At 62.3% G+C, this 55,290-nt stretch carries 55 protein-coding genes, 2 rRNA genes, 1 pseudogene and 1 riboswitch (1 of these 59 only partly in view); of the genes and pseudogenes, 25 read left to right on the top strand and 33 right to left on the bottom strand.

Annotation, left to right across the window (positions count from 1 at the left end; all coding sequences use genetic code 11):
* The 4 genes in view from cbiB to cobO are tightly spaced (each overlapping or abutting the next) and all read right to left on the bottom strand, a layout consistent with a single transcriptional unit that may run on beyond the window.
* Positions 1-425, bottom strand: the 5' portion of a protein-coding gene (gene cbiB / locus JV241A_RS06305; protein WP_134061594.1) for an adenosylcobinamide-phosphate synthase CbiB. 484 nt of this gene lie to the left of the window's left edge; 425 of the gene's 909 nt are visible here — the first part of the coding sequence; the start codon lies at positions 423-425; its stop codon lies beyond the left edge, outside the window.
* Positions 425-1,078 (bottom strand): 5,6-dimethylbenzimidazole synthase, encoded by a 654-nt coding sequence (gene bluB, locus JV241A_RS06300; RefSeq protein ID WP_166675655.1) that lies wholly within the window; start codon positions 1,076-1,078, stop codon positions 425-427. Before bluB ends, cbiB begins: the two co-directional genes overlap by 1 nt.
* A complete protein-coding gene (locus tag JV241A_RS06295) occupies positions 1,069-2,364 on the bottom strand; it encodes a cobyrinate a,c-diamide synthase (protein WP_134061592.1) in 1,296 nt (431 codons plus the stop codon). Before JV241A_RS06295 ends, bluB begins: the two co-directional genes overlap by 10 nt.
* A complete protein-coding gene (cobO, locus tag JV241A_RS06290) occupies positions 2,361-2,972 on the bottom strand; it encodes a cob(I)yrinic acid a,c-diamide adenosyltransferase (RefSeq protein WP_010220352.1) in 612 nt (203 codons plus the stop codon). Before cobO ends, JV241A_RS06295 begins: the two co-directional genes overlap by 4 nt.
* A gap of 164 nt (positions 2,973-3,136) precedes the next feature.
* Positions 3,137-3,360, bottom strand: a riboswitch (cobalamin riboswitch).
* A 147-nt stretch (positions 3,361-3,507) separates the two neighbouring features.
* Between cobO and JV241A_RS06285 the strand changes: the two genes are divergently transcribed.
* Positions 3,508-4,086: a hypothetical protein gene (locus tag JV241A_RS06285; RefSeq protein ID WP_134061590.1), complete on the top strand. Its 579-nt coding sequence runs from the start codon at positions 3,508-3,510 to the stop codon at positions 4,084-4,086.
* A gap of 68 nt (positions 4,087-4,154) precedes the next feature.
* Entirely contained in the window at positions 4,155-5,471 is a 1,317-nt protein-coding gene (locus tag JV241A_RS06280; protein WP_134061589.1) for a sorbosone dehydrogenase family protein, read from the top strand.
* Positions 5,472-5,549: 78 nt separating this feature from the next.
* On the opposite strand, the gene JV241A_RS06275 is transcribed toward JV241A_RS06280, so the two are convergent.
* From JV241A_RS06275 to JV241A_RS06250, 6 genes are all read right to left on the bottom strand, one after another.
* Complete coding sequence (locus tag JV241A_RS06275) at positions 5,550-6,197, bottom strand: class I SAM-dependent methyltransferase (protein WP_134061588.1); 648 nt, start codon at positions 6,195-6,197, stop codon at positions 5,550-5,552.
* 17 nt (positions 6,198-6,214) lie between these two features.
* Entirely contained in the window at positions 6,215-6,748 is a 534-nt protein-coding gene (locus JV241A_RS06270; protein WP_115085741.1) for a C40 family peptidase, read from the bottom strand.
* Positions 6,749-6,882: 134 nt separating this feature from the next.
* Positions 6,883-7,518: a C40 family peptidase gene (locus tag JV241A_RS06265; protein WP_115085740.1), complete on the bottom strand. Its 636-nt coding sequence runs from the start codon at positions 7,516-7,518 to the stop codon at positions 6,883-6,885.
* Between the two features lie 115 nt (positions 7,519-7,633).
* Positions 7,634-8,338: a DnaA regulatory inactivator Hda gene (gene hda, locus JV241A_RS06260; RefSeq protein ID WP_010220358.1), complete on the bottom strand. Its 705-nt coding sequence runs from the start codon at positions 8,336-8,338 to the stop codon at positions 7,634-7,636.
* Between the two features lie 157 nt (positions 8,339-8,495).
* A complete protein-coding gene (locus tag JV241A_RS06255) occupies positions 8,496-9,569 on the bottom strand; it encodes an AI-2E family transporter (protein ID WP_115085739.1) in 1,074 nt (357 codons plus the stop codon).
* Between the two features lie 24 nt (positions 9,570-9,593).
* Positions 9,594-10,643, bottom strand: coding sequence for a DUF2066 domain-containing protein (locus JV241A_RS06250; RefSeq protein WP_134061587.1), 1,050 nt, complete (start codon positions 10,641-10,643; stop codon positions 9,594-9,596).
* A 346-nt stretch (positions 10,644-10,989) separates the two neighbouring features.
* On the opposite strand from JV241A_RS06250, the gene purM reads away from it, so the two are divergent.
* The 4 genes from purM to JV241A_RS06230 all read left to right on the top strand — a co-directional run bounded on the left by purM (position 10,990) and on the right by JV241A_RS06230 (position 13,859).
* Positions 10,990-12,048, top strand: coding sequence for a phosphoribosylformylglycinamidine cyclo-ligase (gene purM / locus JV241A_RS06245; RefSeq protein WP_134061586.1), 1,059 nt, complete (start codon positions 10,990-10,992; stop codon positions 12,046-12,048).
* A complete protein-coding gene (gene purN, locus JV241A_RS06240; protein WP_115085736.1) occupies positions 12,048-12,701 on the top strand; it encodes a phosphoribosylglycinamide formyltransferase in 654 nt (217 codons plus the stop codon). The genes purM and purN overlap by 1 nt, the downstream gene beginning before the upstream one ends.
* 8 nt (positions 12,702-12,709) lie before the next feature.
* Entirely contained in the window at positions 12,710-13,420 is a 711-nt protein-coding gene (locus JV241A_RS06235) for a DUF3108 domain-containing protein (RefSeq protein ID WP_115085735.1), read from the top strand.
* 256 nt (positions 13,421-13,676) lie between these two features.
* Positions 13,677-13,859, top strand: coding sequence for a hypothetical protein (locus JV241A_RS06230; protein ID WP_010220364.1), 183 nt, complete (start codon positions 13,677-13,679; stop codon positions 13,857-13,859).
* Positions 13,860-13,904: 45 nt separating this feature from the next.
* Here JV241A_RS06230 and JV241A_RS06225 read toward each other — a convergent pair whose 3' ends face one another.
* From JV241A_RS06225 to JV241A_RS06195, 7 genes are all read right to left on the bottom strand, one after another.
* Positions 13,905-14,444, bottom strand: a complete 540-nt coding sequence (locus JV241A_RS06225; protein WP_115085734.1) for a DUF2058 domain-containing protein — start codon at positions 14,442-14,444, stop codon at positions 13,905-13,907.
* Between the two features lie 23 nt (positions 14,445-14,467).
* On the bottom strand, positions 14,468-15,298 hold the full coding sequence (gene mazG, locus JV241A_RS06220) for a nucleoside triphosphate pyrophosphohydrolase (RefSeq protein WP_115085733.1): 831 nt from the start codon (positions 15,296-15,298) through the stop codon (positions 14,468-14,470).
* 101 nt (positions 15,299-15,399) lie between these two features.
* On the bottom strand, positions 15,400-17,640 hold the full coding sequence (relA, locus tag JV241A_RS06215) for a GTP diphosphokinase (protein WP_115085732.1): 2,241 nt from the start codon (positions 17,638-17,640) through the stop codon (positions 15,400-15,402).
* A 99-nt stretch (positions 17,641-17,739) separates the two neighbouring features.
* On the bottom strand, positions 17,740-19,098 hold the full coding sequence (gene rlmD, locus JV241A_RS06210) for a 23S rRNA (uracil(1939)-C(5))-methyltransferase RlmD (protein WP_134061585.1): 1,359 nt from the start codon (positions 19,096-19,098) through the stop codon (positions 17,740-17,742).
* A complete protein-coding gene (gene cysM / locus JV241A_RS06205; RefSeq protein WP_134061584.1) occupies positions 19,098-20,000 on the bottom strand; it encodes a cysteine synthase CysM in 903 nt (300 codons plus the stop codon). Before cysM ends, rlmD begins: the two co-directional genes overlap by 1 nt.
* Positions 20,001-20,212: 212 nt before the next feature.
* Positions 20,213-21,583, bottom strand: a complete 1,371-nt coding sequence (locus JV241A_RS06200; protein WP_115085729.1) for a sensor histidine kinase — start codon at positions 21,581-21,583, stop codon at positions 20,213-20,215.
* Entirely contained in the window at positions 21,555-22,271 is a 717-nt protein-coding gene (locus JV241A_RS06195; RefSeq protein ID WP_115085728.1) for a response regulator transcription factor, read from the bottom strand. Before JV241A_RS06195 ends, JV241A_RS06200 begins: the two co-directional genes overlap by 29 nt.
* A 213-nt stretch (positions 22,272-22,484) precedes the next feature.
* Between JV241A_RS06195 and JV241A_RS06190 the strand changes: the two genes are divergently transcribed.
* The 4 genes from JV241A_RS06190 to JV241A_RS06175 all read left to right on the top strand — a co-directional run bounded on the left by JV241A_RS06190 (position 22,485) and on the right by JV241A_RS06175 (position 27,174).
* The gene (locus tag JV241A_RS06190) at positions 22,485-25,238 is read left to right on the top strand and encodes a response regulator (RefSeq protein WP_115085727.1); all 2,754 of its coding nucleotides are present in this window, start codon (positions 22,485-22,487) and stop codon (positions 25,236-25,238) included.
* 76 nt (positions 25,239-25,314) lie between these two features.
* Positions 25,315-26,304 carry a 2-hydroxyacid dehydrogenase gene (locus JV241A_RS06185; RefSeq protein ID WP_134061583.1) on the top strand — a complete coding sequence of 330 codons (990 nt, stop codon included), beginning with the start codon at positions 25,315-25,317 and terminating at the stop codon, positions 26,302-26,304.
* Positions 26,305-26,335: 31 nt separating this feature from the next.
* Positions 26,336-26,773 carry a hypothetical protein gene (locus JV241A_RS06180; protein WP_115085725.1) on the top strand — a complete coding sequence of 146 codons (438 nt, stop codon included), beginning with the start codon at positions 26,336-26,338 and terminating at the stop codon, positions 26,771-26,773.
* On the top strand, positions 26,752-27,174 hold the full coding sequence (locus JV241A_RS06175) for an META domain-containing protein (protein ID WP_115085724.1): 423 nt from the start codon (positions 26,752-26,754) through the stop codon (positions 27,172-27,174). Before JV241A_RS06180 ends, JV241A_RS06175 begins: the two co-directional genes overlap by 22 nt.
* 99 nt (positions 27,175-27,273) lie before the next feature.
* Here the strand turns inward: JV241A_RS06175 and JV241A_RS06170 are convergent, their stop codons facing one another.
* Entirely contained in the window at positions 27,274-27,738 is a 465-nt protein-coding gene (locus JV241A_RS06170; protein ID WP_115085723.1) for a TlpA disulfide reductase family protein, read from the bottom strand.
* Positions 27,739-27,824: 86 nt separating this feature from the next.
* Between JV241A_RS06170 and arsC the strand changes: the two genes are divergently transcribed.
* The 3 genes from arsC to JV241A_RS06155 are packed head-to-tail and all read left to right on the top strand — an operon-like array spanning position 27,825 to position 29,189.
* Positions 27,825-28,178: an arsenate reductase (glutaredoxin) gene (gene arsC, locus JV241A_RS06165; RefSeq protein ID WP_134061581.1), complete on the top strand. Its 354-nt coding sequence runs from the start codon at positions 27,825-27,827 to the stop codon at positions 28,176-28,178.
* A complete protein-coding gene (wrbA, locus tag JV241A_RS06160; protein WP_115085721.1) occupies positions 28,175-28,780 on the top strand; it encodes an NAD(P)H:quinone oxidoreductase in 606 nt (201 codons plus the stop codon). The genes arsC and wrbA overlap by 4 nt, the downstream gene beginning before the upstream one ends.
* A complete protein-coding gene (locus JV241A_RS06155; RefSeq protein WP_115085720.1) occupies positions 28,773-29,189 on the top strand; it encodes a DUF2069 domain-containing protein in 417 nt (138 codons plus the stop codon). Before wrbA ends, JV241A_RS06155 begins: the two co-directional genes overlap by 8 nt.
* 81 nt (positions 29,190-29,270) lie before the next feature.
* Here JV241A_RS06155 and JV241A_RS06150 read toward each other — a convergent pair whose 3' ends face one another.
* A complete protein-coding gene (locus JV241A_RS06150; RefSeq protein WP_134061579.1) occupies positions 29,271-29,942 on the bottom strand; it encodes a DNA-3-methyladenine glycosylase I in 672 nt (223 codons plus the stop codon).
* A 5-nt stretch (positions 29,943-29,947) separates the two neighbouring features.
* Positions 29,948-30,772, bottom strand: a complete 825-nt coding sequence (ttcA, locus tag JV241A_RS06145) for a tRNA 2-thiocytidine(32) synthetase TtcA (RefSeq protein WP_115085718.1) — start codon at positions 30,770-30,772, stop codon at positions 29,948-29,950.
* 266 nt (positions 30,773-31,038) lie between these two features.
* Here ttcA and JV241A_RS06140 point away from each other — a divergent pair, with 266 nt between their 5' ends.
* Together JV241A_RS06140 and JV241A_RS06135 are read left to right on the top strand one after the other, a co-directional pair.
* Positions 31,039-31,638, top strand: coding sequence for a Yip1 family protein (locus JV241A_RS06140; protein WP_010220386.1), 600 nt, complete (start codon positions 31,039-31,041; stop codon positions 31,636-31,638).
* A 141-nt stretch (positions 31,639-31,779) separates the two neighbouring features.
* The gene (locus tag JV241A_RS06135; RefSeq protein WP_115085717.1) at positions 31,780-32,274 is read left to right on the top strand and encodes a SprT family zinc-dependent metalloprotease; all 495 of its coding nucleotides are present in this window, start codon (positions 31,780-31,782) and stop codon (positions 32,272-32,274) included.
* 126 nt (positions 32,275-32,400) lie between these two features.
* Here the strand turns inward: JV241A_RS06135 and JV241A_RS06130 are convergent, their stop codons facing one another.
* From JV241A_RS06130 to JV241A_RS06115, 4 genes are all read right to left on the bottom strand, one after another.
* Positions 32,401-33,723, bottom strand: a complete 1,323-nt coding sequence (locus tag JV241A_RS06130) for a dicarboxylate/amino acid:cation symporter (protein WP_010220388.1) — start codon at positions 33,721-33,723, stop codon at positions 32,401-32,403.
* Positions 33,724-33,994: 271 nt separating this feature from the next.
* On the bottom strand, positions 33,995-35,350 hold the full coding sequence (locus JV241A_RS06125) for an ATP-binding protein (RefSeq protein ID WP_134061577.1): 1,356 nt from the start codon (positions 35,348-35,350) through the stop codon (positions 33,995-33,997).
* A complete protein-coding gene (locus JV241A_RS06120) occupies positions 35,347-36,024 on the bottom strand; it encodes a response regulator (RefSeq protein ID WP_010220390.1) in 678 nt (225 codons plus the stop codon). The genes JV241A_RS06125 and JV241A_RS06120 overlap by 4 nt, the downstream gene beginning before the upstream one ends.
* A 115-nt stretch (positions 36,025-36,139) precedes the next feature.
* A complete protein-coding gene (locus JV241A_RS06115) occupies positions 36,140-36,742 on the bottom strand; it encodes an outer membrane beta-barrel protein (protein WP_115085715.1) in 603 nt (200 codons plus the stop codon).
* A gap of 142 nt (positions 36,743-36,884) precedes the next feature.
* Here JV241A_RS06115 and JV241A_RS06110 point away from each other — a divergent pair, with 142 nt between their 5' ends.
* Positions 36,885-37,682, top strand: a complete 798-nt coding sequence (locus JV241A_RS06110) for a dienelactone hydrolase family protein (RefSeq protein ID WP_134061575.1) — start codon at positions 36,885-36,887, stop codon at positions 37,680-37,682.
* Positions 37,683-37,798: 116 nt separating this feature from the next.
* A complete protein-coding gene (locus tag JV241A_RS06105; protein ID WP_115085713.1) occupies positions 37,799-38,500 on the top strand; it encodes a 4'-phosphopantetheinyl transferase superfamily protein in 702 nt (233 codons plus the stop codon).
* A 3-nt stretch (positions 38,501-38,503) separates the two neighbouring features.
* Here the strand turns inward: JV241A_RS06105 and JV241A_RS06100 are convergent, their stop codons facing one another.
* From JV241A_RS06100 to JV241A_RS06090, 3 genes are read right to left on the bottom strand one after another with little or no spacing between them, the layout of a single operon-like run.
* Entirely contained in the window at positions 38,504-39,040 is a 537-nt protein-coding gene (locus tag JV241A_RS06100; protein ID WP_134061573.1) for an IucA/IucC family C-terminal-domain containing protein, read from the bottom strand.
* Positions 39,037-40,653: an ATP-binding protein gene (locus JV241A_RS06095; protein ID WP_115085711.1), complete on the bottom strand. Its 1,617-nt coding sequence runs from the start codon at positions 40,651-40,653 to the stop codon at positions 39,037-39,039. The genes JV241A_RS06100 and JV241A_RS06095 overlap by 4 nt, the downstream gene beginning before the upstream one ends.
* Complete coding sequence (locus JV241A_RS06090) at positions 40,650-41,372, bottom strand: response regulator transcription factor (RefSeq protein WP_115085710.1); 723 nt, start codon at positions 41,370-41,372, stop codon at positions 40,650-40,652. Before JV241A_RS06090 ends, JV241A_RS06095 begins: the two co-directional genes overlap by 4 nt.
* A 764-nt stretch (positions 41,373-42,136) precedes the next feature.
* On the opposite strand from JV241A_RS06090, the gene JV241A_RS06085 reads away from it, so the two are divergent.
* The 6 genes from JV241A_RS06085 to JV241A_RS06065 all read left to right on the top strand — a co-directional run bounded on the left by JV241A_RS06085 (position 42,137) and on the right by JV241A_RS06065 (position 49,680).
* Positions 42,137-45,025, top strand: coding sequence for a ribonucleoside-diphosphate reductase subunit alpha (locus tag JV241A_RS06085; RefSeq protein ID WP_115085709.1), 2,889 nt, complete (start codon positions 42,137-42,139; stop codon positions 45,023-45,025).
* A 243-nt stretch (positions 45,026-45,268) separates the two neighbouring features.
* The gene (locus tag JV241A_RS27785) at positions 45,269-45,397 is read left to right on the top strand and encodes a hypothetical protein (RefSeq protein WP_275670875.1); all 129 of its coding nucleotides are present in this window, start codon (positions 45,269-45,271) and stop codon (positions 45,395-45,397) included.
* 553 nt (positions 45,398-45,950) lie between these two features.
* Positions 45,951-47,198, top strand: coding sequence for a ribonucleotide-diphosphate reductase subunit beta (locus JV241A_RS06080; protein WP_115085708.1), 1,248 nt, complete (start codon positions 45,951-45,953; stop codon positions 47,196-47,198).
* A gap of 85 nt (positions 47,199-47,283) precedes the next feature.
* Positions 47,284-48,048, top strand: a complete 765-nt coding sequence (locus tag JV241A_RS06075) for a BRO family protein (RefSeq protein ID WP_166675654.1) — start codon at positions 47,284-47,286, stop codon at positions 48,046-48,048.
* A 2-nt stretch (positions 48,049-48,050) separates the two neighbouring features.
* Positions 48,051-48,935 (top strand): hypothetical protein, encoded by an 885-nt coding sequence (locus tag JV241A_RS06070; protein ID WP_134061569.1) that lies wholly within the window; start codon positions 48,051-48,053, stop codon positions 48,933-48,935.
* A 223-nt stretch (positions 48,936-49,158) separates the two neighbouring features.
* Positions 49,159-49,680, top strand: coding sequence for a Bro-N domain-containing protein (locus tag JV241A_RS06065; RefSeq protein WP_134061568.1), 522 nt, complete (start codon positions 49,159-49,161; stop codon positions 49,678-49,680).
* Positions 49,681-49,688: 8 nt separating this feature from the next.
* Here the strand turns inward: JV241A_RS06065 and JV241A_RS06060 are convergent, their stop codons facing one another.
* Positions 49,689-50,609, bottom strand: a complete 921-nt coding sequence (locus JV241A_RS06060; RefSeq protein ID WP_177414837.1) for a LysR family transcriptional regulator — start codon at positions 50,607-50,609, stop codon at positions 49,689-49,691.
* 99 nt (positions 50,610-50,708) lie between these two features.
* Here JV241A_RS06060 and JV241A_RS06055 point away from each other — a divergent pair, with 99 nt between their 5' ends.
* Together JV241A_RS06055 and JV241A_RS06050 are read left to right on the top strand one after the other, a co-directional pair.
* Positions 50,709-51,371, top strand: a complete 663-nt coding sequence (locus tag JV241A_RS06055) for an NAD(P)-binding domain-containing protein (protein ID WP_134061567.1) — start codon at positions 50,709-50,711, stop codon at positions 51,369-51,371.
* Between the two features lie 374 nt (positions 51,372-51,745).
* Positions 51,746-52,054 (top strand): hypothetical protein, encoded by a 309-nt coding sequence (locus JV241A_RS06050; RefSeq protein ID WP_134061566.1) that lies wholly within the window; start codon positions 51,746-51,748, stop codon positions 52,052-52,054.
* A gap of 53 nt (positions 52,055-52,107) precedes the next feature.
* Here JV241A_RS06050 and JV241A_RS06045 read toward each other — a convergent pair whose 3' ends face one another.
* The 5 genes and pseudogenes from JV241A_RS06045 to JV241A_RS06025 form a co-directional block, all read right to left on the bottom strand.
* The gene (locus tag JV241A_RS06045; protein WP_134061565.1) at positions 52,108-53,100 is read right to left on the bottom strand and encodes an asparaginase; all 993 of its coding nucleotides are present in this window, start codon (positions 53,098-53,100) and stop codon (positions 52,108-52,110) included.
* Complete coding sequence (locus tag JV241A_RS06040) at positions 53,097-54,287, bottom strand: hypothetical protein (RefSeq protein ID WP_134061564.1); 1,191 nt, start codon at positions 54,285-54,287, stop codon at positions 53,097-53,099. Before JV241A_RS06040 ends, JV241A_RS06045 begins: the two co-directional genes overlap by 4 nt.
* Positions 54,288-54,368: 81 nt before the next feature.
* A pseudogene (locus JV241A_RS06035) lies at positions 54,369-54,608 on the bottom strand (nitrilase-related carbon-nitrogen hydrolase); the annotation flags it as partial.
* A 237-nt stretch (positions 54,609-54,845) separates the two neighbouring features.
* Positions 54,846-54,961: ribosomal RNA gene (rrf, locus tag JV241A_RS06030) — 5S ribosomal RNA — on the bottom strand.
* Between the two features lie 137 nt (positions 54,962-55,098).
* A 23S ribosomal RNA gene (locus JV241A_RS06025) occupies positions 55,099-55,290 on the bottom strand; the annotation flags it as partial.

Genomic DNA, 55,290 nt, shown 5'->3' with positions numbered 1-55,290 from the left:
TCCAGCACCGACTCGGTGGCGGCGCGGGCCACGGCGGTTTCATCCAGCTCACGGGTTTCGCGGCTGACCAGGTAACCCACGCGCTGGCGGGCGTGTTCCAGGTTGCCCTGGCGCAAGGCTTCGGCCACCGGCGTCACGTGCTCGCCGAGGCTGCGCAGGCCCAGGGCGCAATACAGCGCCAACACTTCCACCAGCCAGCCAATGTACGGCAACCAGGACAGCAGCATGGCCAGGAAGGTCAGCGGCACCACGGCCAGGAACCAGGCGGTGACGCCATGGCTGCGCCAACCGCGGCCACCGGCATTGAAGCGTTGCTCCAGGCGCCCGGCCATGCGCCCGAACGCGACCAGTGGATGCCGGCGCTTGGGCTCGCCCAGCAACGCATCCAGCGCCACCCCGGCCACAGTCAGCAACGCCACACTCATCAAGACTCTCCCCACTGGTTTTCAAACAGCATTTCGTGCAACGGACGCGCCGTGGTCCAACCTTCAAGCACCAGCATGGGCGCCGGGTAAAATTCGTGCACCGGCCCCAGGCAAAGGATTGCCAGCGGCTTGGCACCGGCCGGCATGCCCAGCAGCTCGGCCAGGGCCCGGGGTTCGAACAGCGATACCCAGCCCATGCCCAGGCCTTCGGCGCGGGCGGCCAGCCAGAGGTTCTGGATCGCACACGACAGCGATGCCAAGTCCATTTCCGGCAAGGTTCGGCGGCCGAAGATATGCGCTTCGCGCTCATCCATCAGCGCGGCAACCAGCAGTTCGGCACAGTCATTTATGCCTTCGACCTTGAGCTTCATGAAGTCGTCGGAGCGCTCGCCCAGGGCTTGGGCGGTACGCAACCGCTCCTCCTCCACCAGGGCCTGGATACGCTGGCGCAGTTCACGTCGGGTAATGCGGATAAAGCGCCAGGGCTGCATCAGGCCAACACTGGGGGCCTGATGCGCGGCTTGCAGCAGGCGTGCAAGCAGTTCAGGGGCGACTTCGCCGCCGCTGAAGTGGCGCATGTCACGGCGTTCGCCAATGGCGCGGTAGACCGCCGCGCGTTCGGCTTCGGTAAAGGCATGCTCGGTCATGGACACAACAGCGCCGCCGACGCCTGGGGGTTGGAGGCAAAGTAGAAATGCACGTAGGAAGCGGTCAGCCGGCCACAGCGATACACCGCTTCGGCACCACGGCCACCGTTGGGGCTCTGGCCACGGGCAATCGGCTCAAGCCCGGTGCTGGTCAGCGAGTGATGGTAGGTGTGCCCGCGCAAGGTACCTTCGGGCAATTCCACCGCCTGCAAGGCCAGGGCGGCCAGGCGCTTCTGCATCACCGCCTCACCAGCCAGCAACCCGAGCAATTCGGCGCGTTCGCCAGCGACATCGGTCAGGGCATCGAGCAGATAGAGCATGCCGCCACATTCGGCGAGCAACGGCTTGCCGGCGTGATGATGGGCGCGAATGGCTGCGAGCATCGGCGAGTTGGCCGCCAGGGCCCGGTGATGCAGCTCCGGGTAACCACCGGGCAGGTACAGGCTGTCGGCCTGCGGCAAACTGGCGTCATGCAGCGGCGAGAAGAACGCCAGCTCCGCGCCCATGGCCCGCAGCAGGTCGAGGTTGGCGCCATAGGTGAAGGCAAAGGCTTCGTCGCGGGCGACCGCGATGCGCACACCTTGCAGCAAGGGCTCGCTCACAAGCTCGGTCGGCGCGGCGAAACTCACCGCCGGCGGCAAAGCCGCATCGCAACTGGCGCCCAGGGCGGCTGCAGCTGCATCCAGGCGTGCTTCGAGGTCGTTCAGTTCACTGGCCTGGACCAGGCCCAGGTGGCGGCTCGGCAGTTCGATGCCGGTTTCTCGCGACAGCCCGCCGTACCAGCGCAGCCCTTCGGTCAGGCTGCCTTCGAGCAATTGAGCGTGGCGTAGGGTACCGACGCGGTTGGCCAGCACCCCGGCAAACGGCAGGTCCGGCTGATAGCGCGCCAGGCCCAGGGCCAGGGCACCGAAGGTCTGGGCCATGGCCGTGCCATCGATCACCGCCAGCACCGGCACACCAAAATGACGAGCGAGGTCGGCGCTCGATGGCGTGCCATCGAACAGCCCCATGACCCCTTCGATCAGGATCAGGTCGGCCTCAGCCGCCGCTTCCCATAACAGACGGCGGCTTTCCTGCTCGCCGACCATCCACAGGTCGAGCTGATACACCGGCGCACCGCTGGCGCGCTCGAGAATCATCGGGTCGAGAAAGTCCGGGCCACACTTGAATACGCGGACCTTGCGCCCCTGGTTGCGATGCAGGCGCGCCAGAGCGGCGGTCACCGTGGTCTTGCCCTGGCCGGAAGCCGGTGCGGCGATCAATACCGCCGGGCAATGGCGCGCATCCCTCATAGCTCGACGCCCTTCTGGGCGCGGATACCGGCCTGGAAGGCGTGCTTGATCATGCCCATTTCGGTGACGGTGTCGGCCAGTTCGATCATTTCATCCTTGGCCGCACGACCGGTGACGATCACGTGCTGCATCGGCGGGCGCGCCTGCAGGTCGCTGAGGACCTGGTCCAGATCGAGGTAACCGTGCTTGAGGGCGATGTTCAGCTCATCGAGCACCACGAAGGCGATCGACGGGTCCTGAAGCATCTGCCGCGACACTGCCCAGGCGGCTTCGGCAGCAGCGATATCGCGCTGGCGGTCCTGGGTTTCCCAGGTAAAGCCCTCGCCCATCACGTGGTAGCGCACCTGTTCCGGGAAGCGTCGGAAGAACAGCTCTTCGCCGGTGCTGTTGCGGCCCTTGATGAACTGCACCACGCCGCACTGCATGCCATGGCCCATGGCCCGGGCGAGCATGCCGAAGGCCGAACTGCTCTTGCCCTTGCCATTGCCGGTGAGCACCAGCAGCAAGCCGCATTCGTTAGGCGAATTGGCGATGCGCTCGTCGATGACGGCCTTCTTGCGCTGCATACGCGCCAGGTGGCGTTCGTCGCGCTCGGTGGATTCAGTCATGAGGTTCTCCGCAAACCACTGTCGGCCGACCCGCAACGAGCGTAGCAGTCTATGGCTGCTCAGGGTTCGCGGCGAGGAACGGCGTGACAAATGAATGGATATGGCAGACGGAAAACGCGCAGGGCTACGGCACAGGCCGGAGGAACCGCGCATCACCCTCCGTGATGCCGTTGGCTGTAACAGGCCGGTCTCCGGGCTTGTGAGCGGGGCCATGAACACCCGGGACCGCGCGCCTTCCCGGGTCGAACACCCAGTGGCCCTGCGCGGCCTTGACTCACCTACCGTTGCGGGGGCAGCGCCGGATTCGCGCGCCTTGCGCGCCCACCGGCTTCCCTGTTTCACCCTGCCAGGCCATCGCCTGCAGAGCACCTGAAACAAGTCGCGAAGGTTAGAGGGTTGCACCCGGAGCGTCAATGAAAGGCGCTGAACTGGCCTGGATCAATGGCGCCTTTGACATCTTGTGCAACACTGACTTCAGTGATATCAAATAGCCATACCTCGGCTGTACTCGATCACAACTATAAGGGAGAGCAGCATGCAAGGCCTGATCATCAACAATGCGCGCCTGGAATTCCTGCGCCCCGCCCTGGAGCGCTGGGTCGATTGCATCGACCGCTTCAACCAGACCCTCGGTGATGGCGATGCGCCCTACTGGCACGGTGCCCAAGCCAACCTCGGCCTGCTTTCGGCCCCCGCCTGGCAAGCCGAGCTGGTGACCCTGCAGCAGCATCAGAGCAAGAAGCAGCGCGATGACGGTGATCGTGAAGGTCGCTGCGACCTGTACATCGCCAACCGCGAAGAAGCCGCCTACCTGCAAGCCAGCCAGCGCTGGCCGAAAATTGCCAGGCTGGACCTGAACAATGCCCTGGCCGAAACCGTGTATGCCGCACGCCAGGTTGCCGCGCCCAGCCAGCTCAAGGTCGCCGCGCTGTTCGCCAGCCCCTGGAAAGCCGGCCAGCACGCCAGCCCCGAAGAACTACAGGACCTGGTCGACGACCTGCAAAAGCATAACGCCTGCGCCATTGCCTGGTACTTCCCCTACGCCTACCGCAAGCTGCACAACGAAGCCGGCCAGTACCACCCCGGGGTGGCTTTGCTGCTCAAGCAGGCCTGAACCAGGGAACCTCCCGCGCCTGATCCGCCTCTACTGGCAATAGCAGCCATCATTGCGAGGGAAACGACATGGGCATCAGCCGGATTGCACTGCTGCTGGCAGTGACTGCGGGATTAAGCGGCTGCGGCGAGAACGCGCGCCTGGAGGTCAGCGACGGGGTCGGCCCGTCGCCGCAATTGCCCGAACCCAACAAGACCCTGATTCCCACCGTCAACATCGCCCCGGCCATCGGCTGGCCCCAGGGCATGACGCCCAAGGCCGCGCCCGGCACCCAGGTGGCGGCCTTTGCCGAAGGCCTGGACCACCCGCGCTGGCTCTACGCCCTGCCCAATGGCGATATCCTGGTGGCCGAAACCAATGCCCCGCCCAAGCCCGATGACGGCAAGGGCATTCGCGGCTGGGTGATGGGCAAGGTCATGGACCGCGCCGGCGCCGGCGTCCCCAGCGCCAACCGCATCAGCCTGCTGCGCGACAGCGACCATGACGGCGTCGCGGAAACCCGCACGACCTTTATCGAAAACCTCAATTCTCCGTTTGGCATGGCCCTGGTTGGCAACGACTTCTACGTCGCCGACACCGATCGCCTGCTGCGCTTTCATTACGAATCCGGCGCCACCTCGATCAAGGGCCCGGGTACGCCGGTGGCTGATTTGCCGGGCGGCATACTGAACCATCACTGGACCAAGAACGTGATCGCCAGCCGTGACGGCAAGAAGCTCTACGTCACTGTCGGCTCCAACAGCAATGTCGGCGAGAACGGCATGGACCAGGAAAAAGGCCGTGCGGCGATCTGGGAAATCGACCCGGCCAGCGGCCAGCAGCGCATATTCGCCTCCGGCCTGCGCAACCCCAACGGCCTGGCCTGGGAACCCCATACCGGCCAGCTGTGGACCGCCGTCAACGAGCGCGACGAGATCGGCAGCGACCTGGTGCCCGACTACATTACCTCGGTCAAGGATGGCGGCTTCTACGGCTGGCCCTACAGCTACTACGGCCAGCACGTCGATCAGCGGGTCAACCCTTCTGATCCGAACCTGGTAGCCAGCGCCATTGCGCCGGACTATGCAGTGGGGCCGCACACGGCGTCGCTGGGCCTGACCTTTGCCGAGCAGGGCCTGCTACCGGCGCCTTTCGAGCAAGGCGCATTCATCGGCCAGCATGGCTCATGGAACCGCAAGCCGCACAGCGGCTACAAAGTGATCTTTGTGCCGTTCAGCACCGCAGGCAAACCTGCAGGCAAGCCAATTGACCTGCTGACCGGGTTCCTCAATGACGAGGGCAAGGCCATGGGCCGCCCGGTCGGGGTGATCAACGACCGGCGCGGAGGGTTGCTGGTGGCTGATGATGTGGGCAACAAGATCTGGCGGGTGAGCAAGGCCAAGTGACCTGGGGGCCGCTATGCGGCCCATCGCCGGCAAGGCCGGCTCCCACACAGATCACATGCACCAATACCCTGCGCCCTCTCAGCGCTTGCGGCACAGGGTCAAGCCATCGCCAATCGGCAGCATCGACAGGTCCACCCGCGGGTCATCCTTGAGTGTGAGGTTCAATGCCTGGATCGCCCGGGTGTCTTCGCTGTCCGGCGTTCCCTGCAGCACCCGCCCGCTCCACAAGGTGTTGTCGAACAGCACCAGCCCGCCAACCCGCAGCAAGCGCAGGGCCTGTTCCAGGTAGTGTGGATAGTTGGCCTTGTCGGCATCGATGAAGATCAGGTCGTAGCGCTCTGACGGCAGCGTCGCCAGGGTCTGCAGGGCGGGCGCCAGGCGTAGTTCAATGCGCTCGGCGACCCCGGCCTCCTGCCAGTAGCGCCAGGCCACGGCGTTGTAGCTGCCTTCAAGATCACAACAGAGCAACTGCCCGTGTTCCATGGCCTGGGCCATGCATAAGGCGCTGTAGCCGGTGAAGGTACCCACTTCAATCACCCGCTGCGCGCCGATCAGGCGTACCAGCAGTGCCAGCAGTTGCCCCTGTTCCGGTGCTACCTGCCAGCGCGCTTCGGGCATGGCCTGGGTTTCGGCACGCAAACGGGCAAGCAACGGCGTTTCGCGCAGCGACACGCTTTGCAGGTAGTGGTAGAGGGGGGCGTCGAGGTAGAGCGTCTGCGCGGTCATCATCTACCTCGCGAAGGTCAGGGGTTACGCGCCAGATGCGCTGGCTGCAGCACGCGCTTGGCATTCAGGTAGGTTTTTTGCCAGTAGCTGTTGGACAGGTAGTCCAGGCGCACCGTTCCGCCGGTGGCCGGGGCATGGACGAAGCGCCCCTCGCCGACATAGATGCCGGCATGGCTAACCTGCGAACCGCCATTGGTGGCAAAGAACACCAGGTCGCCGGACTGCAGGTCGGTGCGCTCGATGCTCGGCGCTCGGATGCCGATCATTTCCCGGGTCGAACGCGGCAGCGAAATACCGGCGGCATCGCGATAGACATAGCCAATCAGGCCGCTGCAATCGAAACCCGAATCCGGGGTGTTGCCGCCCCAGCGGTACGGCGTGCCAACCAGGCCCAGGGCGCGGAACAGCACGTCTTCGGCAACCGGGGAGAAATAGACTTGCGGGGCCATGACCGCAGGCTCGACCACTTTACGCGGGGCCGGGGCATGACTTGAGCATGCACCGAGCAGTGCTGCGAGGGAAAGTACAGCGAAGCGCGCCATCATCGCCATGGTCAGAACATCCTGTCTGAAGCCGCTTCGGCCAAGAGCCGAAAAGAGTTGAGAATTTAGATTAGACGCTTTCTGTAAACACGCACGGCGACGAGCTTTTCAGCTACGTCGCCGTGGTCAAACCTGTCGAAGGATCAGTTGCGCGAGAGGGTGGTCGCGGCCGGAGCCATGGCCAGTGCACGCTTGGCTTCGATGAAGGTCTTGCTCCAGTAGCGATCACCGAGCTTGTCGATGCGCACACCACCGCTGCGGCGGCTGCTGGAGTGGATGAACTGGTCGTCACCGAGGTAGATCCCGGCGTGACTGACGCGGCCGCGGCCATTGGTGCTGAAGAACAGCAGGTCGCCTGGCTTGAGGTTGTTACGGGCAACCAGCGGGGCCTTGACGTTGATCATTTCGCGGGTGGAGCGCGGCAGGTTGAGGCCAGCTTCTTCGCGGAACAGGTAGCCGATGAAGCCGCTGCAATCAAAGCCGGTGTTCTCGGAGGTACCGCCGAAACGGTAGCGGGTACCGATCAGCGACATGCCGCGCTCGAGAATGTTGTCGGCCAGGGCGGGCAGTTGGTAAGGCTTGCTGCTGGCGAAATCTTGCAGCTCTGCTTCGGTGTTCAGCTCTTCCTCGAACGTCGCCTGGACGGAGGATTTGGTCAAAACCTGAGCGGTAACCGGTTGCTGCTGAACCTGCTGCTGGGATACGGGACCGGTGGTCGCGCAACCAAAAAGCAGGGTCACGAGTGCGAGGGGCACGAGGGGTGCGAAGCGATTTAGCATGGGCACGACCGTGTCTGGGATTTAAAGAAGCCGAGACTATGCCTTCTATCGCATCGATTTGCAAATTCAATCGAAAAAAATGTGACTTTTATGTGCCGAGGCTCTAGCCCCTGCCTTACCAGCCCAAAGTTTCTTTCAAAAACGGGATGGTGAGTTTGCGCTGAGCCTGCAAAGAGGCCTGATCGAGGCGCTCGAGCAGGTCGAACAAAGCACTCATGCTGCGGGTACCACGCGTGAGGATGAAGTGCCCGACCTCATCGGTCAGGTGCAAACCACGGCGCGAAGCGCGCAGTTGCAGGGCGCGCAGCTTGTCTTCGTCCGACAGCGCACGCATCTGGAAGATCAGCGCCAGGGTCAGGCGCGACTTGAGGTCGGCGAGCTTGATCGGCAGTTCCCGGGGCGAGCTGGAGGCGGCGAGCAACAGGCGCCGGCCACTGTCGCGCAGGCGGTTGAAGAGGTGGAACATGGCCTCCTCCCACTCCGGCTTGCCGGCAATTACATGCAGGTCATCGAGGCACACCAGTTCGTACTGTTCGAGGTTGTCGAGCAGTTCGACGCCGCGGTCGAGCAATTGTGCCAGGGGCAGGTACACCGCCGGCTCACCCAGTTGCTCAAAGCGCAGGCAGGCGGCCTGCAGCAGGTGGGTACGGCCCACGCCTTGCTTGCCCCACAGGTAGATCAGGCTTTCGGTCCAGCCGGCGTCGGCTTCGCAGAGTCGCTCGACGTAGCCCAAAGCGGCGGCGTTGGCACCCGGATAGTAGTTGATGAAGGTGGCGTCATCACGCAGACGCACACCCAGGGGCAACTGGATCGGTTTCATGCTGGCTGGGCAGTTCCGGGGAACCGCAAGGGGCCTTTTGTGAAAAGTCTGCAAAGTTTATACCCGTGGCGCCAGTCGCACAATCGGCGCAGACCACAAGTAAAATCAAAGGCTTGCATTAGCGTCTAACGGCCAATGCAAGCCAGGTGCTACCAAGCTACAGATCCGGGTCGATTTCACCGCCGTAAATATCCGACTCTTTATACAGGTCGTGGACATGGCGCAGCAGCACCATGATCACGGCCGCTACCGGCAAGGCCAGCAATACGCCGGTAAAGCCGAACATTTCACCACCGGCGAGAATCGCGAAAATCACCGCCACCGGGTGCAGGCCGATACGATCGCCCACCAGCAACGGCGTCAGCACCATGCCTTCGAGCGCCTGACCGACCATGAACACTGCTGCAATCCCGAGCAATGGATAGGGGTCGCCACCAAACTGAAACAGCCCGGCAATCATCGCCGCGCCGATACCGATAATGAAACCCATGTACGGCACGATCGCCGCAAGGCCCGCCAGCAGGCCGATCAACAGGCCAAGCTCCAGGCCCACCAGCATCAGCCCCGAGGCATAGATGATGCCCAGGGCCAGCATCACCAGCAGCTGGCCACGGACGAAGGCGCCGAGCACCTCGTGACATTCCCCCGCGAGCGCCACCACCCGCTCCTCGCGCTGACGCGGCAGCAGGCTGCGGATTTTGGCCATCATCAGGTCCCAGTCGCGCAGCAGGTAGAAACTCACCACCGGGATCAACACCAGATTGGCCAGCCAGCCGAGCAGGGCCAGGCCCGAGGCGGTGGCCTGGGACAGGATGACCCCGACGATGTCGGTGGTCTGGCCCATGTGCTCGCTGATGGCCGCCTTGATCTTGTCGAACTTCCAGAAACCGTCGGCCAGACCCAGGCGCGCCTGTACCCAGGGCAGGGCCTGGTGCTGCAGCCAGTCGAGCATCTGCGGCGCCAGCTCGTACAGGCGCACCAGCTGCTTGGCCAGCATCGGCACCAGCACCAGCAGCAACAAGGTCAGCAACAAGGTGAACAGGGCGAAGACCACCACCACGCCCCAGGTGCGCGACAGGCCTGCGCGCTCCAGGCGGTCAACCAGCGGGTCGGCCAGGTAGGCCAGCAGGATGCCGACCAGAAAAGGCGAAAGAATCGGGTGCAGCCAGTAAAGCAAGGCGGCGCACAGTAGCGCCCCGCCTACCCATACCCAGCGACGTGTATCAGTCATGAACGGCTCCGGCCAGGTCAGGGGTTACCAACGAAAACGCAGCCCGTTGAAGGGTTGTGGGGCGGCGGCCTGGGTTGCCCCGGGATTGGCCGGATCGACGGCGGCAGGTGCCGCTGGCGCTTCGGGCGGCAGTTCCTGCAGTTTGGCCAGGCCCAGTTGCGCGCGCAGCTGATCGCTATTGCCGGTGACCTGGTAGGTCAGGGTGTCGCCCTGCACCACCTTGAGTCGCGCACCATAAGGTTCGAGCACCCGGCCCAGTTCAGCATAACGCTCCAGGGTCATGCCCTGGACCTGCACCTGCATTTCGCTGCTGGCGCCTGGACGGGCGACGAAACGCGGGGCCAGGCGACTGCTGACGGCAAGCATCACCGCATCGGCCAGGGCAGCCTGGTCAGCAGCCTCGACAGTGCCCTGCTCGCGCTGGTCACCCAGCCACAGGCGCCATTTGCCCTGCCACTTGCCATCGGCTTCGCTGGCGTGCACCGCCAGCAAGGCATCGGCGCCATAGCGCTCGGAGGCCTCACGCAGCGGCGCCGGGTCAGTGCCTTCAAGGTTCTTGCCGGTCGCCACCAGTTGCTCCTGCAAGTCTGCCAATGGCAGCCGCAATGGCAGCCCACGGTGCTGGGCTGCACGGCGCAGCGGTTCGGCGCTGCCCTGGCCGTCGCCGACCAGGCTCGAGCCCTCGGTGCTGTCGTTCAACCACCAGCCGAGGATCGACGGCCGGTTGTTGCCCCACAGGGCCAGGCCGGCCTGGCGCAAGGCGCGCTCGGTGCTGCCGGGATCGAAGTCGACCAGCACGGTTTCCGGCGGACCGGCCTCGAAACCGAACTGGCTGATGATCTGTTGCGGGTCTTTACGCAGCGCAGCCAGGCCCGGGCTTTGCGCGGCCTTGGCATCGCCGGTCAGGCGCAGCACCAGGGTCTCGAGGGCTTTTCCGGTGGCCTGGGTACGGGCTTCGGCGCCCTGGCCGTTGACCGGCTCGCGGACCTGATACAGGCCGGAGAGGGTTTCGGCCTGAGCCGAGAGGCCGAACAGGGCCAGACAGCCGGCGGCCAGGTAGTTACGCAAACGCATGGAGGATTCCTGTCCTGGTAATAAAGAAGCGAGGGCGACAAAAACGGACGCAGCTCAGACCGCAGCACCCGGTAAAACATTCAACCGCTGGCGGTAAATTCTGCCCATCGCCTTTGCTATACCTTATACAGCCTGCGCCGTGGCAACCAGTCGCGCACTGTTAAAGCGTATTTTTCGCAAGAATAAAGGCTCTGCCCGTCGGCCTGAGGATGGCCGCTACCGGGCAACCCTGATAAAATCGCGCGCCTTCGCAGACCGGCGACGGTCAGGCAGCCGGATTCCCTCCGCCTTGCCTGGCAGGTCACGGTCGATTCCCCTGAATCCCTCCCCCCTAAAGGCCTGGATCATGAGCAAGCAACCCTCCCTGAGCTACAAGGACGCCGGTGTAGACATCGACGCCGGTGAAGCATTGGTCGAACGCATCAAAGGCGTTGCCAAGCGCACGGCGCGCCCGGAAGTCATGGGCGGCCTGGGCGGTTTTGGCGCCCTCTGCGAGATCCCGGCCGGCTACAAGCAGCCGGTTCTGGTCTCCGGCACCGACGGCGTCGGCACCAAGCTGCGCCTGGCACTGAACCTGAACAAGCACGACAGCATCGGCCAGGACCTGGTCGCCATGTGCGTCAACGACCTGGTGGTCTGCGGTGCCGAGCCGCTGTTCTTCCTCGACTACTACGCCACTGGCAAACTCAATGTCGACGTTGCCGCCACCGTGGTTACCGGTATCGGCGCTGGCTGCGAACTGGCCGGCTGCTCCCTGGTTGGCGGTGAAACCGCTGAAATGCCAGGCATGTACGAAGGCGAAGACTACGACCTGGCCGGCTTCTGCGTCGGTGTGGTGGAAAAAGCCGAAATCATCGACGGCTCCAAGGTTGCCACCGGTGATGCGCTGATCGCCCTGCCATCGTCCGGCCCACACTCCAACGGCTACTCGCTGATCCGCAAGATCATCGAAGTCTCCGGTGCCGACATCGAAACCGTGCAGCTCGACGGCAAGCCGCTGACCGAACTGCTGATGGCCCCGACCCGCATCTACGTCAAGCCACTGCTCAAGCTGATCAAGGACACCGGCGCGGTCAAGGCCATGGCCCACATCACCGGAGGCGGCCTGCTCGACAACATCCCGCGGGTACTGCCAAAAGGCGCCCAGGCCGTGGTTGACGTGGCCAGCTGGGAGCGCCCGGCGGTGTTCAACTGGCTGCAGCAGCAAGGCAACGTCGACGAGCACGAAATGCACCGTGTCCTCAACTGCGGCGTCGGCATGGTCATCTGCGTCGCCCAGGACCAGGTCGATAGCGCCCTGAAGGTCCTGCGTGAAGCTGGCGAGCAGCCATGGGTCATCGGCCAGATCGGCGTCGCCGCCGAAGGCGCTGCCCAGGTCGAGCTGAAGAACGTCAAGGCACACTGATGCCGAGCAAGACCTGTGATGTCGTGGTGCTGTTGTCCGGCACCGGCAGCAACCTGCAAGCGTTGATCGACAGCACCCGCACCGGCGACAGCCCGGTGCGGATCTGCGCGGTCATCTCCAACCGCGCCGACGCCTATGGCCTGCAGCGTGCCAAAGACGCCGGCATCGCCACCGCCGTGCTCGACCACAAGGCCTTCGACGGCCGCGAGGCGTTCGACACGGCGCTGGTCGAGCTGATCGATGGCTACCAGCCGCAGCTGGTGGTGCTGGCCGGTTTCATGCGCATCCTCAGTGCCGGTTTTGTCCGTCACTACCAGGGCCGCCTGCTGAACATCCACCCTTCCCTGCTGCCCAAGTACAAAGGCCTGCACACTCATCAACGGGCGCTGGAAGCCGGTGATGCCGAGCATGGCTGCAGCGTGCACTTCGTCACCGAGGAACTCGACGGCGGGCCGCTGGTCGTACAGGCAGTAATACCGGTAGAGTTGGATGACACGCCAGAACGTCTGGCACAGCGGGTTCACAGCCAGGAACACCTGATCTATCCGCTGGCGGTGCGCTGGTTTGCCGAAGGCCGTTTGCGCCTGGGCGAACACGGTGCTCTACTGGATGGCCAGCCTCTGGCGGCCAGCGGCCACTTGATTCGACCCTAGGAGAAATTATGCGTCGCGCCCTGCTCTTCGCTCTCGCCGTGCTCGCGTTGCCGTTGCAGGCAGCCGATCTGAAGCCTTTCTCGGCCAGCTACACCGCCGACTGGAAGCAGTTGCCCATGAGCGGCACTGCCGAGCGCAGCCTGGAAAAGAACGCCAACGGTACCTGGAACCTCAATTTCAAGGCGTCGATGATGATCGCCAGCCTGATTGAGCAAAGTACCCTGACTCTGGACAAGGACACCCTGCTGCCAAAGACCTACCACTTCGAACGTGGCGGCCTGGGCAAAGCCAAGAAAGTTGACCTGGACTTCGACTGGACGACCAAGAAGATCACCGGTACTGACCGCGGCGACGCGATCAACCTGCCCCTCAACCGCGGCGTGCTGGACAAGTCCACCTATCAACTGGCCCTGCAGCATGACGTGGCAGCGGGCAAGAAGAGCGTGAGCTACCAGGTGGTCGATGGCGACGAGATCGATACCTACGACTTCCGCGTCCTGGGCACCGAAAAAGTCACCACCAAGACTGGCCAGGTCGATGCCATCAAGGTCGAGCGCGTGCGCGACCCGAGCCAGAGCAAGCGCATCACCGAGCTGTGGTTCGCCAAGGACTGGGATTACCTGCTGGTGCAACTGCGCCAGGTCGAGACCGACGGCAAGGAGTACGTGATCGTGCTGCAGGACGGCACGGTCGATGGCAAGGCGGTCAAGGGCAACTGATAGCCTGACTGCTGGTAACACCCGAAACCCCGCCAAGTGCGGGGTTTCTTTTTACACCCTTGGTAGGAGCGGGCTTGCCCCGCGATCGCAGGCTACCAGTCACATCGCATCGCGGGGCAAGCCCGCTCCCACAGAAGCGCGCTGCTACCGACATGAAAGATGTTTCATGCGCCAGTCATTTACTTAGCCTGCTAACAAATTCTATAAAAGAGACCTGCGACACGGTGCCGCAGTTAACTGAAAGTGGAGTTTGCAGATGACTGTCAAAGTAACTGAGCGCGACGAAAGCAAAATGTCTCACGAAGGCCTGGCTGCAGGCGTGCGCATCTGGGATGTGCATCAGCAGGGCGAGCTGGTCGGCATGTTCCACAATGAACATGAGGCCCACAGCTACCGCATCGAGCTGGAATACCTCGAGACCAGACGGCAACAGCAATAACCCCTCCAGAAAAAACAAACCCCGCCGAAGCGGGGTTTGTCGTCATTACCACATCAGATCGTCAGGGATCACGTAGGCCGCGTACGGATCGTCGGCATCCGGCTCTTCAACCTGGGTGTTGAGCAGGACGATACGCTGCGGGTCGCGCTCCTGGATCTTCAGCGCCGCCTCACGGGGGATCACCTCGTAACCGCCTCCATGGGCAACGATGGCCAGCGAACCACTGCTCAGCTTGCTGCGCATCAGGGCGTTGACCGACAGGCGCTTGACCTTCTTGTCGTCGACGAAGTTGTAGTAGTCCTCGGTGGTCAGCTTGGGCAGGCGCGAGACCTCGATCAATTGCTTGACCTGGGCGGCGCGGGCCTTCTGCTCGGCCTTCTCCTGCTGCTGGCGGTTGAGCTCCTGGTCGCGCTTGGCCTTCTCGGCCATGGCTTCCTTGGCCAGCCGCTGCTGGGTATCGTCGACCTCGACCTGGCCTTTGTGCTCCAGGCGCTTTTGTTTCTTCTGTTCTTTACTGACCTGCTTGACCTGTTTCTGGTTGACCAGACCGGCCTTGAGCAATTGGTCGCGAAGGGAAAGGCTCATCGTTCACTCACTTATGCAACAGCTCAGCCGCAGCTGGGCAGGTTCTTTTCCTGACGTTTGGCTTCGCCCCAGAGCGCATCCATGTCTTCGAGGGTGCAATCTTCAATCGGACGGCCTATGTCGCGCAATGCCTGTTCGATAAAACGGAAACGTCGCTCAAACTTTCTGTTGGCCCCGCGCAGGGCGTTTTCCGGGTCGACCTTCAGGTGCCGGGCCAGATTCACTGCGGCAAACAGCAGGTCACCGAGCTCGTCAGCCAGGGCCACGCTGTCATCGTCGGCCATGGCCTGGAGCACTTCATCGAGCTCTTCGCGGACCTTGTCCAGCACCGGCAAGGCATCCGGCCAGTCGAAACCGACCCGGGCCGCGCGCTTTTGCAGTTTGGCCGCCCGCGACAAGGCCGGCAACGCTGCCGGCACATCATCGAGCAACGACAACTGCTCGGGCTCGCCCTTCTCGGCGCGCTCCTGGGCCTTGATCTCGTCCCAGCGCTGCTTGACCTGGGTTTCGTCGAGCTTGGGTGTGTCGAGCGCGGCGTAGAGCTCGCCGGTGGGGAACACATGCGGGTGACGGCGGATCAGCTTGCGGGTGATGCTGTCGACCACGCCGTCGAATTCGAAACGGCCTTCTTCGCGCGCCAACTGGCTGTAGTAAACCACCTGGAACAGCAGGTCACCGAGTTCGCCCTGCAAGTGCTCGAAGTCGCTGCGCTCGATGGCGTCGGCGACTTCGTAGGCTTCTTCGAGGGTGTAGGGGACGATGGTCGCGTAGGTCTGCTTGAGGTCCCACGGGCAGCCATACTGCGGGTCGCGCAGGCGGGCCATGAGGTGGAGCAGGTCGTCTAGGGTGTACATCAAAAGGCTCTCTCAGGTCTGGCCTCATCGCTGGCAAGCCAGCTCCCACAGGATCGGAGCAACCTGTTTCCTGTGGGAGCCGGCTTGCCGGCGATAGGGCCTCAAGGCGTACGGTTACGCCGCGTCTCGATGATGTTCGGCAGTTGCGAAATCCGCCCCAGCAAGCGCCCGAGGGCATCCAGGCCAGGAATCTCGATGGTCAGCGACATCAATGCGGTGTTGTCTTCCTTGTTCGAGCGGGTGTTGACCGCCAGCACGTTGATCCGCTCGTTGAGCAAGACCTGGGAGACGTCTCGCAGCAAGCCCGGACGGTCGTAGGCACGGATGATGATATCCACCGGATAGGTCTGTACCGGCACCGGGCCCCAGCTGACCTGGATGATCCGCTCCGGCTCGCGCCCGGCCAGTTGCAGCACCGAGGCGCAGTCCTGGCGGTGGATGGTGACGCCGCGGCCCTGGGTGATGTAACCGACGATCGCATCGCCCGGCAGCGGCTGGCAGCAACCGGCCATCTGCGTGAGCAGGTTGCCGACGCCCTGGATCTGAATGTCGCCACGCTTGCCCGGCTTGTAGCCGGTAGCCTTGCGCGGTACCAACTCGACATGATCGCTGCGCTCCGGCTCCACCAGTTGCTGCGCGGCGTTGACCAGGTGCGCCAGGCGCAGGTCACCGGCACCCAGCGAGGCGAACATGTCCTCGGCAGCGCGCAGGTTGGCTTTTTCCGCCAGGCGTTCGAAGTCGACCTGCGGCAAGCCCAGGCGGTTGAGTTCGCGTTCGAGCAGGGTCTTGCCGGCGGCGACGTTCTGGTCGCGAGCCTGCAGCTTGAACCAGTGGACGATCTTCGCCCGCGCCCGCGAGGTGGTGACGTAGCCCAGGTTCGAGTTCAGCCAGTCGCGGCTGGGGTTGCCGTGCTTGCTGGTGATGATCTCGACCTGCTCACCGGTCTGCAGGCTGTAGTTGAGCGGCACGATACGGCCGTTGATCTTCGCCCCGCGGCAGTTGTGGCCGATCTCGGTGTGCACCCGGTAGGCGAAGTCCAGCGGCGTGGCGCCCTTGGGCAGGTCGATGGCGTGACCATCCGGGGTGAACACATAGACCCGGTCCGGCTCGATATCGACCCGCAGCTGTTCGGCCAGGCCACCGATATCGCCCAGCTCTTCGTGCCATTCCAGCACCTGGCGCAACCAGGAGATTTTCTCTTCGTAGTGGTTGGAGCTGGATTTGACGTCGGTGCCCTTGTAGCGCCAGTGCGCGCAGACGCCGAGCTCGGCCTCTTCGTGCATGGCGTGGGTGCGGATCTGCACCTCGAGGACCTTGCCCTCCGGACCGATCACCGCCGTGTGCAACGAGCGGTAGCCGTTTTCCTTGGGGTTGGCGATGTAGTCGTCGAACTCTTTGGGGATATGCCGCCACAGGGTGTGCACGATGCCCAGCGCGGTGTAGCAGTCGCGCATTTCCGGGACCAGCACGCGCACCGCGCGCACGTCGTAGATCTGGCTGAACTCCAGACCCTTGCGCTGCATTTTGCGCCAGATCGAATAGATGTGCTTGGCCCGGCCGCTGATGTCGGCGTTGACCCCGGTGGCCAGCAGCTCGTTCTGCAGCTGGTTCATCACGTCGCTGATGAAGCGCTCGCGGTCCAGCCGGCGCTCGTGCAGAAGCTTGGCGATCTGCTTGTACTGATCGGGTTCGAGGTAGCGGAAGGACAGGTCTTCCAGCTCCCACTTGATATGACCGATGCCCAGGCGATGGGCCAGCGGCGCATAGATATCGAACACTTCGCGGGCGACGCGGTTGCGTTTCTCGTCGTCGGCGCCCTTGACCGCGCGAATCGCGCAGGTGCGTTCGGCCAGCTTGATCAGCGCCACACGGACGTCGTCAACCATGGCCACGAGCATCTTGCGCAGGTTCTCGACCTGCGCCTGCGAGCCCAGCACCAGCGACTGGCGCGGGCTGAGGCTGGCGCTGATGGCGGCCATGCGCAGCACGCCGTCGATCAGCTTGGAGACTACCGGGCCAAAGCGCTGGCCGACTTCAGCCAGGGTCACCTTGCCTTCGCGTACGGCGCGGTAGATGACCGCGGCGACCAGCGAGTCCTGGTCGAGCTTGAGGTCGGCAAGGATTTCGGCGATTTCCAGGCCGGCCTGGAAACTCGACGTACCATCGGCCCAGGAATGCTTGGCCGGGTTGCCCTTCTTCTCGATGTCCTGGGCGAACTCGCAAGCGGCCTTGAGGGCCTCCCGGTCCAGCGCCAGGTCGACGCTCACCACATGATCCAGCCATGCTTCGAGATTGATACTGCCGTCGGTGTTGACCGGCTGGTGCACTCTCACCTGTACCATCTTTGTTTACCTTTCCCTACAGCGCATTCGCGATGCGCTTGAAATCACTGGTGCTGCCCCTGCCGGACCCAAGGTGCAGCGCCGAACGCGTCAGCCTGGCTAACCCGCTTCGAATAACGCCATGGCTTCGACATGCGCCGTCTGAGGAAACATGTCGAGAATCCCGGCACTTTTTAACCGGTAACCCTGCCTGACCAGTTCGACGGTGTCGCGGGCCAGGGTCGCCGGGTTGCACGATACATAAACAAGACGTTTTGCGCCGAGGTCTGCGATTTTTCGCACAACCTCGAATGCACCATCACGCGGTGGGTCCAAGAGTACCGCAGAAAAGCCTCCTGCGGCCCAGCCCGACGCCGCCAAAGGCTGCGATAAATCGGCCTGAAAAAACTGCGTGTTATGCAAATTGTTGCTACGAGCATTGGCTGCCGCCCGCTCGACCATCGCCTGCACCCCTTCCACCGCCACCACTTCCCGCGCCTGCCGGGCCAGCGGCAAGGCAAAGTTGCCCAGACCGCAGAACAGGTCGAGCACGCGTTCATGGGCTTGCGGCGCCAACCAGGCCAAGGCCTGCTCGATCATCGCGGTGTTGACCTGGGCGTTGACCTGGACAAAATCGCCGGGCCGGTACGCCAATTCAAGGTTCCAGGGTTCAAGACGAAAACCGAGGCTCTGACCCGCATCCACCGGCGAAGGTTCACCCTCGCCTTGTAACCACAGCTGTACACCCGCCTGCGCGCAGAACGCCTGCAGGCGCGCCAGGTCGCCGTCCCCCAAGGGCCCGGTATGACGCAACAGCAGCGCCAGCGCGGTACCGCTGAACAGCTCGACGTGGCCAACCACCTGCGGTTTGCTCAAGCTGCGCAAGAGCGTGGGCAGGTGACGCATGATCGACTGCAAGGGTTGTACCAGCACCGGGCAGTCGTCGATGGCGACGATGTCCTGGCTGGCTTCGGCGCGAAATCCGACGTCGAGATGTTTCGCCTTGTTGTCCCAACGCACCGCAACCCGTGCCCGGCGCCGGTAGCCGAACTCCGGCCCGGTCAGCGGCGCAGCCCAGTGCTCGGGCTGCACGCCCGCGACCCGCTGCAACTGTTCGGCCAGCAGGCGTTGCTTGAGCGCCAGTTGATCGGCATGAGGCAAGTGCTGCAGGTTGCAGCCGCCACAGCGGTCGAAGTGCTTGCACGGGGCCTCGCGGCGCGCCGGGCTGGCATTGAACACCCGCTCCAGGCGGGCCTCGACCACCTTGCCGTGGGTATTGAGTACCCGCGCTTCGACCTCTTCCTCGGCCAGGGCGCCACTGACGAACCAGGTGCGACCGTCGAGAAAGGCAATGCCACGGCCGTCGCCAGCGAGGCGCTCGATGCTCAGGCGCTGTTTCTTGCCGGTGGGGATCTGTGGCGCGCGGGTGCCACCAGCCGGCTGAAAGCGCAGGCCGCTGTTACGTTTGTTCTTGGACATCAGTTCACTGAATCGAAAATGCCGGTCGACAGGTAACGGTCGCCACGGTCGCAAATGATCGCCACCATCACGGCGTTTTCCAGCTCGCGGGACAGCCGCAGCATGGCTGCCACTGCACCACCGGAGGACACGCCACAGAAAACGCCCTCTTCGCGGGCTAACCGGCGGGTGGTTTCTTCGGCTTCGCTCTGGGCCATGTCGACCACGCGGTCAACGCGCTCGGACTGGTAGATCTTCGGCAGGTATTCCTGCGGCCAGCGGCGGATGCCGGGGATGGCCGAGCCTTCCATCGGCTGCAGGCCGACGATCTGCACCGCCGGGTTCTGCTCCTTGAGGTAGCGCGAGCAGCCCATGATGGTGCCGGTCGTGCCCATGGAGCTGATGAAGTGGGTAATGGTGCCCTGGGTCTGACGCCAGATTTCCGGGCCGGTGCTCACATAGTGGGCTTCAGGGTTGTCGACATTGCCGAACTGGTCAAGCACCAGTCCACGGCCTTCGGCCTGCAGGCGGTCGGCCAGGTCGCGGGCACCTTCCATGCCCTCTTCCTTGCTGACCAGGATCAGTTCGGCACCATAGGCGGTCATCGCCGCCTTGCGCTCGGCACTGGAATTGTCGGGCATGATCAGGATCATCTTGTAACCCTTGATCGCCGCCGCCATGGCCAGAGCGATGCCGGTGTTGCCCGAGGTCGCTTCGATCAGGGTGTCACCGGACTTGATCTGCCCACGCAGTTCGGCGCGGGTGATCATCGACAGCGCCGGCCGGTCCTTGACCGAGCCTGCCGGGTTGTTGCCTTCGAGCTTGAGCAGGAGGGTATTGCTGGTTTCGCCGGCAATGCGCTGCAGGCGGACCAGAGGCGTGTTGCCGACGCAATCGGCGATGGTTGGGTACTGCAAGGTCATGGCGTATTCGCAATCCAGACTGCGGGGGCGCCTATCATACCGGCAAACGGGATTTGCCCATATCACGCAATGTGTAGGGGTTATAGCTGCAAGCTATAAGCAAGAGTTTACGGCCCTCTCGCTGGCAAGCCAGCTCCCACAGTGGATTTGCATGCCCCTAGTACCTGTGGGAGCCGGACTTGCCGGCGATGGGCCGCGAAGCGGCCCCAGGATCACACCGCCGGCAGTTGCATGTTCAGCCGCAGGCCCTGGCCGGTGTTTTGCGCCCACAGACGCCCGCCCTGGCGGACGATGGCATTGCGGGCAATGCTCAGGCCCAGCCCAAAGCCACCATCGCCCGGGCGCGAACCGTCCAGCCGGGTAAAGGGCGCGAAAATACGCTCAAGCTCACTTTCCGCTACCCCACCGCCCTGGTCTTCCAGCCAGATCAGCCAGTCATCGCCCTGACGCCGCCCGTCCAGGCGAATCACGCCACCGGCTGACGAATGCCGAATGGCATTACGCAAAATGTTTTCCAGGGCCTGGGCCAGGCTGTTGAGGTTACCCTGCACCCAGCACGAGGCGTCCAGCGCACAATGCAGTTGCGCACCGGGCCAGGCACTTTCGTAGCAGGCATCCTCAGCCAGCATCTCCCACAGAGCCTGGACCTGGATCGGCTCCTTGCTCATCGGCGCCCGCTCGGTGTCGAGCCAGGCCAGCTGCAGCGCATCCTCGACCAGGCGCTGCATGCAGTCGATTTCGCGGCCCAGGCGCTCGCGCAGCTGGCCGGCATCAGCCTCGCTGTCGCAAGCCACGCGCAAGCGGCTCAAGGGCGTGCGCAGTTCGTGGGAAAGGTCGCGCAACAGCTGCTGTTGCAGGGCCACCGTACCCTGCAGGCGCTCGGCCATGTCATCGAAGGCGCGGCCCAGCTCGCCCAGTTCGTCCTGGCGGCTGGTGGTGCTGCTGGCGACCCGTGCCGAGAGCTGATCGGCGCGCCAGGCATTGGCCTGCTCTCGCAACTGGATCAACGGCACAATCAGCATGCGGTACAGGCCGACACATAGCAGCAAGGTAAACAGCCCGGGGATGATGCCGTTGGTCACTACTCGCCACAGTACCCGGTACTGCCCCGGCGCCAGACGTTGCGGCAGCTCCATGACCAGGGTGCCCAGGTGCGGCTGCTGCGGGAAAGGCAAGCGCATCCACGGCATGCCGATCGAGCGCGGGCTCACCGGCCAGTCGATTCCGCGCAGGAAGGTCAGGCGCCGGCTTTCAACCTCGTTGAGCGGCGTGCTGCTCAACGACTGCAGGTCCGGGCCTATCACCCCGACCCAGCCGGGCTCCTGTTCGCGAACTGCCGCCAGCCAGGCGTCGATACCTGCCTGCCCTCCTCGCGACCAGGCCTGCTCGGCCTCGCCGGCATAGCCTTGCAGGGTGGTTTTGGCCACCTCGGACAGAAAGGCATTCTGGGTTTCCATATGCCGGCCCCAGGTCCAGCTCAGGCCGATCATCAACAGGCAGAAACCGACCAGCAGGATGGCCAGTTTCCAGAACAATGAATGACGGTTCGGCACTTCAGTTGACCTCGGCGCCGCTAAGCACATAACCCTTGCCCCACACCGTGCGCACCTCGCGCTCGAGGTAACCGATGGCCTTGAGCTTGCGGCGGATCTGGCTGACATGCATGTCCAGGCTGCGATCGTGGCGGGCATAGCCGCGCTGCAACACTTGCTGGTAAAGGAAGGCCTTGCTCAGCACCTCTTCATCGCTGCGGTGCAGGGTGTCGAGCAGGCGGTACTCGCTGAGGGTCAGCCCCGCCCACTGCTCGCCATAACAGACATCGCACGCCTCTTCATCGAAGCGCAGTTCCCCGGCCTGTACCTGTACGGGTTGTTGATGGCGCCGCTCCAGCGCCACCCGGCGCAGGATCGCCTCGATGCGCACCTGCAGCTCGATCATGCTGAAGGGCTTGGGCAGGTAGTCATCGGCACCGCGCTGGAAGCCGGTGATGCGGTCGGCCTCGGCGCCCAGCGCAGACATCAGGATCACCGGCGTCGAGCTGCTCTGGCGCAGCTGCGCCAGCACATCCAGGCCGTTGAGGCCGGGCAGCAGGATGTCCATCAGCACCACGTCAAAGCAGCTGTTTTGCGCGACCTGCAGGCCATCGCGGCCATTCTGGCACCAGGTGACCTTGAAGCCGCCGCGTTGCAGCTCCTCACGCAGGTACGCACCCAGGACCGGATCGTCCTCGATGGCAAGGATGTTGGAGGTGCTAATAGATACAGGAGTCATTGGCCGATGCTAGCAATTCTCAATCACGCAATTATTGGTTATTCACTGCGTGCAGGCAACCAGGGCTGGACCAAAGCCCCGGTTATAGTTGGCAATCGACAAAAGCAGATACAAATGAGTGCATTACGCGAGTAGGCGCGGTACTTTTCCGACTTGGTCCGTCAGCAGGAGCTGGCGGAGGCTTACAGCGCTTACCGGGCACAGGAGAGTGGCGTGCTGAATAGATTGGGGATCAGAAGCCGCGTGCTGTTGCTCGCCTTGTTACCAGCCGGCCTGATGGCGCTGGTGCTGGGCGGCTACTTCACCTGGTTGCAGCAGAGCGAGCTGCAGACCCAACTGCTGCAACGCGGCAAGATGATTGCCGAGCAGCTGGCCCCGCTGGTGGCGCCAGCCCTGGCGCGACACGACCCGGCGCAGCTGGAGCGTATCGCCGCCCAAGCCCTGGAGCAGTCCGACGTGCGTGCCGTGGCCTTCCTCGGCCCCGACCGCAACGCCCTGGCCCACGCCGGCCCGAGCATGCTCAACCAGGCGCCCACCGGCGGTGGCACGCAGTTGCTGCAACGCACCGGCAATGACGCCACCCGTTACCTGCTGCCGGTGTTCGGCCGCCACCGCGACCTGGCCGGCGAGCTGATCCCAGGTGAAGCCGACCGCCTGCTCGGCTGGGTGGAAATCGAGCTGTCCCACGACGGCACCCTGCTGCGCGGCTATCGCAGCCTGTTCACCAGCCTGCTGCTGATCCTGCTGGGGCTGGCCGCCACTGCCCTGCTGGCCTTGCGCATGAGCCGCACGATCAACGGCCCGATCGGCCAGATCAAGTACGCCGTCACCCAGTTAAAAGATGGCAACCTGGAAGAACGCCTGCCGCAAATGGGCAGTTACGAACTGGACGAGCTGGCTGCGGGCATCAACCGCATGGCCGAAACCCTGCACAACGCCCATGAAGAACTGCAGCACAGTATCGACCAGGCCACCGAAGACGTACGCCAGAACCTGGAAACCATCGAGATCCAGAACATCGAGCTGGACATGGCGCGCAAGGAAGCCCTGGAGGCCAGCCGGATCAAGTCCGAGTTCCTCGCCAACATGAGCCACGAGATCCGTACGCCGCTAAACGGCATCCTCGGCTTCACTCATCTGCTGCAAAAAAGCGAACTGACCCCGCGCCAGCTCGACTACCTGGGCACCATCGAAAAGTCCGCCGGCAGCCTCCTGGGAATCATCAACGAGATCCTCGACTTCTCCAAGATCGAGGCCGGCAAGCTGGTGCTCGACAGTATCCCGTTCAACCTGCGCGACCTGATCCAGGACACCCTGACCATCCTCGCCCCGGCCGCCCATGCCAAACAGCTGGAGCTGGTCAGCCTGGTGTATCGCGATACGCCGCTGTCGCTGGTCGGCGACCCGCTGCGGCTCAAGCAGATCCTCACCAACCTGGTCAGCAACGCCATCAAGTTCACCCGCGAAGGCACCATCGTTGCCCGGGCCATGCTCGAAGAGGAACGTGAAGACAGCGTGCAACTGCGCATCAGCGTTCAGGACACCGGTATCGGCCTGTCCAGCCAGGATGTGCGGGCGCTGTTCCAGGCCTTCAGCCAGGCCGACAACTCGTTGTCGCGCCAGCCCGGCGGCACCGGTCTGGGCCTGGTAATTTCCAAGCGCCTGATCGAACAGATGGGCGGCGAGATCGGCGTCGACAGCACCCCCGGCGAAGGTTCGCAGTTCTGGGTCAGCCTGAGCCTGCCCAAGGCCCGCGACGATGCCGAAGACCTGCCCATGCAACCGCTGGTGGGCCGCCGGGTTGCGATTGTCGACAGCCACGAACTGGCACGTCAGGCCCTGGAGCATCAACTGGAAGACTGCGGCCTGAGCGTCAGCCTGTTCGCCACCGTCGAACAATTGCTGCACGCGGTCGAAGCCGCCACCCTGGCCGGGCAACCCTTCGAGCTGGCGGTGCTCGGGGTCAACCTCGACAGCGTCTCGCCGGAACGCCTCGGCCAGTACATCCAGCAACTGGAGCACCTGGCCTGCCAGGCTCTGGTGCTGTGCCCGACCACCGAACAGGCGCTCTATCATCCGTACCTGCCCAACGCCCACGGCCAATTGCAGGCCAAGCCTGCGTGCACGCGCAAGCTGCGCCGGGCGCTGGTCGAGATGGTCCAGCCGCGGCGTCCGGGCAGCGAGAGCAAGCCGGTGTCCGACCAGCCGTTGCCGAAGGTGCTGTGCGTCGACGACAATCCGGCCAACCTGCTGCTGGTACAAACCCTGCTGGAAGACCTCGGTGCCGAAGTGCTGGCGGTCGACAGCGGTTATGCGGCGGTTCAGGCGGTGCAGGACGAGCGTTTCGACCTGGTGCTGATGGACGTGCAGATGCCCGGCATGGACGGGCGCGAATGTACCGAACAGATCCGCCAGTGGGAAAGCAGCCAGAGCGGCGCGCCCCTGCCGATCGTCGCCCTCACCGCCCACGCCATGGCCAACGAAAAACGCGCCCTGCTGCACAGCGGCATGGATGACTACCTGACCAAGCCGATCAGCGAACGGCAACTGGCCCAGGTGGTGCTCAAATGGACCGGCCTGGCCCTGGGCGCACCGCGCCAGGAACGCTCGCTGGAATCCACGCCGGACAGCAGCGAACTCAAGGTGCTCGACCCGGAGGAAGGCTTGCGCCTGGCAGCCGGCAAGCCGGACCTGGCCGCCGACATGCTGGCCATGCTGCTGGCGTCGCTGGAGTCCGACCGCGAAGCGATTCGTGCGGCCCGCGAGGTCGCTGACCGCAATGGCATGATCGAGCGCGTGCACCGGCTCAATGGCGCCTCGCGCTATTGCGGGGTGCCACAATTGCGTGCTGCCTGCCAACGCAGTGAAACCTTGCTCAAGCAGGATGACCCGCAAGCGCCGCAAGCCCTCGACGAACTGGACCGGGCCATCACCCGGCTCACGGCCCAGGCGCGGATGAGCGCCTGAACCCTGGCTGACCTGGGGCAAGCCTTGATCCTTGCCCCTTGGTTAAACTTTCAGGCAAAGCCTTCAGGAAGATCCCATGCGCGTATTGTTTTTCAGCAGCCAGGCCTACGACCAGGACAGCTTCACCAGCGCCACAGCCGTGCCGGGGCTTGAGCTGCACTTCCAGCCTGCACGCCTGACCGCAGACACCGCAGCGCTGGCCGCCGGCCATGAAGTGGTCTGCGCTTTCATCAACGACGACCTCGGCGCTGGCGTACTGGAACGCCTGGCGGCGGCCGGCACGCGCTTGATCGCCCTGCGTTCGGCCGGTTACAACCATGTCGACCTGGCCGCCGCCAAACGCCTGGGCCTGGCCGTGGTGCGGGTGCCCGCCTACTCGCCCCACGCCGTGGCCGAACATGCGGTGGCGCTGATCCTGGCGCTCAACCGGCGCCTGCACCGGGCCTACAACCGCACCCGCGAAGGCGACTTCACCCTGCACGGCCTGACCGGCTTCGACCTGCACGGCAAGACCGTCGGCGTGGTCGGCACCGGGCAGATAGGCGCGGCCTTTGCGCGGATCATGGCCGGTTTCGGTTGCCAGCTGCTGGCCTACGACCCCTACCCCAATCCCGAACTGCTGGCGCTGGGCGCGCGCTACCTGAGCCTGCCGGAGCTGCTACGCCAGGCGCAGGTTATCAGCCTGCACTGCCCGCTGACCGACGACACCCGTCACCTGATCAACGCCCAGAACCTTGCCGACCTGCAACCCGGTGCCATGCTGATCAACACCGGCCGCGGCGCCCTGGTCGACACCCCGGCGCTGATCGAGGCGCTGAAAAGCGGCCAGCTCGGCTACCTGGGGCTGGATGTCTATGAAGAGGAAGCCCAGCTGTTCTTCGAAGACCGCTCCGACCTGCCATTGCAGGACGACGTGCTGGCACGGCTGCTGACCTTCCCCAATGTGATCGTCACCGCCCACCAGGCCTTCCTCACCCGCGAGGCGCTGGCTGCCATTGCCGCCACCACCCTGGACAACATAACCCGCTGGGCGGCGGGCAATCCGCAGAACTTGGTCGAGGGTTGATGCTAGGATACGCGGCAGATTTGGAGGACCCATGGTCGAACACGATTTCCGCTACACCCTGTTTAACCCGCAACACACCCTGATCGAGTGCCGCGCCCTGGTGCCGGGCCGCTATCAAGTGACCGGCAACGGCGGCTCGATCCAGAAGAACGACGTTCTGCTGGTGACCCTCAAGGGCAGCAAGGATTTGTCCATGCGCCTGACCGTGGAATCCGTGCGCCACCTGATCAACCCGACCGGCCAATGGGTCGCGGTGGCCAGTGGCCCGGTGTTCGGCGAGCTGGCGATCCATACCTGGGACGTCAACTGCGACAGCTGCCAGGCAACCCTGAACTTCGAGTTCGCGGTCGACGCCAAACTGGGCAAAAAAGCCCAGCAACCGGCCGCCACTGCGCGCATCGCCGAACTCGGCTGGATCAGCCGCGGCGACAAACACCTGTGCCCGAAATGCAAGGAGACGGCCCAGTGAAAACGCTGTTGCTCTCAGCCCTGACCGGCACGGCCCTGCTGGGTTGCGCCGCCGAGCCGATGAAGCTGGAACAGGAACGCAGCTACCTGCTGGAGTGGATTGGCGAGCGTCCGCTAATGGACTACAGCCACCTGACCCTGACCCTGGCCACCGACGGCCGCGCCTATGGCAATGCCGGCTGCAACCACTGGTTCGCGCCTTACCAGCTGGACGGCGACAAGCTGACCTTCGGCAAGGTCGGCAGTACCCGCAAGCTGTGCGCGCCGGCGCTGATGGAGCAGGAAAAACGCTTCCTCCAGGCGCTGGAAACCGTGCAGCGTTGGGATATCTCGCCGATCGAGCAGGTGCGCTTCTGGCCGGCCGAGGGCAAGCCACTGCGTTTCTGGCCTGAGGAAGGCTGACTTAAGCGGCAAGCCACAAGCTTCAAGCAGCAAGTAAAAGCAGACTGTGCGCGGTCTTGCTCTATCTTGCAGCTTGTCGCTTGTAGCTTGAATCTGCTGTCAAGCGCCCTTGAGCGCCTTGATCTTCTGGTTCAACCCCTCAAGCGTCTGCTCGCCCATCAACTGCTCCCTTACCTTGCCCTTGTCATCGATGATGTAGGTCACCGGCAAGGCTTCACTACGCGGCAGTTGGTAACGCTCGGCCGGGTCGCTGGCCAGCACCGTGAAGCCGATGCCCAGCGCTTCGCTGGCCTTTTTCAGGTCTTCTCCCTGCAGGCCGTCGAAGTTCACCCCGAGCACCTGCACGCCCTGCCCCTGCCATTGCTTGGCAGCAGCGTTGAGTTCGGGAATTTCTATGCGGCACGGGCCGCACCATTCCGCCCAGTAGTTGAGCACCAGCCAGTGCCCTTCAATCTGCTCGGCTTTCACTGCCTGGCCGTGCTGGTCCAGACCGTAATCTGCACCGCATCCGCCGAGCAACAGGCTCGCGGTGATGGCCAGTGCTGCTGCCAAACGCCTTGTCATGGGTCAATCCTTCTCGAAGATTCAAGCAAAATGCGAAGTCGCTGCGGTTAGAATAGCCGCCACACCCTGCTGGATGCGACCCGAACATGACTGACCTGACCCTCTATCACAATCCGCGCTGCTCCAAATCCCGTGGCGCCCTCGAGCTGCTCGAAGCCCGCGGCCTGGCCCCGACCGTGGTGCGCTACCTGGAAACCCCGCCGACTGCCAGCGAACTCAAGGCCCTGCTCGGCAAGCTGAACATCAGTGCACGCCAGCTGCTGCGCAGCGGTGAAGACGAATACAAAACACTCAACCTGGCCGACGCCAGCCTCAGCGAGGCGCAGTTGATCGAAGCCATGGTCCAGCACCCCAAGCTGATCGAGCGGCCAATCCTGATTGCCGGCGATAAAGCCGTGATCGGCCGGCCACCGGAGAAGGTGCTGGAGCTCCTGCCGTGAGCGCGCCGTACATCCTGATCCTGTTCTACAGCCGTCACGGCTCGACCAGCGAGATGGCCCGGCAAATTGCCCGCGGCGTCGAGATGGCCGGCCTGGAAGCGCGCATCCGCACCGTACCGGCGATTTCCACCGAGTGCGAAGCGGTAGCCCCGGACATCCCCGATACCGGCGCGCTGTACGCTACCCTGGACGACCTGCGCCATTGCTCGGGCCTGGCCCTGGGCAGCCCGACGCGCTTTGGCAACATGGCCGCGCCGCTCAAGTACTTCATCGACGGCACCAGCAGCCTGTGGCTGAGCGGCGGCCTGGTCGGCAAGCCGGCGGCGGCGTTCACCTCCACCGCCAGCCTGCACGGCGGCCAGGAATCGACCCTGCTGTCGATGCTGCTGCCGCTGATGCACCACGGCATGCTGATCATGGGCCTGCCCTACAGCGAGTCGGCGCTGCTGGAAACCCGCGGCGGCGGCACCCCTTACGGCGCCAGCCACCATGCCGGTGCCGACGGCAAGCGCGATCTGGATGCCGACGAAATCGCCCTGTGCCGCGCCCTTGGCCAGCGCCTGGCGACCACCGCCAACCTGCTGGAGAACGGCCGTGGCTAAAAAGCCCAAGGTGCTGCCCCCGATCGCATGGCTGACGCCGCGCCTGCGCCTGACCCGGGCGCTGAGCCTGGCGAGCTTTTTCGGCCTGATCGCCTTGCTGACCCTGAACAACCTGCTGTTCGCCGACCTGCACGGTGCGCGGGTCGGGGTGATCCTGGCGATTGAACTGGTGCCGCTGGTCCTGCTGTTGCCAGGCATGCTCCTGGGCAACGCCCGCGCCCACGCCTGGACCTGCTTTGTGGTCAACCTGTACTTCATCAAGGGCGTGCTGGCCGCGTTCGACCCGGCCCGGGCACTGTTCGGCTGGCTGGAAGTGGCGATCAGCCTGGCGCTGTTCGTCAGTGCCCTGCTGTATGTGCGCTGGCGCTTTCAGTATGAGCGGCGGCTGGCGGGGGAAGGTTCGAACTAAGAGTTGAATCCATCGCTGGCAAGCCAGCTCCCACAGGGTTTTGTGGGAGCTGGCTTGCCAGCGATCATGGCACCACCGATCTCAGTGGTTGACGGTATGCGCCAGCATCACCGACAGCTGGCACAACGGCCGCCCACTCTCGGCATGCCACTGATTGAAGGCATCCTGCACCAGGGCCAGATCGCGCTGGCTGGTCGGCGGCTTGTCGATGATGTCCTGGGCGATCAACGCCGCAGCCATGTCATTGGTGGGGATGAACGTGTCCTTGCCGCACATGCGCAAGAAGCGCGGCGCCGACAGCCCGCCCAACTGGTTGCCATGCTTGGCCAGGTACTTCCACAGGCCGACGATATCGGTCACCGGCCAGTCGGCGATAAACGCACCGAAACTGCCGAATTCCTTCTCGATTTCGAGGATCATCTGCGCATTGCGCGGCACGCTCTTGAGCTTGCCCAGGTGGCGGATGATCCGCGTGTCCTGCATCAGCCGCTCCAGGTGCTCGGCGCCCATCAGCACGACCTTTTCCGGGTCGAAGCCAAAGAACACCTGCTCGAAGGCCGGCCATTTGGCGTCCACCAGGCTGTGCTTCAAACCGGCGCGAAACACCCGCAGGGCCAGGGTCGACAGGTAACGGTCGGCGCCGATCGCGCGCAACTGCTCGGGGCTTTTCGCCTGGGGCAGGTGCGCTTCGAGGGCGGAGGCCGAGCCGAAGCGGTTCAGGCAGTACTCATGCAGCCAGTGGTAATCGCGCATGGCCGTCAGATGTTCAGCACGTCGACAAAGCGCGGGGTGGCGGTCTCGTCGATCTTCAGGCTGGTGAAGTCGAACAGGTTGCGGTCAGCCAGTTGCGACGGCACCACGTTCTGCAGGCCACGGAAGATGTTCTCGGTACGCCCCGGGGTCTTGCGCTCCCACTCCACCAGCATGTCCTTGACCACCTGACGCTGCAGGTTTTCCTGCGAGCCGCAGAGGTTGCACGGGATGATCGGGAATTCGCGCATGTCCGAGTAGGCCTGGATGTCCTTCTCGCTGCAGTAGGCCAGCGGGCGGATCACCACGTTGCGCCCGTCATCGGCACGCAGCTTGGGCGGCATGGCCTTGAGGGTGCCGTTGAAGAACATGTTGAGGAAGAAGGTCTCGACGATGTCGTCGCGGTGATGCCCCAGGGCCATCTTGGTCGCGCCGATCTCGTCGGCGAAGGTGTACAGGGTGCCGCGACGCAGGCGCGAGCACAGCGAGCAGGTGGTCTTGCCTTCCGGGATCAATTCCTTGACCACCGAGTAGGTGTCCTTCTCGACGATGTGGTACTCGACGCCAAGCGTCTCGAGGTAGGCCGGCAGCACGTGCTCGGGGAAGCCCGGCTGCTTCTGGTCCATGTTCACCGCAACGATGTCGAACTTGATCGGCGCCACTTTCTGCAGGTGCAGCAGAACATCGAGCATGGTGTAGCTGTCTTTGCCGCCGGACAGGCAGACCATGACCTTGTCACCGTCTTCGATCATGTTGAAGTCGGTGATGGCTTCGCCGGCGAGACGACGCAGGCGTTTTTGCAGTTTGTTCTGGTTGACCGAAAGGGTGCCCATAGCGCTTGGAATCCGCGAGGTGTGACAAAAGCCGAACATTTTACCCTTAAACCGCAGGTGGGCGTAGGCCAATCCGATAAAGACTGCATTGTGATTAAGCACGCCCCTGACAGCGCGATTTGCTCTAAAAAGCCGGCTTTGTGCGGCGAACGCCTTTCTATACTGCGACATAAGGCCACACAAAGGTGACCTCCAACCTCTGGCCCAGACTTGGGGCCGCAAGCGCTCCACTGGGGGGCGATGGCAACAACGAAGGAGTGACCGGCATGATCCATCACGTTGTTGGGCTATTTACCCATCCCGATCAGGAATGGAAAGAAATACGCGGTGAAGAAGAAAGCATCAGCCACATGTACCTGACCCACACGCTGATCCTCGCCGCGATCCCGGCGATCTCGGCGTTTATCGGTACCACCCAGGTCGGCTGGGTCATTGGCGATCGCGCCCCGGTCATGCTGACCCAGGAAAGCGCACTGTGGATGACCATCATGTCCTACCTGGCCATGCTCGGCGGCGTGGCGGTGATGGGCGCGTTCATCCACTGGATGGCCCGCACCTACGACGCCAACCCCAGCCTGGCGCGCTGCATTGCCTTTGCCACCTACACCGCAACGCCGCTGTTCATTGGCGGCCTGGCGGCGCTGTACCCGCACCTGTGGCTGGGCATGATCGTCGGCACCGCCGCGGTGTGCTACACGGTTTATCTGCTGTATGTCGGCCTGCCGACTTTCATGAACATTCCTTCCGATGAGGGCTTTCTGTTCTCGAGTTCGGTACTGGCGGTAGGGCTGGTGGTGCTGGTCGCCATCATGGCCTTTACCGTGATTGTCTGGGGACTGGGCGTGGGGCCCGTCTACACCAACTAACCCAAACCATTAGAATCAACGGCAACATAGGTGCAACAACCTTCAGGCCGCCGCAAGGCGGCCTGATGCTGTGCGCTGACAGGTGGCTCGGCAGCGCCGCCGCGGTTGCGGCATAATTATCGGCCAGGAGTGTTCCCCGATATGCCCGAACTGCTCAAATCCCGCGTCGAAACCTGTTACCAGCAAGCCGAAACCTTTTTCAAACGCCCCTTCCCGCGCCCCGAAGTCAGCTTCAAGCTGCGCGGACAGAAGGCCGGCGTCGCGCACCTGCACGAGAACCTGCTGCGCTTCAACCTGCAGCTGTACCGCGAGAACAGCGACGACTTCCTCAAACAGACGGTGCCCCACGAGGTCGCCCACCTGGTTGCGCACCAGCTGTTTGGCGACCGCATCCAGCCCCATGGCGAGGAATGGCAATTGATCATGCGCGGCGTGTACGAGCTGCCGCCGCACCGTTGCCACAACTACGCGGTCAAGCGCCGCACGGTGACCCGCTATATCTACCGCTGCCCCTGTGCCGGCAGCGACTTCCCGTTTTCGGCCCAACGCCACAGCCTGGTGCGCCAGGGGCGGCGGTACCTGTGCCGGCGCTGCCGCAATACCCTGGTGTATAGCGGCGAGACCCGGGTGGAGTAAAAGCATCGCGGGGCAAGCCCGCTCCCACCCCATCTGTAGGAGCGGGCTTGCCCCGCGATGAAGCCCCCCCGCAGACACAAAAAAGCCCATCCGAAGATGGGCTTTTTGCGTTACGCAGCCTGCCTGTTAGCGAGCAGGACCTTCAGCCACGCCCAGGTCATCCATCGGACGGGTGTCAGTCAGTGGCGAACCACCGGAAGCCAGCTCGGCCTGCAGCTTGTCTTCGTCCAGCTCGTTGACCCACTTGGCCACGACCACAGTGGCCACGGCGTTACCGATCAAGTTGGTCAGGGCGCGGGCTTCGGACATGAAGCGGTCGATGCCGAGGATCAGCGCAAGGCCGGCAACCGGCAGATGGCCAACAGCCGACAAGGTCGCGGCGAGCACGATGAAACCACTACCGGTAACGCCCGCAGCACCTTTGGAAGCCACCAGCAGCACCAGTAGCAGGGTGATCTGGTGGGTGATGTCCATGGTGGTGTCGGTCGCCTGGGCGATGAACACGGCGGCCATGGTCAGGTAGATCGAGGTACCGTCGAGGTTGAACGAGTAGCCGGTCGGGATCACCAGGCCTACCACGGATTTCTTCGCGCCCAGACGCTCCATCTTGGTCAGCATGCGTGGCAGCGCCGACTCCGAAGAAGAAGTACCCAGAACGATCATCAGCTCTTCACGGATGTAGCGGATCAGCTTGAGGATGCTGAAGCCGTGGGCGCGGGCGATACTGCCGAGCACCACCAGGATGAACAGCACGCAGGTGACGTAGAAGCAGATCATCAGCTGGCCCAGTTGCACCAGCGAACCGACGCCGTACTGGCCGATGGTGAAGGCCATGGCACCGAAGGCACCGACTGGCGCCAGCTTCATGATCATGTTGATGATGTTGAACATGACATGGGCGAAGCGGTCGATCAGGTCCAGCAGCGGCTTGCCGTAGGCACCCAGGCGATGCAGGGCGAAGCCGAAGATCACCGAGAACATCAGCACTTGCAGGATATCGCCGTTGGCGAAGGCGCCGACCACGGTGTTGGGGATGATGTTGAGCAGGAAGCCCACGGTGGTCTGCTGCGCGCCGGCGGCGGCGTAAGCGGCCACACTGCTGGCGTTCAGGGTGCTGACGTCGATGTGCATGCCGGCGCCAGGCTTGACCACGTTGACCACGACCAGGCCGATGATCAGGGCGATGGTCGAGACGATTTCGAAGTAGAGCAGCGCGTAGCCACCGGTCTTGCCGACCGATTTCATGTTCTGCATGCCGGCGATGCCGCTGACCACGGTGCAGAAGATGATCGGGGCGATGACCATTTTGATCAGTTTGACGAACCCGTCACCCAGCGGCTTCAGGGCCACGCCGGTTTCAGGGTAGTAATGGCCCAGCAGGATACCGATGGTGATCGCTACTAACACCTGGATATACAGCGATTTGTACAGTGGCTGACGCGTCGTCATGGCTAATTCCTCAAGGGTACCGGCCCATCCTTCCCAGGATGCGGGGTACCTAAAGCGCGAACCCTCCTGCACTGGAGGGATTTGTTGTGTCGAGCTGCCTGGCAGAACTCTGATGAGTCCATAGCAAGCCCGATGCCAAAATGCGCTTTAACGGTGCAAGCCCCGGTTTTACGGGGCTGCAATGCACAACGAGGTTGCAGGTTGACGCGATGGGGTTGGCGGTTTTCCGCACGCCACGGAAAAGAATCCGACAATGATGGCGGTAATCCGCCTAGGTATTTCTTTCCAACTCGAAGCGAATGCGAAAGGCAGCACCGCCCAGTGGCGAGTCATCGAGGGTCAAGGTCGCGTCGTAGCTTTCGATGATGTCCTTGACCACCGCCAGGCCAATGCCCTGCCCCGGGTTCTGCCGGTCGAGACGCTCGCCACGCTGCAGGATGCGCTCGCGCTGGTCGGGCGGCACACCCGGGCCGTCGTCCTCGATACACAGCACCACCTGCGTTTCGCCCGCCTGCAGACTGATGCGCACCTGGTTCAGGCACAGGCGGTAGGCGTTTTCCAGCAGGTTGCCAAGCAGTTCGAGCAAGGCGCCCTGCTCCATCGGCACCATCGCATTCGCCGGCACATCCACACTGATGTGCACGTGTTTGTCGCGATAGACCTTGGCCAGGGTGCTGCACAGGCTGTCGAGCAACGGCCGCAACTGCACCTGGTGGCGCACCAGGCCGCTCTTGCGCAGGCTGGCGCGTTGCAGCTGATAGTCGATCTGCTGGCTCATGCGTTCGATCTGGCTTTGCAGCACCCGCGCCTGTTCACGGTCTTCGCGGCGCTGGGCCATGCTTTCGCTGACCCCCTGGAGCACGGTCAGCGGGGTTTTCAGGCTGTGGGCCAGATCGCCCAGCGAATCGCGGTAGCGCCGGCGCTGCTCACGCTCGCTGCGCAGCAGGCGGTTGAGCGAGTCGGTCAGGCGCAGCAGTTCACGCGGATGCTCGCCGCTCAGGCCTTCGCGGGCACCTGATTCGACATCATCGAGTTCGCGGCTCATCTGCCGCAGTGAACGCAGGCCCCAGGTCAGACCGGCCCAGAGCAGCACCAGCAAAGCCAGCAACGCTGCGCCAAAGCCCAGGTAGAGCTTCTCACGCAGGCCATCGAGGGTGTGCTGGTATTCGCGCAGCGGCTGCAGGGCAACGATGCTGAAGGCGGCGGTCTTGCCGCCGAGCAGCTTGACCTCGACGTCATAGACGAAGAACTCCTCGCCATCGTCCTGGCGAATTCGCGCGAATTCGTTGCCACGGCCGTCATAACGCGGGGTGTAGTTGATGTTCTCGTCCGCCGTGGCCCGAGAGCGCCACACCAGGTTGCCCTGGCGGTCGTAGATGTAGCCGAGCAGGCGGCTGTCGGGCAGGTTGAATTTCTCGTCGGGCAACAGCACCGGCATCTGCAGGTTGCCGCCCTCGATGCGCGCGGCGGAAATCAACGTGGTGACGTCCGACGCCAGGCGCTGCTCGATCGACTCCTGCAAGGCCAGGCTGAAGGCCTTCTGCAAGGCCGGCAGCAAGCCGAGCATGAACAGTAGCGCCAGCACCGCGGCCGCCAGCATCAGACGCAGGCGTAGCGAACGGATCATCGGCAACGCTCGGTGAACAGGTAGCCCAGGCCACGCACGGTATCGATCGGCTTGAAGCCGTTGCTACCCTCAAGCTTGCGCCGCAAACGGCCGACCAGCACCTCGATGACGTTCGGATCGCGCTCGTCATCGTCCGGATACAGCTGCTCCATCAAGCGGTCCTTGGCCACCACCTGCTGGTGATGACGCATCAGGTATTCGAGGATGCGGTATTCATAGGCGGTCAGCGCCAGGGGCTGTTCGTCGAGGGTTGCCTGCTTGCGATTGAGGTCGAGCACCAGGGGGCCTGCGGCGATGGTCGACTGGGTAAAGCCGCTGGAGCGGCGCAGCAAGGCGTTGAGGCGGGCTTCGAGCTCTTCGAACTGGAAGGGTTTGACCACATAATCGTCGGCGCCGGCGGCCAGGCCTTCGACCTTGTCCTGCCAGTTGCCGCGGGCGGTGAGGATCAGGATCGGGAAGCTCTTGCCCTGGGACCGCAACTGGCGGATCAGGTCGAGCCCGCTCATGCCCGGCAGGCCCAGGTCGATCACCGCCAGGTCATGATTGAACTGCTCGGCCTGGTACAGGGCCTCCTCGGCATTGGCCACCGCTTCGACCACATGCCCGCTTTCCGTCAAGCGGCTGTACAAGTGATGACGCAAAAGTGCTTCATCCTCGACCACCAGCAGTTTCATACGCTCCTCCAGACCCGTGCCGGCCTTCATTGGCCAGTCAGTTTTGTAGACCGAATGCAGAATAACAGCGAACCGGCCGTGCGCATGCAGGCCGGTTCGGACATCGCCAGGCGACTTAGAACGCGTAGTTGGCCGACAGGTAGGTCTGGGCGCTGCTGTTCAGGCGCAGGCTGCCGACTTTCGGACCATCATGTTCGGACAGCTCGGTGCTGGCGTTGCTGCGCAGGTAACGGTAGCCCAGTTCCACCGAGGCATTGTCGCTGACTTGCTGCAACACGCCGGCTTGCAGGCCGATGGCGTAGCCGGTGTCGGTGTCGCGGCTGTAGCCGGAGGACTCCATGCTCATCTTGGTCAGGCCGGCGCTGGCGCCACCGAACAGCTTGGTGGTGCTGCCCAGCGGGTAGAACAGGTCGTAGCTGCCCAGCAGGTTTTCCTGGCGCACTTTCAGGCCGCTGTGGTCGTTGGAGACGTTGTCGTAGGTGAGGTAGTAGCGGCCCTGGTCGTTCATCTGGCCGACGCGGATGCCGTAGGTGCTGTCCTTGCTGATGATGCCGTCGGTGTTCAGGTGATCAGTGTTGCGGGTCAGCAGGCCGGACTTTTTCATCTTGTCGCTGGTCTGACCATAGGTGACGCCGGCGAAAGTGGTGTCAGCGGCCTGGGCGGCGGCGCTGGCGCCAAGGAAAGCAACGGTGAGCAGCAGGGTGTTGAGCTTTTTCATCGTGTGGTACTCCAGGTGATGCACTGTGTTGGTGTGGAAGCTAGAGTAAGCAAGCCGTCCTGAACCGCCGCTGAACCCAGGCTGAACCTCGGCTGAACAGCTGCACTGAGTGCAAAACCGACTGCAAGTAAGGAGTACGACCATGCGTTGTCTGCTCGCTCTGGCCCTGATCGGTGCCGCCAGCCTGGCCCAGGCGGCGGTGCAAACCCGTGAGATCCCCTACCAGGACGCCGACGGCAAGCGCCTGGTCGGCTACTACGCCTACGACGACGCCGCCGAGGGCAAGCGCCCGGGCGTGGTGGTGGTGCATGAATGGTGGGGGCTCAACGACTATGCCAAGCGCCGCGCCCGCGACCTTGCCGGGCTTGGCTACAGCGCCCTGGCCATCGACATGTATGGTGACGGCAAGACCACCGAGCACCCGGCCGATGCCCAGGCCTTCATGGCCGCCGCGCTTAAAGACCCGGATGCGGCGGCCGAGCGCTTTGATGCCGGGGTTGAGCTGCTGAAGATTCAGCCGCAGACCGATACCACGCAGATCGCCGCCATCGGCTACTGCTTCGGCGGCAAGGTGGTGCTCGACGCCGCGCGCCGCGGCGAAGCGCTGGCCGGTGTGGCCAGTTTCCATGGTGCGCTGGTGACCAACACGCCGGCGACGCCGGGCAGCGTCAAGGCCAAGGTGCTGGTCGAGCACGGCGCCAAAGACAGCATGGTGACGCCGGAGCAGGTGGAGAAATTCAAGGAAGAAATGGACGCGTCCGGAGCGAGCTATGAGTTCGTCAGTATTCCCGGAGCCAGGCATGGTTTTACCAATCCGGATGCCGACCGCCTGAGCCATGGCGGGCATGGCGGACCGGATATTGGCTATAACAAGGCCGCGGATGAAAGCTCGTGGGCGGATCTGCAGGCGTTCTTCAAGAAGATCTTCACTAAAGGTTGACCCCGGTAGGAGCGGGCTTGCCCCGCGATAGCGGTGTGACAGTCACGCCGCTATCGCGGGGCAAGCCCGCTCCTACACCGTGACACGTTGGCAGCAGCCACGGCACAATAGCGGCCATGAATCGACTGCCCACCTGCTGCGCCCCGCTCCTGCACCACTGGCCCCTGCCGCGTCCGGTCCCCGGCGCGATTCTGGTCAGTTGCCCGTTCGACCCGGCCCTGCTCGCCAGCGACGACTTCAGCCGCGCCGGTATCGAACAGACCGCCAGCCTGCAACGCTCGGTGGCCAAGCGCCAGGCCGAGTACCTGGCTGGCCGGGTGTGCGCCCGCGCGGCCTTGATGCAGCTCGATGGCCGCGACTATGTCCCGGGCACTGACGAAGACCGCGCCCCCATCTGGCCGGCCGGTATCAGTGGCTCGATCACCCACGGCAAAGGCTGGGCCGCCGCGGTGGTGGCGCGCAACAGCGATTGCCAGGGCCTGGGCCTGGATCAGGAAAGCCTGCTCAGCGACGAACGCGCGGAGCGCCTGGCCCGGGAGATTCTCACCGAAGCCGAAATGCAGCGCATGAACCCCAGCCAGGTGGGCCTGAGCGTGACCCTGACCTTCTCGCTGAAAGAAAGCCTGTTCAAGGCGCTCTATCCGATCGTCAGGCAGCGCTTCTATTTCGAGCACGCCGAAGTGCTGGAGTGGTCCGCCGACGGCCATGCACGCTTGCGTCTGCTGACCGACCTGTCGGCGCAGTGGCACCACGGCCGCGAGCTGGAAGGGCAGTTCTGCCTGCAGGATGATCAACTGTTGAGCCTGGTCAGCGTCTGAGCTTCAGGGCAGTAGCGGGCAGTGCTCGCAATGCCCGACCCAGTCGACCTTGTAACTCAGGCAGCAGGTACGGCGCCGACGCCGGCCCGCAGCATCCTGGCTGACAGCGGCATACAAGGGGCTGCCGGGCGTTTGCAGCAGCACCTGCAATCCTGAGCTGTCCACCCTGCCTTGCAGCGCCTGATCCAGGCAATCGCCGGCATTGCCCCACAACACCGCCATCGAAACCGGTCCCAGCTCGGCCAGGCGCACAACCAACGGTTGCAGATGCTCAGCGAACAGGTCCTGGCACGGTGTTGCTTCGGCGACCAGCGTGACCGGCAAACCGCGCGCATCCACCTGCACCGCGGTATCGCTGAAAGCCGACAAGGGTTCGCCCTCGCCCAACATCCGCCAGACCAGTGCGAAGTAATACTTCGACCACTGCGACACCAGCACCGGCCGTTGCGCAGGCATCAACTGGGGGCCATAAAGCGCCAGCAGCAGAGGGTCGAACCGTGCTTGGTCGAGCAAAGCCTGCAGGGCAATCGGCGAACTCATGCGCCGTCCTGATTGCGCGGCCAGTTCAGGCTGAAGCAGGCGCCGCCCAGGCGCTCGCTGTGCCCCACTGACGCTCGCCCGCCATGCCAATAGATGATCCGCCGCACGATCGACAAGCCCAGGCCATGCCCGCCCGAAGCGCGGGTGCGGCTGTCATCGAGGCGGGTGAAGGGGGTGAAGATGCGCTCCCAGACGCTTTCCGGCACGCCGGGGCCATCGTCCTCGACATCGATCCGGCAACGCTGCAGCCCCAACTGATAGCTGAGGCTGACCTGCGATTCGGCGTGGCGCATGGCGTTGCTGACCAGGTTCTGCAACGCCCGGTGCAGGTAGCGCGGCTCGGCCTCGACCCACGGTCCCTGCCCGTCCGGGCCTTTTTCACCGCCCTGGCACGGGCCACGCAGCACCCGCACCTCGCGGCGCAGCGGCGCCAGTTCAGCGATCACCTGGTCGAGCAAGGCATCCAGGTCGACCCGCTGGAAATGCAGGGCCGGCGCGCCCTGCTCCAGGCGCGCGTAGGTGAGCATCTCATCGACCAGCTTGTCCAGGTCCTGGATATCGCCATCCATGCCGGTCAGGTACTTGTCCCGGGCCTGGTCATTGCTGGCGCTGGCGATCATTTCCAGGCCAAAGCGCAGGCGCGCTACCGGCGTGCGCAGTTCGTGGGACACCGCCCGCACCAGCTCGCGCTGGATGGTCAGCGAGCGCTGCAGGTGTTCGGCCATGCCATTGAACGCCGCGGCCAGGCGCCCGACCGAATCGGCGTCGTCGGCGGCTACGCGGGTTTCCAGGCTGCCCTGGGCAATCAGCGTTGCGGCGGCTTCAAGCCCGGACAGGCGCCGTTCCAGCTGGCGCACCAGCAGGTAGACGATCAGGCCGATCAGGCACAGGCCCAGCACCGCAATCAGCACCAGCAGTTGCGGCGGATAGGGGTTCATCTGGTACAGCGGGCCGATTTCCAGCACCCAGGGCGTACCGACCAGGCCGGCGAACACACGGATCGAGTTGCCGTCCTTGCCCAGGGCCATCACCGTGTCGCCTTCGTCGATGCGTCGGCGCTGGTCTTCGTCCATGTTGGTCTGGCTGACCCGCTGCAGGCGCAGGTCGAAGCCAAAACCCTTGCTCTGCTTGAGTGCGGCCAGGCGCTGGGGCTGCTCGGCCACCGGGTAGCGCACCAGCTCATCGGCCAACAGGTAGATAGTGGCACGGGCCAGTTGCTCGCTGATCTGCTGCACTTCGCCAACCAGCAGCAAATCCTGGTCACCGACCTGACGCAGCACCTTGGCCGCGTGCGGGCCGGTCTTCTCGACCAATACCTGGCCGCGCTGCAACTGGCTGCGCTGGCTGCCGTCGAGGGCAGTGCTGCTCAGCACCTGCAACTCCAGCGGAATCCCCAGCAGGCGCTCCCAGATCAGCAGGGCGCGCTTGCGCTCGACAGCGTCCAGTGGCGCCAGGTTGTCAGCCATCAGGGTAAAGGTGCCGTGGGCCAGGCGCTCGCGGTACTGGCCGGCGCGCACCTCGTTGAGCAGATGCAGGCTGAGCACGCCCAGCACCGCCACCAGCACCAGGGCGGCGAGCATGCCGCCATAGATGCGCAGGAAGATCGAGTTCATTGCACCTGGCCCATGGCTTCGGCCGCTTCGCGGACGAACAGGTAACCTTTGCTGCGGATGGTCTTGATCATCCGCGGGTGCTCCGGGTCGTCGCCTATTTTCGGACGGATGCGCGAAATACGCACATCAATGGAGCGGTCCTGGCCGTCATAGCCGACGCCGCGCAGGGAAGTGAAGATCTCTTCGCGCGACAAGGTGCGCCCGGCGTTGCTCACCAGCAGCCATAAAAGGTCGAATTCGGCGCTGGTCAGTTCGATACCGCTGTCGTACAGCCAGGCCTCGCGCAGGGTGTTGTCGACCCGCAGCGGGCCGAACTGCAGGGCTTGCAGCGCTTGCGCCTCAGCCGGCGCCTCGCTGCGGCGCAACAGGGCATTGATGCGTGCCAGCAGCAAGCGCGGGCGCACCGGCTTGCATACGTAGTCGTCGGCGCCCAGGTCCAGGCCCTGGATCTGATCAAGGTCGTCGCTGCGCGCGGTCAGCATCAGGATCGGCCCGGGGTACTGTTGGCGCACCTTGCGGCAGATGCTCAGGCCGTCCTCGCCGGGCAGCATCAGGTCGAGGATCACCAGGTCCGGCTGCTCGGCAATAATCCGCGCCGCCGCCCGGGCGCCATCGCCCTCCACTTCCACGGCAAAGCCATTGGCCTGCAGGTATTCACGGGTCAGGTCGGCCAGCCGCTGGTCATCCTCGACGATCAATACCCGACTGCTCTGCTCCACGGCTCACCTCAACAGCTTGTTGTTATAAAGAGTGCCCACTTCACCAAAAGGCAACATTGGCCCCGGATACTACGTCGGGCACCCGCGCCTGCCAACCGCCGTTGCAAGCGGTTAAAAACCTGCGGGAAAGCCGCTCGGACAAGCCGATTTTTTGTGATAGGGTTCGCGCCCGCAAAATCGGCCTGCGGCCTTAAGACCTGCGAAAAAATCGGTGACAGCCGGTCATGCCGCGCTAAGACGCGGCCTACAAGGGGTTGAGTGAAATCACTCACAAAATACGCACAAGTTATCCACAGACCCCGACCTTGCATTACCCCCAAGACCGCATTATCTTGTATCCCCAGCGAAACAAAACACTACATCTTGGGGTTTCCTGAAAATCCCAAGCACAAGTCAAGCAGAGAACTCAAGCCCTCAACGGGTAGATTTTTTGCTTGAACTTTAGAAGAGATCAGCAGCCAAACCGCTCCTGCGGAGGCGACCGGTGCAAACCCCTGGAGGGTGTTGTTTCGGGTACGGGTGAGGCCAACGGCACACCCGACAGCAACAGTTTTGAGTCGTAGATTCAAGACCTTTGACTTCGGCCAGGGAGCGGCAAGCATTTGCCCTAATTCCTGAACTGTCCCGAAGTGAGTATGCCCGACCTGTGCGGCATGCCGGAACTCTCGTTCCTGCGCGCCCTCGGGGTCGGTTGTTGAGCTTTCGGACGGAACGGTTGGCGCTCACCAAGCGCCTAAACATACTTAGAGAACGTGGAGACACCCATGCAAACCGACACAACTCGCGAGAACCCGCAGGCCAAGGCGCCGCAGGCCGCTGATTCGAACCAGGATCTGGCTGCCACCGCCCCGGGCCAACTGCGCGTGATCAAGCGTAACGGCACTGTCGTCGCCTACACCGATGACAAGATCACCGTGGCCATCACCAAAGCGTTCCTCGCAGTTGAAGGCGGCACCGCTGCCGCCTCGTCGCGCATCCACGACACCGTTGCCCGCCTGACCGAACAGGTCACCGCGACCTTCAAGCGTCGCATGCCTTCGGGCGGCACCATCCACATCGAAGAAATCCAGGACCAGGTCGAACTGGCCCTGATGCGTGCCGGCGAGCAGAAAGTCGCCCGTGACTACGTGATCTACCGCGACCAGCGTGCCAAGGAGCGTGCCACCCGTGGCCACGCCGAAGACGCCAGCGTCCAGCCGCACCCAAGCATCCGCATCACCCTGGCCGACGGCAGCCTGGCGCCGCTGGACATGAACCGCCTGAACACCATCATCAGCGAAGCCTGCGAAGGCCTGGCCGAAGTCGATGGCGAGCTGATCCAGCGCGAAACCCTGAAGAACCTCTACGACGGCGTGGCCATCACCGACGTCAACACCGCCCTGGTGATGACCGCCCGCACCCTGGTCGAGCGTGAGCCGAACTACTCGTTCGTCACCGCCCGCCTGCTGATGGACACCCTGCGCGCCGAAGGCCTGGGTTTCCTCGAAGTTGCCGACAGCGCCACCCACCACGAGATGGCCGACCTGTACGCCAAGGCCCTGCCTGCCTACATCGCCAAGGGTGTCGAGTTCGAACTGCTGAACCCTGCCCTGGCCGACTTCGACCTGGAAAAACTGGGCAAGGCGATCAACCACGAGCGTGACCAGCAATTCACCTACCTGGGCCTGCAGACCCTGTACGACCGCTACTTCATCCACAAGGATGGCGTACGCTTCGAGCTGCCTCAGGTGTTCTTCATGCGCGTGGCCATGGGCCTGGCGCTGGAAGAGAAAGAAAAAGAAGCCCGTGCCATCGAGTTCTACAACCTGTTGTCGTCGTTCGACTACATGGCTTCGACCCCGACCCTGTTCAACGCCGGTACCCTGCGTCCACAGCTGTCGAGCTGCTACCTGACCACCGTGCCGGACGACCTATCGGGCATCTACCACGCGATCCACGACAACGCCATGCTGTCGAAATTCGCCGGTGGCCTGGGCAACGACTGGACCCCTGTGCGCGCACTGGGCTCCTACATCAAGGGCACCAACGGTAAATCCCAGGGCGTCGTACCTTTCCTGAAAGTGGTCAACGACACCGCCGTCGCCGTTAACCAGGGTGGCAAGCGCAAGGGCGCTGTCTGTGCCTACCTGGAAACCTGGCACCTGGACATCGAAGAATTCATCGAGCTGCGCAAGAACACCGGTGATGACCGTCGTCGTACCCACGACATGAACACCGCCAACTGGATCCCTGACCTGTTCATGAAGCGCGTCTTCGATGACGGCAAGTGGACCCTGTTCTCGCCATCGGAAGTGCCAGACCTGCACGACCTGACCGGCAAGGCCTTCGAAGAGCGCTACGAGTACTACGAAGCCCTGACCGAGTACAACAAGATCAAGGTGTTCAAGACCATCCAGGCCAAAGACCTGTGGCGCAAGATGCTCTCGATGCTGTTCGAGACCGGCCACCCATGGCTGACCTTCAAGGATCCGTGCAACCTGCGTTCGCCGCAGCAGCACGTGGGCGTGGTCCACAGCTCGAACCTGTGCACCGAGATCACCCTGAACACCAACAAGGACGAGATCGCGGTCTGCAACCTGGGCTCGATCAACCTGCCGAACCACATCGTCGATGGCAAGCTGGACACCACCAAGCTGCAACGCACCGTCAACACCGCCGTGCGCATGCTCGACAACGTGATCGACATCAACTACTACTCGGTGCCGCAAGCGCGTAACTCGAACTTCAAGCACCGTCCGGTCGGCCTGGGCATCATGGGCTTCCAGGACGCGCTGTACCTGCAGCACATCGCTTATGGCTCCGACGCTGCCGTCGAATTCGCCGACAAGTCGATGGAAGCGGTCAGCTACTTCGCCATCCAGGCTTCCTGTGACCTGGCCGACGAGCGTGGCGCCTACGAGACCTTCCAGGGCTCGCTGTGGTCCAAAGGCATCCTGCCGCTGGATTCGCAACAGATCCTGATCGAAGCCCGTGGCCAGAAGTACATCGACGTCGACCTGAACGAGACCCTGGACTGGGCACCGGTGCGTGCCCGTGTACAAAAAGGTATTCGTAACTCGAACATCATGGCCATCGCGCCGACCGCGACCATCGCCAACATCACCGGCGTATCGCAGTCCATCGAGCCGACCTACCAGAACCTGTACGTGAAATCGAACCTCTCGGGCGAATTCACCGTGATCAACCCGTACCTGGTTCGCGACCTGAAAGCCCGCGGCCTGTGGGACTCGGTCATGATCAACGACCTGAAGTACTACGACGGTTCGGTGCAGCAGATCGAGCGCATCCCGCAAGAGCTCAAAGACCTCTACGCGACTGCCTTCGAAGTGGAAACCAAGTGGATCGTCGACGCCGCCAGCCGTCGTCAGAAGTGGATCGACCAGGCCCAGTCGCTGAACCTGTACATCGCCGGCGCCTCGGGCAAGAAGCTCGACGTGACCTACCGCATGGCCTGGTACCGTGGTCTGAAAACCACCTACTACCTCCGTGCCCTGGCCGCGACCAGCACCGAGAAGTCGACCATCAACACCGGCAAGCTCAACGCCGTTTCCAGCGGTGGCGACAGCGCCCCGGTACAAGCAGCGCCAGCCGGCCCTGCTCCGGTACCGAAGGCTTGCGCGATCGACGAGCCGGATTGCGAAGCCTGCCAATAAGCGCCTGAAGGCCCGCTCCCTGTAGGAGCGGGCTTGACCCGCGAAAATAATCTGGTGGAAGTGAATACAGTTTTTAAGCAATAAAAAACCCGACACAGCTGTAACTGTGTCGGGTTTGAATCTCCCATGAGCAAAGGCATCGCTCAAAGGGAGGCTAGATCCTTCAGATCTAAATCGAGCGCGAATGATCGTGCCTGACAGGACTAGTGTCAAGTGATGCTCATCAGTTGAAGAGGACAGTCCATGTCTAAGAAAACATCTGGCGGCCAAAAAATCGGTCGCGATGCTGACAATGGTCGTTTCACCACGGTTGAAAAGGCTCGTAAGAACCCGAAAACCCATGTGGTTGAGACTGTGAAAAAATCCAAGTAACCGTTTAAAGGCCGGGGGGCTCAGCCCCCCTGACCTCCCTTCCTTACCCGCATTAGCAGTACCTCATACCATCATCGCGTGCGACGCGATGACACATCGCCCACCCTCGAAAAATCAATATATTGTGTTTTCCTCCCGAAGAGGCACCATATGTGCGATTTTTAAGCTAGACTCCCCTCCCGAGTCTAGATGGTGAACAGAGTCGTAAAACGCAGGTCCAAAAACCAAACTTGGCTTGCCCTATACGCCCGATCAATTTCGAATTCCGGTATACTTCGCACCCCTAAAAAGGGTAAAGCAAATGAACGTCAGCGTGACAAAAACCAATCGACCTGGTTGGTCCGACCGCATGTGTTTTCGTTGCTGTAGACCATTCGAGCGCTATGGCCCCTCAATCGAGGTGTGGACAGGCGTTAGCCCGAACAAATCTAGATGTGCTGAGAGCATTTCTCTCGGACTGCCGTATCGCCTTAACGGCTTTGCGTAGCACGGGCATCATTTTCTTAAAATCCAACCGGTCGCCTCAAGGCGACCCTCAAGCAGGAGCCAATAGATGCTGAGCTGGGACGAATTCGATAAAGACGAAGGCGAAGAAGCCGCCAAAGGCACTACCGCCACTCAAGCTGCTGCCGCAGGCATCGACAAGCTCGATAACGCTGGCGGTGTTGCTGCCCTGGAAGCTCGCGCTGTAACTGCCGAAGACTCCGAAGCGGTCAAACGCGCCAAGGCTGCCCTGGACCAACTCGACATCGCCGAAGGCCTGGCTGAGCTGGAAGGTTCCGCTGCCCGTGTCGCGGTTGACGAAAAGCGCATGATCAACTGCCGCGCCGACCTCAACCAGCTGGTGCCTTTCAAGTACGACTGGGCCTGGCAGAAGTACCTGGACGGTTGCGCCAACCACTGGATGCCGCAAGAGGTCAACATGACCGCGGACATCGCCCTGTGGAAAAACCCGGAAGGCCTGACCGATGACGAGCGTCGTATCGTCATGCGCAACCTGGGCTTCTTCTCCACCGCCGACTCCCTGGTTGCCAACAACCTGGCCCTGGCTGTGTACCGCCTGATCACCAACCCCGAGTGCCGCCAGTACATCCTGCGCCAGGCGTTCGAAGAGGCGATCCACACCCACGCCTACCAGTACTGCATCGAATCGCTGGGCATGGATGAAGGCGAGATCTTCAACATGTACCACGAGATCCCGTCGGTCGCTAAAAAAGCCGCCTGGGGCCTGAGCTACACCCGCGCGATCTCCGACCCGGAATTCAACACCGGTACCGTCGAGACCGACAAAGAGCTGCTGCGCAACCTGATCGCCTACTACTGCGTCCTGGAAGGCATCTTCTTCTACTGCGGCTTCACCCAGATCCTGTCCATGGGTCGTCGCAACAAGATGACCGGCGTTGCCGAGCAGTTCCAGTACATCCTGCGTGACGAGTCCATGCACCTGAACTTCGGTATCGACGTGATCAACCAGATCAAGATCGAGAACCCGCACCTGTGGGATGCCGAAATGAAGGAAGAAGCCTCGCAGATGATCCTGCAGGGCACCCAGCTGGAAATCGAATACGCCCGCGACACCATGCCTCGCGGCGTGCTGGGCATGAACGCAGCGATGATGGAGGACTACCTCAAGTTCATCGCCAACCGTCGCCTGTCGCAGATTGGCCTGAAGGAAGAGTACCCAGGTACCACCAACCCGTTCCCATGGATGAGCGAGATCATGGACTTGAAGAAAGAGAAGAACTTCTTCGAGACGCGAGTGATTGAGTATCAGACCGGTGGGGCGTTGAGTTGGGATTGATAGTAGCCTAGTGCCATGATATAAGCATTTTACCCAACCGGATGCTTAAAACCCCGCTTGCGCGGGGTTTTTTATGGACGAGAAAATGCATACACCACTCCTACTGGATTATCCTGCAGAACATGGGTACTCCAAAATTCGAAGCTTCTACATCGATAGCAATCTATACATCTCTCTAGAAGATATAGTCCTAACTCTCGCAAGAACCAATTCAGCAATTAACGAAAACCAAAAAACTGGGCTAGGTGCTCTTCTTAAAGCTCAACTTGAAATACTGGATAAAGATGAGTGCAGGCAATTCTCAACAGGCCTGGAAACTGATTCAAGAACGGAAACCTTCATAACCGAACCTGGGTTATACCGAATTATTTCAAGAGATAGCACTCCTGCTAGCAAAAAGTTTCAGCGCTGGATGTTTCACGAAGTTCTTCCATCAATCAGAAAGCACGGAACCTACCCTCCTCCCCCTCAGAACAATTCTGACATAATGTCATTAGCACAAGCTTTAGCACAGCAGACAAGCTTGCTTGTTCAGGAAATCGGAGAGCGAGAAAAGCTCGCTAATGAAACGAAACTTCGCTTTGAAAAAACAGAGCAAAAAATCCGAGAAATAGACCGCAAGATTGCACATATCTCGAGCGAAGACATTTGGCAAGAACTGATTGAGGTCGACGAATATTGCACTAAAGAAAACACAAATATCGACCGCAACATTTTAAGAGCGATGTGCGCAAAACTTTGTCTAGAGCAAAATCTACCATTCAAAAAACAACAAAATACAACCACTCCGCTAAACCACCTCTATCCTAGATCCGTGATAGCAGAAGCAGAAAAAATTATAAGGAAATAAAAATGTCAGAACTAATACAATCCGAACTCCCCTTAGAACTCCCATCTGCATCTTTTGCTGAAGTCAATGGCATTCAAATGGGGGTGCTGAACGACACAACTCCTTATCTAACCGAAAGGGGGTTAGCTCGTTTATGCGGCGTCAATCCTAAGACCATCAGTGACTTAGCTAACAACTGGAACGAGGAAAAGCTCAAGCCTCGCGGAAAAAGAATAAAACAAATATTAACACAACACAGCTTTATCTCGGATCGCATTGTCATAAAGACAGAGCAGAATGGGCAGAAAATTAGCGCCTATCCTGACGCGGTATGCATGGCAGTTTTAGAGTATTACGCCTTCGATTCCGACAGTACAGATGCACAAATAGCGCAACGCAACTATCGAGTTCTAGCCCGAAAGACTCTACGAGATTTTATCTACGAGAGCATTGGATTTTCCCCAGAATCTTTAAAACTGGACTCTTGGCGCCACTATCACGACCGCATCCTTTTAAACAAATTACCAGCAGGCTACTTCAGTGTTTTCAGGGAAATAGCTGACATAGTCGTTTCTGCGATTGAGTCCGGATTAATAATAGATACTCACACCGTCCCAGACATAAGTGTAGGACAAATGTGGGCGAGTCACTGGAAAACGAAAAAACTCGAAGACATTCACGGACAACGGATCAAGCACCCGCATGAGTATCCAGACTACTTCCCTCAATCTGCCGCATTTACCGAAGCCAACATATACCCACTCAGTGCTTTAGGGGAGTTCAGGATCTGGTTAGAAAGCACTTACCTCCCTGAGAAATTCCCCACCTACCTTCAAAAGAAAATTGCTCAAGGTCTGATACCAAAAAGCACAGCCGGCACGCTGCTGCAATCACTAAAAAAGCTGTGATAGGCAAACAAAAAACCGAAGTACAATTGTCACGCAATATTTCATTGCGTGACGAAACAAATAAATTTTTGCGAAAAATTCAACTTCCAGAAATTTCTTACACAACCCAGCGTTGTTTGGAAGCTACTGCTGTATTAATCTCAATGTTGCGCCTAAGAAACGCTCACGCAGCGGCTACCCCGTTCCCCGAAAGCGACGGCTCCTCCAGTCATGGATAGCCAATATGTCCTACATACCAATCATCTTCACCCGCCACACCCGCCCTCTCCACGCCCTCTGGTTCGAATCCCAAGCCTGGTTCTGCGCTCGCGAACTGGGCCGGCTGATTGGCCGTTACCTCGACGACCATATCGTGCGCAAGCTCGATGCCGATCAACGGCGAACCTTGCCACTGCTGCGCTACGGCGAGTACCGAGACACGGTGATGATCAGTGAGTCCGGGGCCTACACGGTGCTGGCTCATCACTACATTCCGGAGAATCGCAGCCTGCGGCGCTGGCTGACTTATGAGGTGATCGCGGTGTTACGGGACAGGCAGGATCTGCCAGAGCATGACGTGCCGAGGATAGGCCAGATGGATTGGGGCAGGCATTCGCTCAGCGTGCTGCAGTGGCAGCACGAACCGTGGATTCGTTTGCGCGATGTGCCTGAGGTTCTGTTTGAGCCAGGCTGTATGGCGCATAGAAGCGCCATCAAAGCCTCCCCACCCTGGCGGCAGGTGGCGGCGCGCTGGCTGAGGCTTTGAATCGGGGGCTAACGAGCTGCATGGTCGGTTTCCAGGCTGACCGCAAAGCGCGCCAGCACCGCATCGATGAACCGTCGCAGCTTGGCGGTTCTCTGCCGGTTGGCGGTATAGAGCAAATGCATCTGCCGGCTCGGCGGCTGGTAGTCCGCCAGCACCCGCACCAGCTCGCCACTTTGCAGCGCCGGGCGCAGAAAGTCTTCCGGCCCCAGCACAATCCCGAAGCCATCCAGCGCCGCTGACATCAGCGCCCTGCTCTCGTTGACCTGCAAACGGCTGGCGACCTGCACCTTGTGCAGCGTATCGCCCTGGACGAATTGCCATTCACGGTCGGCTGGGCGCGACCAGTAGGCGTAGCCCAGGCATTCGTGCTGTTCGAGGTCGGCTGGCGTTCGTGGGGTGCCCTGGGCGGCCAGGTAGCGCGGCGATGCGCAGGTCACCAGCCGGTAGGGCGCAAGCGGCCTGGCGGTCAGGCTGGAGGTGCCCAGGGGGCCGATGCGAAATGCCACTTCGAAGCCCTCCTCCACCAGATCGACGAAGCGGTCGGTCAGGTGCAGGTCGATCTCGACCTCGGGGTACTGGCGCAGAAAGTCGGTCACCAGCGGCATCAGGCTGTAGGAGCCGAAGGTGACCGGCGCACTGACCTTCAGCTTGCCACGGGGCGTTTCGTTCATGATCTGCGCCAGGGAGTCGGCCGCCTGCGCCTCGCTGAGGATGTGTTTGCAACGCTCGTAGTAGGCGCTGCCAAGCTCGGTCAGGCTCTGGCGGCGGGTTGTGCGGTTGAGCAGGCGCGCGCCCAGGCGTTGCTCCAGGGCAGCTACATGCTTGGCGACCATCTGTGGCGACATGCCCAGACGCAGCGCTGCACTGGCGTAGGAGCCCGCTTCGGCCGCCATCACAAAGGCGCCCATGCTGGTCAGGCGATCCATCATTCAACACTCCTGGTAACGACACTTGATCCAGACTGCTAATTTATCTCCATCTGGTTGCCAATCATCATAAACGCTCCTATCACGCAACGGAGCAAGGACATGCGTATCGGCATTATCGGGGCAGGTTTTATCGGTCGGGCAGTAGCGCAGCTGGCGCTGGCAGCCGGGCATGAGGTGATGCTCAGTAACTCACGTGGGCCGCAGACCATGAGCAGCGTGCGCAGCGGCATTCTGGGCTGCGAGGTGGGCAGTGCAGACGATGCAGCGCGGTTTGCTGAGCTGGTACTGGTGGCGATTCCCTTCGCGCACTACCGCAGCGTGCCCGCGCAGTGGCTGGAGGGCAAGATCGTCATGGACGCCAACAACTACTACCCGGACCGCGACGGTCAGTTTCCCCCGCTGGAGCGCCTCGAGACTACGACCAGTCGCCTGCTTGCCGAGCACCTGCCGGGTTCGCGGGTGGTGAAGGTGTTCAATGCAATCCTTGCCCAGGACCTGGAGAAAGACGCACGTGTCAGGGGTGCGGCAGATCGGCGTGCCCTGCCTATTGCCGGCGATGATGATGAAGCGAAGTCAGCGGTGAGCAAGTTGCTCGACGATCTGGGCTACGACGCCGTCGATGCCGGAGTCCTGGATGAAAGCTGGCGGTTCGAACGGGCCAAGCCGGCTTACTGCATCCCCTTTGATGTAGAGGGCTTGAAGCTGGCCCTGGCGCAAGCCGAGCGTGAGGTTGAAGTGCCCGAAGGTGCCTGGCGGCGTTGAATTGCAGCGCTCCAGCTGAATCTGATCCGTATTTTGCAGCGCCATCTGCATCTGTTTCGGTAACAGCGCCAGAGCGAAAATACGCCTGCGCCCCGCTCTACCGGGCGTATTTCGTGGGTGCGGCCTGGCGCTGCACCGCAAAACCTCTATCTGGAGCGCTCAATGGGTAAGCTTGCATTCTTCGTCGTAGGGTTTCTGGTGCTGGCCATTGCGATTGGCGCACTCGGTACCATTTCTCCCCTGTAAACAACGCTGTTCTCCAACCTTCTGACTCAAGCCTCCAGCATGACGTTGACGATGGCGCCGCATCCGCCGCCAACCTGTGCGAAAATAGGGGGCTTTTGTTCATATGTTTGGAGATGTACAGCTTGGTAATGCACTACTCAACCAGCGGCGACGCAGTCGCTTGCGGTCGCGCCGGTAACAACCTCACCAGCACCTCCACCCCTGACCAGGTTTCCTGCAAGTCGTGTCAGCGGTCCCTGGTCAAGACGGAATCGCCTGCGTCGGCCAAGAAATCCACCCCGTCCCTGGCAGAGCTGCGTAAACAACGCATGGCCAAGGCCAGCCCCAGCCCCAGCCCCAGCACGTTCTGCTTCAAGGCCAGCTGGCGTGCACGCCTGAGCGCCCTGCCCGGCAGCAACCGCCTGCCCCGCGGCGTAGTGCCTCAGCGCTTCGTCTAAGCGCCCTTGCGAGGACACGTGGGGCCGACACCCGGCCCCACGTGATCTTGCCTTCACCGCGGCTGACGATACTCCTCCAGCCAGTGCTCCAGTTCGTCATCCATCCCGCAGCCGATCAGCACCCACAGCAACACCCGGCATTTGCGCGGGCACAAGAACCCCGCCATCAGCGCGCCCTTGCGTTGCAGGTCCATTTCCCCACCCTCGAAGCCATAGGTGTGGCGCGCCGTAGGACCGGAGCCGGTTCGCGAGGCGACAATGACCGGCATTCTCGTGACGATGTATCCCACGCATTTGGCCCATGCTGCCGGCACGTGCCCAGCGCCAAAGCCGGCGATCACCAGGCCTTCGTAACCCAGGCCGGCGACTTGCTCGAGCAGCAGGGTATCTGCGGCGAAATCGGCCTCCAGCAACGCCACACGCTGATCCAGGCGCCAGGGTTCGGGCAAGGGATGGCGAGGCCTGGCGGGCTTCAGATAGCAGGCGCGCCCCTCGATCACCAACCCTTCGCAGCCGAAGTGCGGTGAGCTGAATGCGGCCATAGCCAGGCTCTCGGTTTTGCGCACATGTTCAGCGGCGTGGATCTGATCATTGATCACCACCAGCACGCCTCGTCCACGACTCTGCGAATCCAGCGCCACCTGCACCGCCGCCAGCAGATTGGCCGGGCCATCGGCGCCGGGCTCGCTGGCCGCACGCATGGCGCCGGTCAGGATCAATGGCGCGTCAAAGGGCCAGAGCAGTTCGAGAAAGTACGCCACTTCCTCCAGGGTATCTGTGCCCTGGGTCAGCACCACAGCGTGTGCGCCCTCTTCCACCTGGGCTTTGGCCCAGTACAAGACATCGATCAGTTGAATGAACGACAACGATGCACTGGGCAGCATCTGCAGGGTTTTCGCCGAGATGCGCGCAAGGCTTGCAAGCTGCGGCGCGTCGGCCAGCATCTGCGTGCTGTCCAGGCCCGGAGTGACACCTTCGCCAGCTGCTGCCTGGAGCATGCTGAGGGTACCGCCGAGGGTTCCTATGGCTAGTGTGGGCAGGGTCATGCGTCACCTCCTGCAACCAGGCTGATGAAGGGGAGAACTAGCAAAGTGGAAATAGCCATAGACAGCACATTACCGATGAAGCCATGCATATGACTTGGCAGGCGCTGGCTGATAGAGGCCGCCAACGGTGGAGCCACAAGGGCTCCCAAGACCGCACTGAGCCCGATCACCTGCCAGTTGCCGCCGAAGGTCAGCACGGCGGCCGGGACAACTGAGACGATCGGGATATAGGTTGGATACCAGCCCTGGCGCATCCATTGCCTACGCCAGATCAACACGCCGACAAAGGATGCCAGTGCTTGCCCTGCCACTATTTCCACTACCAGCTGTGAGCCGTACGCAGGGCCAGTGGGTGACAGGATGTAGGCCAGCAATACGCCCAGCAACAAGCCGAGGCTCGCCAGTTCATTGCCGAAGAACGGTGCTTCACTGAAGTCGGCCAGCACCCGGCGCAACGTCCAGGTGATGCCGTAATCGGTTTGGATCTGGCCGAGCGCTTGTGGGGTGTAGCCCGACGCGGTTGACCTCACCAGCAGCGGAAATCGGCGGATCAAGATGAACGCCAGGACACTGGCAACCGCCATGCCGCCGACATTGCCGACGACCACTGGCAGCTTCAAGGGATAGCACAGGTAGTTGACCAATAACAGGCTGGCTGGCGTTACCAGCAAAGCGCCCATCAGCGCGCCATTGAAAGCCACCTTCCAGCCCGCACCGAACACCAGCACCATGGCCGCCGGCAGCGAAACGAAAGCCACGAAGGTCGGTTGCCAGATGCCACTGTTCAAGGTCCAGCCCCATAGCGCATGGCTGAACCACAACCCCAGCAGCGAACTGGTCACCAGCCACGGCCACAAGCCCGTGCCGTAACAGATGGCGAAGCCTTGCCAACGCTTGCCGTTGCGGTTGGCCCAATGAGCCAGAGCCGCGCCCGCCAGCAAGCCCAGTGCCGGCAACTCATGCTTGTAGAAGGCCGCTTCACTGATATCACCGATGACCCAGCGCAAACGCGCCAAGGGCTCGCCAAGATTGGCCATCATGTGCGCATAGTCTGGCCACTGGCCAATCCAGGCGTCGGCGCGGCCGCTGATAACTTCAAGCAGCACCGTGGTGACCAACGACACCGTCAGGCACAACAACAGCAAAGGCCAGAAGGTGGAACGGGAGGTTTCGATTGAGTTGTCCATCCCCCCTCCTTAGCGCGGCAAGGCTGGGTGCAGGTCATAACCGAGCATCGAGCCGTAGAGGTCGGTCCGTCCCCAGTTGTTCAGGCTAGGGCCGTCCGCCAGTGCTTCGGCGTGAGCCCAGGCTTCGGCGCGGGTATTGAAGCTGTAGCCGGTGTTGGCCAGTTCAGGCAGGACTATCAGATTGGCGCCCTCACGAACCGCTTGTTCGGCGAGCTGCAGGCCATGGCAGAGGTTGTTGTCGCAGTGTTCAAGACCCACCTGCGGGTCGAACTGGATGACTGCGACGCGGGCGGGACTGATCGGGGCGGCATTTGCAGACATGGGCGTTGGCCTTCTTATCGTTATGGGAGGGACGCCAGTTAAGCGGACACTCGGCTAGATAAGACAGTCAGGCGGGTCTGAAGCTACTGTGGGAGCGGGCTTGCCCCGCGATGCGATGTGGCTGACAGAAGGGGATCGCGGGACAAGTCGAGGCATCGCACCGCCGCTCCCACAGTGGCAAATGCCAGAAAGACAAAACCCCTACCTGCGTACGCAGATAGGGGTTTCGGAATTTAATCTTGACGATGACCTACTCTCACATGGGGAAACCCCACACTACCATCGGCGATGCATCGTTTCACTGCTGAGTTCGGGATGGGATCAGGTGGTTCCAATGCTCTATGGTCGTCAAGAAATTCTGTTGCCAGAAGGTCTTGTTAGACACTCCAGCGAATCGGGTATGTGATGTTTTGTGAGTTACAAATTCTCGGCTTTGCAGTCTTCACAACACCGCAATCTGGCCATTCGACGCAAATTGCTTGGGTGTTATATGGTCAAGCCTCACGGGCAATTAGTATTGGTTAGCTCAACGCCTCACAGCGCTTACACACCCAACCTATCAACGTCGTAGTCTTCGACGGCCCTTCAGGGAGCTCAAGGCTCCAGTGAGATCTCATCTTGAGGCAAGTTTCCCGCTTAGATGCTTTCAGCGGTTATCTCTTCCGAACATAGCTACCCGGCA

Origin of the sequence: Pseudomonas sp. JV241A, from assembly GCF_900275665.1 — a bacterium.
Classification (GTDB): Bacteria; Pseudomonadota; Gammaproteobacteria; order Pseudomonadales; family Pseudomonadaceae; genus Aquipseudomonas; species Aquipseudomonas wadenswilerensis.
The sequence above is the reverse complement of the archived record's forward strand: the minus strand, read 5'-3'. Positions and strand labels throughout refer to the sequence as shown.

What these genes read in the sequence shown, in the direction of transcription:
- JV241A_RS06055 (WP_134061567.1), top strand. Translation starts at nt 50,709, where the DNA reads ATGCGTATCGGCATTATCGGGGCAGGTTTTATCGGTCGGGCAGTAGCG.
- JV241A_RS06080 (WP_115085708.1), top strand. Translation starts at nt 45,951, where the DNA reads ATGCTGAGCTGGGACGAATTCGATAAAGACGAAGGCGAAGAAGCCGCC.
- JV241A_RS06250 (WP_134061587.1), bottom strand. Translation starts at nt 10,643, where the DNA reads ATGCGTTTGCGTAACTACCTGGCCGCCGGCTGTCTGGCCCTGTTCGGC.
- hda (WP_010220358.1), bottom strand. Translation starts at nt 8,338, where the DNA reads ATGAAACCGATCCAGTTGCCCCTGGGTGTGCGTCTGCGTGATGACGCC.
- ttcA (WP_115085718.1), bottom strand. Translation starts at nt 30,772, where the DNA reads ATGGGCACCCTTTCGGTCAACCAGAACAAACTGCAAAAACGCCTGCGT.
- JV241A_RS06065 (WP_134061568.1), top strand. Translation starts at nt 49,159, where the DNA reads ATGTCCTACATACCAATCATCTTCACCCGCCACACCCGCCCTCTCCAC.
- purN (WP_115085736.1), top strand. Translation starts at nt 12,048, where the DNA reads ATGCCGAGCAAGACCTGTGATGTCGTGGTGCTGTTGTCCGGCACCGGC.
- JV241A_RS06115 (WP_115085715.1), bottom strand. Translation starts at nt 36,742, where the DNA reads ATGAAAAAGCTCAACACCCTGCTGCTCACCGTTGCTTTCCTTGGCGCC.
- JV241A_RS06175 (WP_115085724.1), top strand. Translation starts at nt 26,752, where the DNA reads ATGCAAGGAGACGGCCCAGTGAAAACGCTGTTGCTCTCAGCCCTGACC.
- JV241A_RS06105 (WP_115085713.1), top strand. Translation starts at nt 37,799, where the DNA reads ATGAATCGACTGCCCACCTGCTGCGCCCCGCTCCTGCACCACTGGCCC.
- JV241A_RS06180 (WP_115085725.1), top strand. Translation starts at nt 26,336, where the DNA reads ATGGTCGAACACGATTTCCGCTACACCCTGTTTAACCCGCAACACACC.
- JV241A_RS06085 (WP_115085709.1), top strand. Translation starts at nt 42,137, where the DNA reads ATGCAAACCGACACAACTCGCGAGAACCCGCAGGCCAAGGCGCCGCAG.
- JV241A_RS06170 (WP_115085723.1), bottom strand. Translation starts at nt 27,738, where the DNA reads ATGACAAGGCGTTTGGCAGCAGCACTGGCCATCACCGCGAGCCTGTTG.
- JV241A_RS06110 (WP_134061575.1), top strand. Translation starts at nt 36,885, where the DNA reads ATGCGTTGTCTGCTCGCTCTGGCCCTGATCGGTGCCGCCAGCCTGGCC.
- JV241A_RS06265 (WP_115085740.1), bottom strand. Translation starts at nt 7,518, where the DNA reads ATGCTAAATCGCTTCGCACCCCTCGTGCCCCTCGCACTCGTGACCCTG.
- JV241A_RS06255 (WP_115085739.1), bottom strand. Translation starts at nt 9,569, where the DNA reads ATGACTGATACACGTCGCTGGGTATGGGTAGGCGGGGCGCTACTGTGC.
- JV241A_RS06230 (WP_010220364.1), top strand. Translation starts at nt 13,677, where the DNA reads ATGACTGTCAAAGTAACTGAGCGCGACGAAAGCAAAATGTCTCACGAA.
- JV241A_RS06225 (WP_115085734.1), bottom strand. Translation starts at nt 14,444, where the DNA reads ATGAGCCTTTCCCTTCGCGACCAATTGCTCAAGGCCGGTCTGGTCAAC.
- JV241A_RS06060 (WP_177414837.1), bottom strand. Translation starts at nt 50,609, where the DNA reads ATGATGGATCGCCTGACCAGCATGGGCGCCTTTGTGATGGCGGCCGAA.
- JV241A_RS06045 (WP_134061565.1), bottom strand. Translation starts at nt 53,100, where the DNA reads ATGACCCTGCCCACACTAGCCATAGGAACCCTCGGCGGTACCCTCAGC.
- JV241A_RS06140 (WP_010220386.1), top strand. Translation starts at nt 31,039, where the DNA reads ATGATCCATCACGTTGTTGGGCTATTTACCCATCCCGATCAGGAATGG.
- JV241A_RS06075 (WP_166675654.1), top strand. Translation starts at nt 47,284, where the DNA reads ATGCATACACCACTCCTACTGGATTATCCTGCAGAACATGGGTACTCC.
- JV241A_RS06095 (WP_115085711.1), bottom strand. Translation starts at nt 40,653, where the DNA reads ATGAACTCGATCTTCCTGCGCATCTATGGCGGCATGCTCGCCGCCCTG.
- JV241A_RS06120 (WP_010220390.1), bottom strand. Translation starts at nt 36,024, where the DNA reads ATGAAACTGCTGGTGGTCGAGGATGAAGCACTTTTGCGTCATCACTTG.
- JV241A_RS06275 (WP_134061588.1), bottom strand. Translation starts at nt 6,197, where the DNA reads ATGACCGCGCAGACGCTCTACCTCGACGCCCCCCTCTACCACTACCTG.
- JV241A_RS06100 (WP_134061573.1), bottom strand. Translation starts at nt 39,040, where the DNA reads ATGAGTTCGCCGATTGCCCTGCAGGCTTTGCTCGACCAAGCACGGTTC.
- cysM (WP_134061584.1), bottom strand. Translation starts at nt 20,000, where the DNA reads ATGACCTTGCAGTACCCAACCATCGCCGATTGCGTCGGCAACACGCCT.
- JV241A_RS06235 (WP_115085735.1), top strand. Translation starts at nt 12,710, where the DNA reads ATGCGTCGCGCCCTGCTCTTCGCTCTCGCCGTGCTCGCGTTGCCGTTG.
- JV241A_RS06050 (WP_134061566.1), top strand. Translation starts at nt 51,746, where the DNA reads ATGCACTACTCAACCAGCGGCGACGCAGTCGCTTGCGGTCGCGCCGGT.
- JV241A_RS06125 (WP_134061577.1), bottom strand. Translation starts at nt 35,350, where the DNA reads ATGATCCGTTCGCTACGCCTGCGTCTGATGCTGGCGGCCGCGGTGCTG.
- JV241A_RS06070 (WP_134061569.1), top strand. Translation starts at nt 48,051, where the DNA reads ATGTCAGAACTAATACAATCCGAACTCCCCTTAGAACTCCCATCTGCA.
- JV241A_RS06195 (WP_115085728.1), bottom strand. Translation starts at nt 22,271, where the DNA reads ATGACTCCTGTATCTATTAGCACCTCCAACATCCTTGCCATCGAGGAC.
- JV241A_RS06185 (WP_134061583.1), top strand. Translation starts at nt 25,315, where the DNA reads ATGCGCGTATTGTTTTTCAGCAGCCAGGCCTACGACCAGGACAGCTTC.
- JV241A_RS06040 (WP_134061564.1), bottom strand. Translation starts at nt 54,287, where the DNA reads ATGGACAACTCAATCGAAACCTCCCGTTCCACCTTCTGGCCTTTGCTG.
- JV241A_RS06285 (WP_134061590.1), top strand. Translation starts at nt 3,508, where the DNA reads ATGCAAGGCCTGATCATCAACAATGCGCGCCTGGAATTCCTGCGCCCC.
- arsC (WP_134061581.1), top strand. Translation starts at nt 27,825, where the DNA reads ATGACTGACCTGACCCTCTATCACAATCCGCGCTGCTCCAAATCCCGT.
- JV241A_RS06295 (WP_134061592.1), bottom strand. Translation starts at nt 2,364, where the DNA reads ATGAGGGATGCGCGCCATTGCCCGGCGGTATTGATCGCCGCACCGGCT.
- mazG (WP_115085733.1), bottom strand. Translation starts at nt 15,298, where the DNA reads ATGTACACCCTAGACGACCTGCTCCACCTCATGGCCCGCCTGCGCGAC.
- JV241A_RS06150 (WP_134061579.1), bottom strand. Translation starts at nt 29,942, where the DNA reads ATGCGCGATTACCACTGGCTGCATGAGTACTGCCTGAACCGCTTCGGC.
- rlmD (WP_134061585.1), bottom strand. Translation starts at nt 19,098, where the DNA reads ATGTCCAAGAACAAACGTAACAGCGGCCTGCGCTTTCAGCCGGCTGGT.
- JV241A_RS06130 (WP_010220388.1), bottom strand. Translation starts at nt 33,723, where the DNA reads ATGACGACGCGTCAGCCACTGTACAAATCGCTGTATATCCAGGTGTTA.
- cobO (WP_010220352.1), bottom strand. Translation starts at nt 2,972, where the DNA reads ATGACTGAATCCACCGAGCGCGACGAACGCCACCTGGCGCGTATGCAG.
- JV241A_RS06280 (WP_134061589.1), top strand. Translation starts at nt 4,155, where the DNA reads ATGGGCATCAGCCGGATTGCACTGCTGCTGGCAGTGACTGCGGGATTA.
- JV241A_RS06135 (WP_115085717.1), top strand. Translation starts at nt 31,780, where the DNA reads ATGCCCGAACTGCTCAAATCCCGCGTCGAAACCTGTTACCAGCAAGCC.
- relA (WP_115085732.1), bottom strand. Translation starts at nt 17,640, where the DNA reads ATGGTACAGGTGAGAGTGCACCAGCCGGTCAACACCGACGGCAGTATC.
- JV241A_RS06200 (WP_115085729.1), bottom strand. Translation starts at nt 21,583, where the DNA reads ATGTGCTTAGCGGCGCCGAGGTCAACTGAAGTGCCGAACCGTCATTCA.
- purM (WP_134061586.1), top strand. Translation starts at nt 10,990, where the DNA reads ATGAGCAAGCAACCCTCCCTGAGCTACAAGGACGCCGGTGTAGACATC.
- JV241A_RS06270 (WP_115085741.1), bottom strand. Translation starts at nt 6,748, where the DNA reads ATGGCGATGATGGCGCGCTTCGCTGTACTTTCCCTCGCAGCACTGCTC.
- JV241A_RS27785 (WP_275670875.1), top strand. Translation starts at nt 45,269, where the DNA reads ATGTCTAAGAAAACATCTGGCGGCCAAAAAATCGGTCGCGATGCTGAC.